The 57,671-nt window shown below is 46.3% G+C and carries 56 protein-coding genes and 1 pseudogene (2 of these 57 running past the window's edge); 20 read left to right on the top strand and 37 right to left on the bottom strand.

The window, feature by feature from the left end:
- The 4 genes from AU387_RS14860 to glvA form a co-directional block, all read right to left on the bottom strand.
- Positions 1-472, bottom strand: the start of a protein-coding gene (locus AU387_RS14860) for an ABC transporter ATP-binding protein (RefSeq protein ID WP_059336042.1). Its footprint begins 1,250 nt before the window's first position; the window shows 472 of its 1,722 coding nt (coding positions 1-472); its start codon is at positions 470-472; the stop codon falls past the left edge of the window.
- Positions 473-576: 104 nt separating this feature from the next.
- Positions 577-2,163, bottom strand: a complete 1,587-nt coding sequence (gene malP / locus AU387_RS14855) for a PTS maltose transporter subunit IIBC (protein WP_059291626.1) — start codon at positions 2,161-2,163, stop codon at positions 577-579.
- Between the two features lie 14 nt (positions 2,164-2,177).
- Positions 2,178-2,942, bottom strand: a complete 765-nt coding sequence (locus tag AU387_RS14850; protein WP_059336041.1) for a MurR/RpiR family transcriptional regulator — start codon at positions 2,940-2,942, stop codon at positions 2,178-2,180.
- A gap of 66 nt (positions 2,943-3,008) precedes the next feature.
- Positions 3,009-4,358, bottom strand: a complete 1,350-nt coding sequence (gene glvA, locus AU387_RS14845; protein ID WP_044163674.1) for a maltose-6'-phosphate glucosidase — start codon at positions 4,356-4,358, stop codon at positions 3,009-3,011.
- A 334-nt stretch (positions 4,359-4,692) separates the two neighbouring features.
- On the opposite strand from glvA, the gene AU387_RS14840 reads away from it, so the two are divergent.
- The 6 genes and pseudogenes from AU387_RS14840 (at position 4,693) to AU387_RS14815 (ending at position 8,527) form a co-directional block, all read left to right on the top strand.
- Entirely contained in the window at positions 4,693-5,007 is a 315-nt protein-coding gene (locus tag AU387_RS14840; protein ID WP_024120614.1) for a WXG100 family type VII secretion target, read from the top strand.
- Positions 5,008-5,012: 5 nt separating this feature from the next.
- On the top strand, positions 5,013-6,215 hold the full coding sequence (locus AU387_RS14835) for a hypothetical protein (protein ID WP_059336040.1): 1,203 nt from the start codon (positions 5,013-5,015) through the stop codon (positions 6,213-6,215).
- A gap of 11 nt (positions 6,216-6,226) precedes the next feature.
- Positions 6,227-7,011: pseudogene (locus AU387_RS14830) on the top strand (hypothetical protein).
- Between the two features lie 16 nt (positions 7,012-7,027).
- A complete protein-coding gene (locus AU387_RS14825; protein ID WP_082687921.1) occupies positions 7,028-7,582 on the top strand; it encodes a YfjD family protein in 555 nt (184 codons plus the stop codon).
- Between the two features lie 10 nt (positions 7,583-7,592).
- Positions 7,593-8,147 (top strand): YfjD family protein, encoded by a 555-nt coding sequence (locus AU387_RS14820; RefSeq protein ID WP_269767600.1) that lies wholly within the window; start codon positions 7,593-7,595, stop codon positions 8,145-8,147.
- A 50-nt stretch (positions 8,148-8,197) separates the two neighbouring features.
- Complete coding sequence (locus tag AU387_RS14815) at positions 8,198-8,527, top strand: YnfA family protein (protein ID WP_081638253.1); 330 nt, start codon at positions 8,198-8,200, stop codon at positions 8,525-8,527.
- A gap of 36 nt (positions 8,528-8,563) precedes the next feature.
- Here AU387_RS14815 and AU387_RS14810 read toward each other — a convergent pair whose 3' ends face one another.
- The 12 genes from AU387_RS14810 to AU387_RS14755 all read right to left on the bottom strand — a co-directional run bounded on the left by AU387_RS14810 (position 8,564) and on the right by AU387_RS14755 (position 21,622).
- The gene (locus AU387_RS14810; RefSeq protein ID WP_010333419.1) at positions 8,564-8,743 is read right to left on the bottom strand and encodes a small acid-soluble spore protein H; all 180 of its coding nucleotides are present in this window, start codon (positions 8,741-8,743) and stop codon (positions 8,564-8,566) included.
- 52 nt (positions 8,744-8,795) lie between these two features.
- Positions 8,796-10,613: an acetoin dehydrogenase operon transcriptional activator AcoR gene (acoR, locus tag AU387_RS14805; RefSeq protein WP_059336039.1), complete on the bottom strand. Its 1,818-nt coding sequence runs from the start codon at positions 10,611-10,613 to the stop codon at positions 8,796-8,798.
- Positions 10,614-10,714: 101 nt separating this feature from the next.
- A complete protein-coding gene (gene lpdA, locus AU387_RS14800; RefSeq protein WP_059336038.1) occupies positions 10,715-12,091 on the bottom strand; it encodes a dihydrolipoyl dehydrogenase in 1,377 nt (458 codons plus the stop codon).
- A gap of 18 nt (positions 12,092-12,109) precedes the next feature.
- Positions 12,110-13,306: a dihydrolipoamide acetyltransferase family protein gene (locus tag AU387_RS14795; RefSeq protein ID WP_059336037.1), complete on the bottom strand. Its 1,197-nt coding sequence runs from the start codon at positions 13,304-13,306 to the stop codon at positions 12,110-12,112.
- Positions 13,307-13,319: 13 nt separating this feature from the next.
- Positions 13,320-14,348, bottom strand: coding sequence for an acetoin:2,6-dichlorophenolindophenol oxidoreductase subunit beta (gene acoB / locus AU387_RS14790; RefSeq protein ID WP_059291633.1), 1,029 nt, complete (start codon positions 14,346-14,348; stop codon positions 13,320-13,322).
- A 1-nt stretch (position 14,349) separates the two neighbouring features.
- Entirely contained in the window at positions 14,350-15,351 is a 1,002-nt protein-coding gene (gene acoA, locus AU387_RS14785) for an acetoin:2,6-dichlorophenolindophenol oxidoreductase subunit alpha (RefSeq protein WP_059336036.1), read from the bottom strand.
- Positions 15,352-15,585: 234 nt separating this feature from the next.
- Positions 15,586-16,275 carry a YfjL-like protein gene (locus tag AU387_RS14780; RefSeq protein ID WP_059336035.1) on the bottom strand — a complete coding sequence of 230 codons (690 nt, stop codon included), beginning with the start codon at positions 16,273-16,275 and terminating at the stop codon, positions 15,586-15,588.
- A 2-nt stretch (positions 16,276-16,277) separates the two neighbouring features.
- Positions 16,278-16,757 carry a DUF6884 domain-containing protein gene (locus tag AU387_RS14775; RefSeq protein ID WP_059336034.1) on the bottom strand — a complete coding sequence of 160 codons (480 nt, stop codon included), beginning with the start codon at positions 16,755-16,757 and terminating at the stop codon, positions 16,278-16,280.
- A 114-nt stretch (positions 16,758-16,871) separates the two neighbouring features.
- A complete protein-coding gene (locus AU387_RS14770) occupies positions 16,872-17,444 on the bottom strand; it encodes a GNAT family N-acetyltransferase (RefSeq protein WP_193789272.1) in 573 nt (190 codons plus the stop codon).
- A 251-nt stretch (positions 17,445-17,695) separates the two neighbouring features.
- Positions 17,696-18,679, bottom strand: a complete 984-nt coding sequence (locus tag AU387_RS14765; RefSeq protein ID WP_059336032.1) for a tRNA dihydrouridine synthase — start codon at positions 18,677-18,679, stop codon at positions 17,696-17,698.
- A gap of 565 nt (positions 18,680-19,244) precedes the next feature.
- Positions 19,245-20,645: a 23S rRNA (uracil(1939)-C(5))-methyltransferase RlmD gene (rlmD, locus tag AU387_RS14760; protein WP_059336031.1), complete on the bottom strand. Its 1,401-nt coding sequence runs from the start codon at positions 20,643-20,645 to the stop codon at positions 19,245-19,247.
- 113 nt (positions 20,646-20,758) lie between these two features.
- Positions 20,759-21,622 (bottom strand): DNA-3-methyladenine glycosylase family protein, encoded by an 864-nt coding sequence (locus tag AU387_RS14755; RefSeq protein ID WP_059336030.1) that lies wholly within the window; start codon positions 21,620-21,622, stop codon positions 20,759-20,761.
- 118 nt (positions 21,623-21,740) lie between these two features.
- Between AU387_RS14755 and corA the strand changes: the two genes are divergently transcribed.
- Complete coding sequence (gene corA, locus AU387_RS14750) at positions 21,741-22,700, top strand: magnesium/cobalt transporter CorA (RefSeq protein WP_059336029.1); 960 nt, start codon at positions 21,741-21,743, stop codon at positions 22,698-22,700.
- A 99-nt stretch (positions 22,701-22,799) separates the two neighbouring features.
- Positions 22,800-23,663 carry an NAD(P)-dependent oxidoreductase gene (locus AU387_RS14745; protein WP_059336072.1) on the top strand — a complete coding sequence of 288 codons (864 nt, stop codon included), beginning with the start codon at positions 22,800-22,802 and terminating at the stop codon, positions 23,661-23,663.
- A 34-nt stretch (positions 23,664-23,697) separates the two neighbouring features.
- Here the strand turns inward: AU387_RS14745 and pdaA are convergent, their stop codons facing one another.
- Both pdaA and AU387_RS14735 read right to left on the bottom strand, forming a co-directional pair.
- Positions 23,698-24,489, bottom strand: coding sequence for a delta-lactam-biosynthetic de-N-acetylase (gene pdaA / locus AU387_RS14740; RefSeq protein WP_059336028.1), 792 nt, complete (start codon positions 24,487-24,489; stop codon positions 23,698-23,700).
- A 99-nt stretch (positions 24,490-24,588) separates the two neighbouring features.
- Positions 24,589-24,774 (bottom strand): SE1561 family protein, encoded by a 186-nt coding sequence (locus AU387_RS14735; protein WP_010333401.1) that lies wholly within the window; start codon positions 24,772-24,774, stop codon positions 24,589-24,591.
- Between the two features lie 145 nt (positions 24,775-24,919).
- Here AU387_RS14735 and yfkAB point away from each other — a divergent pair, with 145 nt between their 5' ends.
- Both yfkAB and mscC read left to right on the top strand, forming a co-directional pair.
- Positions 24,920-26,041 (top strand): radical SAM/CxCxxxxC motif protein YfkAB, encoded by a 1,122-nt coding sequence (yfkAB, locus tag AU387_RS14730; protein ID WP_059291645.1) that lies wholly within the window; start codon positions 24,920-24,922, stop codon positions 26,039-26,041.
- Positions 26,042-26,884 carry a mechanosensitive ion channel protein MscC gene (gene mscC / locus AU387_RS14725; RefSeq protein ID WP_082687920.1) on the top strand — a complete coding sequence of 281 codons (843 nt, stop codon included), beginning with the start codon at positions 26,042-26,044 and terminating at the stop codon, positions 26,882-26,884.
- A gap of 34 nt (positions 26,885-26,918) precedes the next feature.
- Here mscC and AU387_RS14720 read toward each other — a convergent pair whose 3' ends face one another.
- Together AU387_RS14720 and cax are read right to left on the bottom strand one after the other, a co-directional pair.
- Positions 26,919-27,713 (bottom strand): YfkD famly protein, encoded by a 795-nt coding sequence (locus AU387_RS14720; protein ID WP_082687919.1) that lies wholly within the window; start codon positions 27,711-27,713, stop codon positions 26,919-26,921.
- A gap of 70 nt (positions 27,714-27,783) precedes the next feature.
- Entirely contained in the window at positions 27,784-28,839 is a 1,056-nt protein-coding gene (cax, locus tag AU387_RS14715) for a calcium/proton exchanger (protein WP_024120588.1), read from the bottom strand.
- A 167-nt stretch (positions 28,840-29,006) separates the two neighbouring features.
- Between cax and AU387_RS14710 the strand changes: the two genes are divergently transcribed.
- The gene (locus tag AU387_RS14710) at positions 29,007-30,182 is read left to right on the top strand and encodes an MFS transporter (protein ID WP_044163643.1); all 1,176 of its coding nucleotides are present in this window, start codon (positions 29,007-29,009) and stop codon (positions 30,180-30,182) included.
- Between the two features lie 198 nt (positions 30,183-30,380).
- Here the strand turns inward: AU387_RS14710 and AU387_RS14705 are convergent, their stop codons facing one another.
- The 3 genes from AU387_RS14705 to AU387_RS14695 are packed head-to-tail and all read right to left on the bottom strand — an operon-like array spanning position 30,381 to position 32,044.
- Complete coding sequence (locus tag AU387_RS14705) at positions 30,381-31,208, bottom strand: YihY family inner membrane protein (protein WP_044163642.1); 828 nt, start codon at positions 31,206-31,208, stop codon at positions 30,381-30,383.
- A gap of 23 nt (positions 31,209-31,231) precedes the next feature.
- Positions 31,232-31,555 (bottom strand): hypothetical protein, encoded by a 324-nt coding sequence (locus AU387_RS14700; protein ID WP_024120585.1) that lies wholly within the window; start codon positions 31,553-31,555, stop codon positions 31,232-31,234.
- Between the two features lie 18 nt (positions 31,556-31,573).
- Entirely contained in the window at positions 31,574-32,044 is a 471-nt protein-coding gene (locus tag AU387_RS14695) for a low molecular weight protein-tyrosine-phosphatase (protein WP_059336026.1), read from the bottom strand.
- A gap of 201 nt (positions 32,045-32,245) precedes the next feature.
- On the opposite strand from AU387_RS14695, the gene AU387_RS14690 reads away from it, so the two are divergent.
- The gene (locus tag AU387_RS14690) at positions 32,246-32,461 is read left to right on the top strand and encodes a DUF1128 domain-containing protein (RefSeq protein WP_044163637.1); all 216 of its coding nucleotides are present in this window, start codon (positions 32,246-32,248) and stop codon (positions 32,459-32,461) included.
- Positions 32,462-32,624: 163 nt separating this feature from the next.
- Entirely contained in the window at positions 32,625-33,821 is a 1,197-nt protein-coding gene (locus tag AU387_RS14685) for an MFS transporter (protein WP_059336025.1), read from the top strand.
- 34 nt (positions 33,822-33,855) lie between these two features.
- Here the strand turns inward: AU387_RS14685 and AU387_RS14680 are convergent, their stop codons facing one another.
- Positions 33,856-34,374, bottom strand: coding sequence for a type 1 glutamine amidotransferase domain-containing protein (locus tag AU387_RS14680; RefSeq protein WP_059336024.1), 519 nt, complete (start codon positions 34,372-34,374; stop codon positions 33,856-33,858).
- A gap of 240 nt (positions 34,375-34,614) precedes the next feature.
- On the opposite strand from AU387_RS14680, the gene AU387_RS14675 reads away from it, so the two are divergent.
- The gene (locus AU387_RS14675; protein ID WP_082687918.1) at positions 34,615-38,991 is read left to right on the top strand and encodes a multifunctional 2',3'-cyclic-nucleotide 2'-phosphodiesterase/3'-nucleotidase/5'-nucleotidase; all 4,377 of its coding nucleotides are present in this window, start codon (positions 34,615-34,617) and stop codon (positions 38,989-38,991) included.
- Between the two features lie 33 nt (positions 38,992-39,024).
- Here the strand turns inward: AU387_RS14675 and AU387_RS14670 are convergent, their stop codons facing one another.
- The 6 genes from AU387_RS14670 to AU387_RS14645 form a co-directional block, all read right to left on the bottom strand.
- Positions 39,025-39,690 (bottom strand): NAD(P)H-dependent oxidoreductase, encoded by a 666-nt coding sequence (locus AU387_RS14670; protein ID WP_044163631.1) that lies wholly within the window; start codon positions 39,688-39,690, stop codon positions 39,025-39,027.
- 138 nt (positions 39,691-39,828) lie between these two features.
- Complete coding sequence (treR, locus tag AU387_RS14665) at positions 39,829-40,545, bottom strand: trehalose operon repressor (protein ID WP_024120578.1); 717 nt, start codon at positions 40,543-40,545, stop codon at positions 39,829-39,831.
- A gap of 20 nt (positions 40,546-40,565) precedes the next feature.
- The gene (gene treC, locus AU387_RS14660; protein WP_059336023.1) at positions 40,566-42,254 is read right to left on the bottom strand and encodes an alpha,alpha-phosphotrehalase; all 1,689 of its coding nucleotides are present in this window, start codon (positions 42,252-42,254) and stop codon (positions 40,566-40,568) included.
- Between the two features lie 73 nt (positions 42,255-42,327).
- A complete protein-coding gene (gene treP, locus AU387_RS14655; RefSeq protein ID WP_059336022.1) occupies positions 42,328-43,740 on the bottom strand; it encodes a PTS system trehalose-specific EIIBC component in 1,413 nt (470 codons plus the stop codon).
- 836 nt (positions 43,741-44,576) lie between these two features.
- The gene (locus AU387_RS14650) at positions 44,577-45,992 is read right to left on the bottom strand and encodes an alanine/glycine:cation symporter family protein (protein ID WP_059336021.1); all 1,416 of its coding nucleotides are present in this window, start codon (positions 45,990-45,992) and stop codon (positions 44,577-44,579) included.
- A 135-nt stretch (positions 45,993-46,127) separates the two neighbouring features.
- Positions 46,128-46,520 (bottom strand): DnaJ family domain-containing protein, encoded by a 393-nt coding sequence (locus AU387_RS14645; protein WP_059291655.1) that lies wholly within the window; start codon positions 46,518-46,520, stop codon positions 46,128-46,130.
- 255 nt (positions 46,521-46,775) lie between these two features.
- On the opposite strand from AU387_RS14645, the gene ltaS reads away from it, so the two are divergent.
- Positions 46,776-48,722, top strand: coding sequence for a lipoteichoic acid synthase (gene ltaS, locus AU387_RS14640; protein ID WP_059336020.1), 1,947 nt, complete (start codon positions 46,776-46,778; stop codon positions 48,720-48,722).
- 34 nt (positions 48,723-48,756) lie between these two features.
- Here the strand turns inward: ltaS and nagE are convergent, their stop codons facing one another.
- Entirely contained in the window at positions 48,757-50,115 is a 1,359-nt protein-coding gene (nagE, locus tag AU387_RS14635; protein ID WP_024120573.1) for an N-acetylglucosamine-specific PTS transporter subunit IIBC, read from the bottom strand.
- A 169-nt stretch (positions 50,116-50,284) separates the two neighbouring features.
- Here nagE and map point away from each other — a divergent pair, with 169 nt between their 5' ends.
- The 4 genes from map to AU387_RS20705 all read left to right on the top strand — a co-directional run bounded on the left by map (position 50,285) and on the right by AU387_RS20705 (position 51,978).
- A complete protein-coding gene (map, locus tag AU387_RS14630) occupies positions 50,285-51,034 on the top strand; it encodes a type I methionyl aminopeptidase (RefSeq protein ID WP_059336019.1) in 750 nt (249 codons plus the stop codon).
- A 73-nt stretch (positions 51,035-51,107) separates the two neighbouring features.
- Positions 51,108-51,422: a DUF3243 domain-containing protein gene (locus AU387_RS14625; protein WP_059336018.1), complete on the top strand. Its 315-nt coding sequence runs from the start codon at positions 51,108-51,110 to the stop codon at positions 51,420-51,422.
- A 104-nt stretch (positions 51,423-51,526) separates the two neighbouring features.
- On the top strand, positions 51,527-51,682 hold the full coding sequence (locus AU387_RS20710) for a hypothetical protein (RefSeq protein WP_010333377.1): 156 nt from the start codon (positions 51,527-51,529) through the stop codon (positions 51,680-51,682).
- A 158-nt stretch (positions 51,683-51,840) separates the two neighbouring features.
- A complete protein-coding gene (locus AU387_RS20705; protein ID WP_010333376.1) occupies positions 51,841-51,978 on the top strand; it encodes a YflJ family protein in 138 nt (45 codons plus the stop codon).
- Between the two features lie 37 nt (positions 51,979-52,015).
- Here AU387_RS20705 and AU387_RS14620 read toward each other — a convergent pair whose 3' ends face one another.
- A complete protein-coding gene (locus tag AU387_RS14620; RefSeq protein WP_044163607.1) occupies positions 52,016-52,681 on the bottom strand; it encodes an MOSC domain-containing protein in 666 nt (221 codons plus the stop codon).
- A gap of 67 nt (positions 52,682-52,748) precedes the next feature.
- On the opposite strand from AU387_RS14620, the gene AU387_RS14615 reads away from it, so the two are divergent.
- Positions 52,749-53,024, top strand: a complete 276-nt coding sequence (locus AU387_RS14615; protein WP_010333374.1) for an acylphosphatase — start codon at positions 52,749-52,751, stop codon at positions 53,022-53,024.
- On the opposite strand, the gene nosA is transcribed toward AU387_RS14615, so the two are convergent.
- From nosA to AU387_RS14590, 5 genes are all read right to left on the bottom strand, one after another.
- Positions 53,015-54,106, bottom strand: a complete 1,092-nt coding sequence (gene nosA, locus AU387_RS14610; RefSeq protein WP_059336017.1) for a nitric oxide synthase — start codon at positions 54,104-54,106, stop codon at positions 53,015-53,017. The genes AU387_RS14615 and nosA overlap by 10 nt on opposite strands.
- A 121-nt stretch (positions 54,107-54,227) precedes the next feature.
- On the bottom strand, positions 54,228-55,022 hold the full coding sequence (locus AU387_RS14605; RefSeq protein ID WP_059336016.1) for an MBL fold metallo-hydrolase: 795 nt from the start codon (positions 55,020-55,022) through the stop codon (positions 54,228-54,230).
- A gap of 55 nt (positions 55,023-55,077) precedes the next feature.
- A complete protein-coding gene (gene citM / locus AU387_RS14600; RefSeq protein ID WP_059336015.1) occupies positions 55,078-56,379 on the bottom strand; it encodes an Mg(2+)/citrate complex secondary transporter CitM in 1,302 nt (433 codons plus the stop codon).
- Positions 56,380-56,577: 198 nt separating this feature from the next.
- Positions 56,578-57,537 carry a tripartite tricarboxylate transporter substrate binding protein gene (locus tag AU387_RS14595; RefSeq protein WP_059336014.1) on the bottom strand — a complete coding sequence of 320 codons (960 nt, stop codon included), beginning with the start codon at positions 57,535-57,537 and terminating at the stop codon, positions 56,578-56,580.
- A gap of 2 nt (positions 57,538-57,539) precedes the next feature.
- A protein-coding gene (locus AU387_RS14590) for a response regulator (protein WP_059336013.1) crosses the window boundary here: on the bottom strand, positions 57,540-57,671 show its 3' portion. Its footprint extends 549 nt past the window's final position; the window shows 132 of its 681 coding nt (coding positions 550-681); its start codon lies off the right edge, out of view; the stop codon is at positions 57,540-57,542.

Raw genomic sequence — 57,671 nt, 5'->3', positions numbered from 1 at the left:
AAAAGCCGAGCTTCACATTAACAGCGAGTGACAGCGCAATGCCGCCCACAATCATTAGCGGCGCACGCAGCATAAACCTCAGACTCATAAAAATCAGGTTTTGCACCTGTGTCACATCGTTTGTCAGCCTTGTCATATAGGATGAGGACGAAAACTGTCCAAATGTTGAATAAGAGAAGGACTGTATTTTTTGAAAAAGCCCTTTTCTCGTGTCATAGGAAAAGCTTTGGCTCACATGGGCAGCGTAAAAGGAATTCAGCATCCCCGCCGCAAATGATAAAATGGTCAGACCGATCATGACCGCACCCCATATCCAAACGTGCCGCATGTCTTGCTTCATAATCCCATCGTCGATGATTTTTGCGATCAATAGAGGCTGTACCAGTTCAACCGCGAGTTCCGTCAGCATGAGAATCAGCGCAATTCCCACCAGAAGTGAGTATGGTTTCAAATATGATAAAGCCTTTGACATGTAAAAGCCTCCAAATCCCTTATACTCGATTGTCTCTTTCTTTACTTTACTATGATGGTCTTTTTGACGGCAAACGAAAACCCTCCCAAAAAGGAGGGTCTGCTTTATTGATCTAATAGTTTTTCCACACGCTCCCGCATCTGCGGCACGCTCAATCCGATAATCACCTGAAACGCCTTCCCGTTTCTGACGACGCCGTGTGCGCCAAGCGCGCGGAAGACGCTGTCGGGTTCGACCTTTTTTTCATCTTTAACGCTGACTCTGAGGCGGGTGGCGCAGTTTGTGACCTCGGTGATGTTGTCTTTTCCGCCTAACGCTTCGATGTACAATGCAGCGGTTTCATCTGCCGTTTCTGCAGCGGAGGCTGTTTCGTCCTTTTTGTTTTTTCTTTCTCTGTATTCTTGTTTCGAATACAGCTTTGTTTCCTGCTGATCGTCAATTTCCCGTCCCGGTGTGGCAATATTGAATTTGAGGATCAGAAATCGGAAGACGAAAAAATAAATTGCAGTAAATGAGAGTCCAATCAGAATTTGATACACATACGTCATACCGTGGCTGCCAAAGAGCGGAATCCAGTTCAGGGTAACCGCCTCAATTAACCCGCCCCCCATGTTTCCGACAACACCAGCCATATACATGACCGTCGACATTGTCGCGGCGAGTACGGCGTGAACCGCAAATAGGAAAGGAGAGATGAATAAGAAAGTAAACTCAATCGGCTCTGTGATGCCGGCGACGATTGCCGTGAGTGTGACAGGAATCAGCAGGCCGGCAACGAGTTTTTTCTTTTCCTTTTTGGCTGTGACATAAAATGCGAGCGCAATCCCCGGAATGCCGAAGATTTTTGAATTGCCGTGAAGCGCGAATCCGCCTTGCGGGAACAGCTCCTTCAGCGGTTTGGCGCTTTGTGAATATTCACCAAGGTGCTGCGCCCAGTACGTGACGATCCCGCCTTCCGCCACAGCCGGGCCGTAGATGAACGGCGTGTAAATAAAATGATGAAGACCGGTCGGAATCAAAATCCGTTCCAAAAATGTGTAAATCCACACGCCCACCGCCCCGGAAGCGACAAGAAAGCTTTGAAGCGACCCGATTCCCGTTTGGACCATCGGCCAGATAAAAGACACGGCCAGAGCGACCGGAATCATAATGAAGAAGGAAATCATGACGATATACGTGGAGCCTTGAAAGATGCCGAGAAAATCAGGCAGTTTTTTATCAAAATAGCGGTTATGCAAAAATACGACAATGGAAGAAATAAAGATTGCCCCGATAATGTTGGTATCAAGCGTTTTAATGCCGGCAATCATCGTTAATCCGCTCGTTCCGCCGACCTCTTGATTCATATCGACGCCAAAGGCGCCTCCCCAGACTGTCAGGATCGAGCTGACAAAATAATTAAACGTTAAATAAACCGTAAGCGCTTCCAAACAAGCGCGCGCCTGAGCTTTTTTCGCCAAAGCGACTGGAATGCCGATGGCGAATAAAAGCGGCATTTGATTAAACACCGTCCAGCCGCCTTGCTCAATGATATACCAGCACTGATACCAAAACCCGTCAGGATCAGCGAGCGGCCCCATCAGGGTTTCGTTTTTGAAAAGCGTGCTGACACCCACGATAATGCCGGCGAACGCAAATAATAATACAGGCACAAACATCGCGCTTCCAAAGCGCTGGACTTTTTGCATCATACCAAAACCCCCTGCTACTCAATGTCGTTTTTTTCAGCTTCTTTGTAATCAACATATGCGCGGAACAATGCTTCGCCAACGAGAAAAAACGGCGCAAAAGCGACAATTTCTTTTTTATCACTCAATGTCACGGGCTTGCTTGTCGCATAAAGATTATGCGGTGTGAGCTGGGCGAGGACATTGTTTTTCAAATTCGTAATGGATATAAAGGGAACTCCCTTTGCGGAAAGCATCCTTGCCTGCGGAATCAGCTCAGGCGTTTCTCCGGACAGCGAAATGATGATAAACAGATCATTCACCTTAAAATCATCCTGCATCTGGTCAAAGTCATTACTGCCCTCAATCAAAATCAGATACTTATTGAGAGGGATAAACATTCTTTGCAAATCATGGGCGCATATCTTTTGCGCCGTTCCGGACCCGTACACGAAAATGCGGTCCGCTTCATCAATCAGCTGGCACATGTCCGTCATGTCCTTTGTCCTTATAAATTTCAAATTTGCTTCAATATCATCCAACAGCTTTTGAAAACTCATACTCTCGCCTTCTTCCGGCTGATCTTCCCACTTCAAAAAAACGCGAAATTCACTGTAGCCGCTGAAACCGAGCTTTTGGGCAAGACGCAAAATCGAGGAACGCGATACGCTGCATGCTTTCGCAAGGGCGTCGATTCCAAGACGATAGCACGTATTCTTGTGATTCAATATATATTTCAAAATATGAAAATCATTGTCATTTAATTTACTGTAATGCTGATTAATCAGTTCTTCGAGCTGCATATCAGATCCCCCCCATTTTCTTTCTATTATATACAATATAGATTTCGAAAATGGGGGATTTTTCAGTTATGAGATACGGCTCGGGCTTTGATCAAGCTCAGGCCAGAAATCTTTGTTGGCCTCCAATAAATCTTCGAGAATAAGCCTTGCCACACGGGCATTCGGCACTGTTTTCGAGAGAATGAGCGCCTGCCATAGCTTTTGGAAGGATTTTTCCGTCCACGCCTCAACTGTCAATTTCTCAACTGATACCTGCTGTTCCATCAGTCCTTTTTGGAACTGCGGAATGTTTCCGACTGTGATCGGTTCAGGCCCGTTTGAGCCGACGATACACGGCACCTCTACCATTGCTGTCGGGTCAAAGTTTGCGATTGCCCCGTTATTTTCAACAATTAAAAGCATTCTTTCACCTGTATTGTAGGCAATAGCGCGGGCAAGATCGACGATATATGACGCGTGATCGTCTATTTTGATTTCGCTGTTTTTAGAGGACTGCTCGCGTGCAATCATGTCGCATTGGCTGAAAATAAAGGCTTCGCGTCCTTCCATGACTTCGTTTGCCCGCGTATGGTTCGGATTTGATTTTTTCACCATGTCATCCGGGAACAGATAATATTGTAAATACGTATTCGGTAATGTGTCCGGATCGGCGGCCTGCACGTCACGCGCTTTTGCGAACGTGTCATTCCAGCTCGCCTCCACCGCCTCGGACTCTGCGTTCGGAATATACCCGTACTGAGACACATGTTCCTTCAGCTTCGGCATTAAATCATTGCCCTCTTGATCCTGAATGGATGTCCACCAGCCGAAATGATTTAATCCATAATACCGGACCTTCATTTCTTTTCTTGAGGACAGGCCGAGAATTTGCGCCATACGGTCTTCGATACCGACCGGCATATCACAGATGTTGAGGATTTTTGAGTTCGGTCTGAGGCGTCTCGTTGCTTCCGCCACAATCGCCGCCGGGTTGGAGTAATTCAGCATCCACGCATCTGGCGAGTATGTTTCCATGTAATCTAATATTTCAAGCACGCCCCCAATTGAACGCATACCGTATGCGATACCGCCCGGTCCGCACGTCTCCTGGCCCACAACTCCGTACTTCAGCGGAATTTGCTCATCAAGCGCACGCATTGCGTATTTCCCTACCCTGATGTGTGCCATGACAAAATCAACGTCTGTAAAAGCTTCTTCCGGGTCAGTCGTCGCTGTAAATTCAATTTCGGGTGCTTTTTCTCTGATAAAAACGTCACAGGCCCCCGCGATCCGCTCCTGTCTTTCCTTATCATTGTCATACAGCTTCAGCTTTCTGATCGGAAACTCATCCAAATGGTCTAAGAGCATCAGAACAATCCCGGGAGTAAATGTGCTCCCTCCGCCCGCTATTACGATTGAGAATGATTTTTTCTTCATATGACGACCTCCTTGATAACGTTTACATTTTATTTATATCATGTGACAGTTTGTCTCGTAATGCTTTTGGCGCACTTAGGTCATTTGATCAGTTTTAGTTTTTTTTCCCATCGAGCGGGAAATTTCTCACTTATCTATCAGTTCAACAATTTGATTTTTTTACCTTTTTTGTAATCTCAAAGTCTCATCATCTGTGAAATTTGAGTGAATATACGCCCTTCCAATTCTTATGAAAAGGTTCTTTTGTACGATTCGGATACATGCCGAATTATTTATAATCATTTATATAAAACATCCATTTGTGCGTTAATTTAGGAAAGGCAGGGGACAAAAGTTGGACTCACATAAAGTCATCGAGCTTGCAAATCAGTACAGTGCAGCCGCAGAAGAGGTCAGAAGCTCAAAAATGCTCCTTGACTCCCGGTTATCTGCATTGGGCGATGCTTGGCAGGGAAAAGCAAGAGACACATTCGACCAGGATTTCGAGGAAACAAAAGCCGCCTACGATCAGTTCGAACAGGAGCTGCTAGAAACAAGCCAGGAACTTAAGGCAGCTGCCGTAAAAATAGAAGAACGAAAAGCTGAGATTGCCAGAATGGAAGAATTAGAAAGAAAAGCAAGAGAGGAAAGACATAAACTCGAGAGGTGAATAGCGTGTCAGGAAATATTGCAGTTGATCCGGATAAGCTTGAACAGCTGGCAAATGATGTGGTCACAGAATTAACTGATATGGAAAACAAATATAAGGATTTGCATATGGAGCTGGGACAGCTGATTTTACAATGCGATCCCCGTTACAGCAGCTGTTTTTCGGGGGTTGGGGATGCTTGGAGCTCAGGAAAAGCACTCGTCAGCAAGCTGAGTGACAATGAGATATTCATCAGAAAAACGAGCGACAAATTTGTTGAGCAAGACAATATTTTACGAAAGCTTTATAACGCTTACGACAAATACGGAACGATGACAAGCTTAACCGCCCTGATGCTGACCCAGGGAAAATACTACGGATTAGGGCTTACAAAGTTTGTGAAACAGCCAAGCGGCTTACATACTGCACGGCATTCAAAGCTTCTATTGGACATTTCCAGAGCAGTAGACAGCTCCCGTTATCAAAAAGCAGCCAGAGTGCTTTTGAACCCAAAATATCTGTTTAAAAAGACAAACCGGCCATTTTCTGATTTGGTACATAAAAAGTTTACAAAATACTTTCCGCAGGACACGGTGGATTTTTCAAACAGCGTCAGGAGCTATACAAGAGGATTTGTTAATGAAGCCGGCGTACGCTCAACACTGAAGGATGTCGGAAAAACAGGTTTGAAATTCGCAAAAGGAAATGCCATTACAGCGACACTGATAACCGGAGCGACAGAAACGTTTGGAGCAGGCTTAAAGATCGCCGAAAATTACGCGAAATACGAAGACAAACCCGAAGTGCTCAAACGGGAAAATGCAAAAGCTGTTGGCAATGCAGTGAATAACACGATTTTTGTCGCTGGCGGCGCAACGGCAGGCGCTGTAATAGGCGGGGCGATCGGAAGTTTTGCAGGCCCTGTTGGTACTGTCCTCCTTGGCGCAGCTGGCTCTTATGTTGGCGGAGTGGCAGGAGAACAAATTGCCAAATTTACGGCAGGTTTCGCCGAAAAGACAGCCTTAAAGCTGAAAGAACCGATTCATGCTGTTGTTAATACTGCCAAAAAAGGGCTGGAAGCGGCCGGCAAAGTCGTAGAATCAGTGAATGACGGCATAGATGCGGCTAATAAAACAATTCATAAAGGAATGGCCAAAGCAAAGAAAACGGCGGACTCACTCATACACGGCGCAACTCATTTCCTTAAAGGCAAACTTTCATTCGGATAGGAGAATAAATCATGAATCAGTTTACGATCAGCTTAGAAGAGCTCATATTTTGTTTTTACAGCGAAGGCTTTTTTGAACAGGGCATGTCACTCAAGCAAGCCTATTTTCCTGAAATAGAGGATGAGCAGCTCGGATTTTTATTTGAAGCGGCCTGCCGTTCGCTTTTGGCGAAGGATGCTGCTGAATATCGGAATCATCAATACAGGTTAAAGGACGAGTACTGCCCGTTTATCCACGTATTAAATGACGCGGACTATACAGTGAAGCTTTCCAAGTTTGACGAGCAAGGCAGCGAACGGAATGTTTCCTGCCATGTTTCAAAATTCGGCACCTACTCCCATGAGCTTCTTTTTGATGAGCAAGTACATAGCATAAAAAAATGGAATCAAGTGACGGATTACTTACAAAAACAGCTGAGTTTTTAAATATAATAGATACCGAGGATAAAAGCGAATCTATCCTGACTTTGACATCAAAAGAATTTGAAGCACTTCTGGAAGGTGCTTCCGAGACTCCCTCATACCTGAAGGAATTCCTTGGAAAGCACGACTACCAAGAGGACATTACCCGGTTTATAAATGATTTGTCATTACGTAAAGGAAAGATGGATACGCTGATGCGCCTGTCTTACGATAAAGATAACGCACCGGAAGTGGATGACATGGCTTTTATCCTGCCCGGCACCCGCCATACTTGGCTTGTAACGGGTATCACCCAGAATGAATTTACTGTCATGGCTGCTCATAAGGATGTTGTAAATCAAATCATTTCAAAACCGAACGAGAATCTGAATTGATAAAAGGAGAAGAGCATTGGAAAATCAAGTAGTCGAAGTCAAAAGCAGAATGTTCCTGAGAATATGGGCTTTTGTCGGATCTGCCGGTATGGGGCTTGCTTGTTTATGGCTGTTTTATATGGGGATTACCTTTCAAACGAAATATTATCTCCTAGCCATTCCAGCAGGTTTTCTATTCACCTTGTTTTGTTTATATTTATTTATCATCTTTTTTCCTGCCTTTACCCCTAGGGGAAATATCATCTTCCGTATTAAAACCGGAAAAGATGGTGAGATATTCACTGACAAAGCAGCTGTGAAATTTGCCGATATCAAGAAAATTGAAATGAATCGCAATAAATACCGCTTAAAAGGGATTTTTCAGGAAGATGTCATAATTCAAACAACTGACCACAAAACGATTCGCATTCCTACTTGGAATATCATTCCGAACCCTTTGTTTTTTGAAGCGGTTGAACGTTATATTGTCCCACATATGAATGATGAAGCGAAAACGAATTGGATCGGTCAGTTTACAGAGATTCAGCGCAATGTGTATTTAAAAGAATTTGAGAATCATCCGAAGCTTTAGGAGCAGCACATTGGAATCACATGATATCGAAGTCAAAAGCAGAATGTTTTTCAGAATCTGGCTGTTTCTCGCAACTGGAGGCGCCGTGATTGCAGGCGTATGGCTGGTGTCAGAAGCCATTACGTTCGAATCCAAATACGCTCTGCTTTATTTAGGTGGCGGATTGATGGCAATTGTCTATGGCTTGATCACATTTTCTATGGTTTTACCAGCGTTCACAAGCCGAGGACATGTTATTTTTCGTATCAAACAAGGACCTGATGGGAAGATTTTCACAAAAAAACGCAGCGTGCCTTTTACTGAAATCAAGCACATTTATATGGGGCGCCATCAATACAGTTTGAAAGGGATTTTCTTTGAGGATATTATCATTGAGAGGAATGACGGCAAGATCGTTCGCATTCCGACTTGGAACATCATAGCTAATCCATTATTTTTCGAAGCGGTTGAACGCTATATGCTGCCCCATATGACGGAAGAGGCGAAAAACAATTGGATCAGCCAATTTACGGAGATTCAGCGCAGTGTGTATTTGAAGGAATTTGAAGAGAATCCGAAGCTTTAACGCGTCTCGCTCCTTTATAATGAAATACAACTGCAGTTTGAGGGGTGTGCGTGATGCTGATGACCATTCTTTTATTTCTCGCGGCGGGACTTGCTGAAATTGGCGGAGGCTATTTGATTTGGCTGTGGCTGAGAGAAGCGAAGCCCGTCGGATACGGGGCAGCCGGGGCACTGATATTGATTGTGTACGGCATTCTCCCGACGTTTCAATCCTTCCCTTCCTTCGGCCGTGTATACGCCGCTTATGGAGGAGTGTTCATCGTACTAGCTGTCTTTTGGGGGTGGCTTGTCGATCGGAAAACTCCTGATCTGTATGACTGGATCGGCGCACTGATTTGTCTGATCGGCGTTTGTGTGATCTTATTTGCGCCGCGAGCATAACAAAATGGCCTGCTTATGAAAGCGGGCCATGTTTGTTTAATCCTCTTTTAAGTTGTTCAGCAGCACTTCATGCTCCTGCTGCGGTTCGTCCAGCGGATAAATTCTTGCTGTTCCGGTTTCTTCATTCACATGCTGAATGTAAATCGGAACTCCGTTATACGTTACTTTCTTCATATCCGGTGATTCCACGATTTCTTTCGCTCTCTGTATATTCATCTCAACACCCTCCTTCACCCATAACGTTTCCATTTCTTGAAAGAAGTATGCTTTATGATCCAGCGGTCATATTAAATTTTTTCAATCGTTTGTAGAAGGTGCTGCGCGGAATGCCGCTGATTTTCGCAGCTTGGGAGACGTTTCCTTTTGCCGTTTCAAGCGCATTGATGAGGATATCTTTTTGAATTTGCTCACGGAGATTAAGCCCCTTTGTTTCAGCCTCCTTTTCTTTTACGGGGCCGATCGGCAAGCCCGACGCTTCGAGCAATAAGGAAAGCGGCTCGTCACTCAGCCGTCCGTCCGGAAACCTGATGGAAAGGCGTTCAAAGACATTAAACAGCTCGCGAATATTCCCCGGCCACTTCCATTGCTTCAGTACGTCCAAAAAGGCAGGCGGAAGCTCTCCCGGCCATCCATTTTTCTGTGTGTAGTACGCAAAGAGGGTCTCAATATCTTCGAGACGGTTCCGCAGCGGAGGAAGCTGAATCGGGTAAACATGAAGGCGGTAAAACAGGTCCTCTCTGATTTTTCCGCTTTCTGCGAGTTCACGCAAATCACAATGTGTGGCAGCAATCACTCTGATATCAACCGGAATTTCTTTTGTCCCGCCGACCGGTGTAATCTTGCGTTCCTGAAGCACCCGTAAAAGCGCCACCTGCATCGAGTGGGAAATTTCTCCGATTTCATCTAGAAATAAGGTGCCCTGATGCGCTTTTTGGAAGGCGCCTTTGTAACCATCTCGTTTCGCTCCTGTAAAAGCCCCTTCTGCATAGCCGAACAGCTCGCTTTCGATTAAATCCGACGGGATCGCTCCGCAATTCACGGCTACAAACGGGCCGTGCTTACGGTCGCTGTTTTCATGAAGCGCGCGGGCCGCGACTTCCTTGCCCGTGCCGGTTTCACCCGACAGGCAAACTGTCGCATCAGCCGCGGCCGCTCGTTCAAGGCTTTTGAGCATCGCTTGCGATTGCCTGCTTTGTCCGAGGACTCCATTGAATCGAAAGGCCGGCTTTTTCTTTTGTTCCGATAAATAAAAACAAGTGGCGCTGTTCCCCATGGTGACCGCTTTTTCGATCGTAAAACCTCTTTCCTTCAACTCATAAAGATGCCGGCCTTGCCAATCCGGTATTGACGTTCGTATCGGCAGGCTTGCGCCGATGATGTGCTGCTTGGCATTGCAAAGCACGATCGGCACACGGGACGCTGCCCTATCGGCAAAGCGGCTGAGCAGTTCAAGCTCTTTCTCCCTGCTTTTGGCTGCCAATTCCCTTTCCGCGGCAAAGGCAATGGCCGCGGAAATGCCGAGCATATTTGGCTGTGCGTGCGCTGCCGGGCAAGAGATATCAATCACCCCCGCAAGACTGCCGTCCTCATAATGAATTGGTGCTGCTGAGCAATTCCAGTGATGGGAGGCGACAGAATAATGCTCTGATCCTTGAATGACAACCGGCTCGCTAATGTGAAGCGCCGTTCCAATTGCATTTGTGCCAACCGCCGTTTCTGTCCAGCACGCGCCTTCGACAAAGTTAATGCGTTTGGCTTCATGCAACGCGCGGCGATGGCCGTCAAGCGCCAGCACCACGCCGTCCGCATCAATTAATAGCGCCATCATTTCCATTTCTTTTATTGCGGGCAGCAGTTTTTCCAGATAAGGCATTGCGGTCGACAGAAAGAATGAATGCTTGTTTGACTGCTGATCCAGTTCCGTTTGCTGCAAAACCTTCGGGCCTTTTTCTAAATAGGGGTTAACCTCAGCCTTTCTGCAGCGGTGCCAGGATTCGGCTATCCTTTTTCTTATTCGGGCTTCGTCCAGCACGCCGTCTTTCACAAAACGTTTCCAGGTTTGCAAATCGTTCGGGATCGAATTCATTCCTTGATCGTTCCTCCCTTACACGCCGTTTTCATCTATTGTAGGGGAAAAATAAAGCGCTTTCAACATAAAAAAGCCGGCGCATTCGCCAGCTTTTCTTGTTATGCATGCACCGCAAGCCCAATCGTGCTTAACAATGCTTCGTGCAGCGTTTCCGACAGTGTCGGATGGGCCGCGATAAAATGCTCTGCCATATCCGCCGTCATTTCTCCGTTCATGATGGCAGCCGCCTGGCCGATAAGCTCGGTCACATCCGGTCCGATCATTGAGACTCCGACGATTTCGCCGAACTCCGGTTCCGCCACGATCTTGACCTTTCCTTCCGCTTGGTGTTTGATGAGCGCCTTCCCGTTTGCGGAAAAAGGAAATTCACCAATCTGTACATCTCCGTAAACGTGTCTTGCCTGTTTTTCCGTCAATCCGATACATGCGATTTCCGGCGATGTGTAAATACATCGGGGCACGTTTTTTTCATTCATTTTGACGTCGCGTCCTGAAGCGTGTGAAGCAGCGATGATCCCTTCATGGAAAGCAGCATGGGCCAGCTGAATGCCACCGATCGCGTCCCCGCATGCGTAGATATGAGGAACATTGGTCTGCATCTGCTCATTTACGGGAATACCTTTTTGGGAAAAATCAATTCCCGCCTGGTCAAGCTGTAATCCATCCAGACGAGGTTTTCTGCCGATCGCCACCAGCACATAATCGGCCTTTGTCTTAAACTCACGCTGTCCGCTTTTCCATATCGCCGTTTTGGCTGCTTGATCAACACGCTCTAACCGGGAGGAGGTGTGAACTTCAACTCCGTCTTCCTCAAGCTTTTCCTGAAAGAGACGGGCGATATCCTCGTCCTCTGCCGGGATCAGCTGGCCGGCCGTTTCAATGATCGTCACCTTCGATCCAAGTCTGGCGAACAATCCGGCATACTCGCAGCCGATCACACCGCCGCCGACAATCACAAGCGAACCGGGAATTTCAGAAAGGCCGAGTGCATCTTTGCTGTCGATCACCCATTTGCCGTCAAACGGGGCAAAGGGCAGCTGGATCGGCTCTGATCCGGAAGCAATCAATATTTGTTCAGCCTCTCTGATTTCTTTTCCGTTCTCCCCTTCGATCAAGAGCTTCTTGTCAGAAAGAAAGGAGGCCTCCCCCTTCACGACTTGTATTTGATTTTTTTTCATTAAGTACTGTACGCCTTGGACAAGCTGGCTGACAACCTGCTGTTTTCGGCTCTGCATTTTGTCCCAATCAACCGATATTGCACCGTGCGGAAGCTCAATTCCGAAGCGCCCGGCATGTTTAATTTTATCGAGCACATTTGCGCTTTCTAACAAAGACTTCGTCGGAATGCAGCCTTCATTCAAACAGGTTCCTCCAAGCGAGCCTTTGTCAATGAGCAGCACCTTTTTTCCCTGCTGTGACGCTGAGACTGCTGCCGCATAGCCTGCTGGTCCCCCTCCGATAATGGCTAATGTCATGTCGTTTCACCTGCTTTTCTATAAAATTAACGCTGCCGGTTCCTCCAAATATGTTTTGATCGCCTTCAGAAATTCAGCTGCCGGAGCGCCGTCACAGGTTCTGTGATCAAACGTCAGGCTGAGCGGCAGTATCGTACCTCTGACAATCTCCTCTCCTTGAAAAACCGGTGTGTCATAGCTTGCTCCGATGCCAAGAATGCCTGTTTCGGGCGGATTTAATATCGGTGTAAAATGCTCCACGCCGGATGCGCCAAGGTTTGTGACTGAGAAGGTCGAGCCTTGCAATTCTTCGCTTCCCGCACGTCCCTCGCGTGCTTTTTTGGCGTTTTCTGAAATGGTTTTGGCCAGCTCAATCAGCGGCAGTTTTTCAGCATGACGAATGACAGGGACAACCAACCCTTTTTCAAGAGCAACAGCCATTCCGAGATGAACATGAGGATGTGTGATAATGCGCTCATTTTTGTAGAAGCTGTTCAGCATAGGGTGTGATTGGAGAGCGAGCACCGCAGCTCTTGAGACAAAATGAGTGATCGTCAATTTCGTGCCGTGCCGTTCCTCCGCTGTCGGCGAAAGCTGTTTTTGAAGAGCTGCCAGCTTAGTGATATCAGCCTTCATTGTAATCGTCAGCTGGGCGCTGTTTGCCAAGCTTTCCTGCATTCTGGACGCGATCACTTTTCTCATGCCTGTAACTGGCGTTTCCTGCGCCTTTTGTTCGGAAACTGGCTCAGCCTGTTCCCTTTTTTGTTCAGAAAGCGCCTTTGTGACATCATCCTTTACGATTCGTCCGCCCGGTCCCGTGCCTTTCAGATTTTTCAGGTCTAACCCTGCTTTTTCCGCTATTTTTCTGGCGACTGGAGAAATTTTCAGTCTGTCTTTTTTAGTGTTTGCGGGTTTGTTCTCCTGTTTAGGAGGCGGGGGATTGGCTTGCCTGCTAGCTTCAGCGGCTGGCTCTTTCGCCTCTTCCTGTACCGATTCATTAGCGTCCCCGATGTAGCAAATGGCCGTACCGGGCGGAACCTCTTCCCCTTCTTTCACCTTAATATCAATCAGCGTGCCCTTTTCAGGCGCTTCGATGTCCATTTCAATTTTCTCCGACTGAATGCTGGCGATGCTTTCTCCCTTTTCAACCGGATCTCCCACTTTTTTGTTCCAAATCGATACTTCTCCTTGTTTCATGGCCATTCCCAACTTTGGCATCACTACTTTGACCGCCATATGTGTCCCCCCTTTAATTCACTGCCGGCTCGCCAAGCAATTCAAGCGTGACGCTGACGATTTTATCTGGTGTCGGCAAATATTGGTCTTCAAGCACTGGCGAAAACGGCACAGGTGTGTGCGGCGCTGTAATCCGCTTAATCGGCGCATCCAGCAGATCAAAGCCTTTGTCGGCCACAATCGCGGCTATATCTGTGGCTATGCTGCATCGCGGATTGGCTTCGTCAATGATGATCAGCCGGTTTGTTTTTTCTAGCGATGTGAAAATTGCTTCCTCATCCAGAGGAGACAGACTGCGCGGATCAAGAACTTCGGCTTCAATGCCTTTTTCTGATAATTGTGCTGCCGCTTCGAGTGCGGTATTGACCTGCTTGCCGATCGCAAACAGCGTAATGTCGCCGCCCTCGCGTTTGATGTCCGCTTTTCCGAGCGGGATTGTATAATACTCTTCCGGCACTTCCCCTTTCATGTTGTAGGACGTTTTGTCTTCAAAAAAGAACACCGGATCGTTGTCTTCGATCGCCGCAAGCAGCAGACCTTTGGCATCATACGGATTCGACGGAACAACCGTCTTCAGCCCCGGAATGCTTGTGAAAAGGCCGTACAGCGTCTGGGAGTGCTGTGCCGCAGCCCGGAAACCCGCTCCGTATGTGGTGCGGACGGTAATCGGCACTTGCGCTTTTCCGCCGAACATATAGCGGAATTTTGCCCCTTGGTTAATGACCTGGTCAAAGCACGTGCCGATGAAATCGTTAAACATCAGTTCCGCAATCGGTCTCAGCCCTGTTGATGCCGCAGCCATAGCGGCGCCCATATAGCCCGCTTCAGAAATGGGCGTATCCAGCACCCTGCTCCGTCCAAATTCCTGAACGAGCCCTTTTGTGACGCCTAATACGCCGCCCCATGCTTCGTCATCCTGCAAATGATCGACTGCCGCTCCTCCGGCTACATCCTCACCGATCAACAGCACATTTTCATCTCTTCTCATCGCAAGCTTCATTGCTTCATTGATCGCGTCTGACATACTTATGACTCTCGCCATCTTACATTCCTCCTTTTTCGTATGAGACATATACATCTGCCAGCAGCTCTGATTCTTTCGGATATGGGCTGTCTTCGCTGAACGAGACGGCTTTTTCAATCGATTCTTTGACGCTTTGTTCAATGTCTGCCAGTTTTTTTTCATCCGCCTCTTTTAACAGATAGTTTTTAAAGCCTTGTATGGCATCCTTTTCTTCAAGGTGCTCAGCTCTTTCATCCTTTGTTTTATAGGTTTGGGCATCTCCTTCGAAATGGCCGTAGTTTCTGTAAGTCATGCATTCAATCAAGGATGGGCCTCCGCCGTTTCTTGCTCGTTCAATCGCTTCCTCTGCTGCCTGATAAACTGCTAAAATATCTTTTCCGTCCACGGTTACTCCCGGCATGTTATAGGCAGCTGCCCGATCAGCGATTGAATCACAGGCTGACGCGTACTCAAATGGCGTGGCTTCACCATAGCCGTTGTTTTCAGCAACAAACACGACAGGAAGGTTCCATACAGCCGCTAGATTCAGTCCTTCGTGGAAGGTGCCTTGGTTATTTGCTCCGTCTCCGAAAAAGCAAACGCTTACATTATTGGTCTGTTTATATTTAGCCGTGAGCGCTGACCCGCATGCGAGCGTAAAACCGCCCCCGACGATTCCATTTGCCCCTAACATGCCTTTATCAAGATCGGCAATGTGCAGCGACCCGCCCTTGCCTTTACAAAGCCCGGTCGCTTTCCCGAAAATTTCAGCCATCATGCCATCCAGATCACAGCCCTTGGCGATACAATGCCCATGCCCTCTATGTGTGCTTGTAATGCTGTCGCCATCATCTAAGTGAGCGCACACGCCTACAGCTACCGCTTCTTCACCGGCATACAAATGGACGAATCCGGGAAGCACTCCCTCTGCGAACAGTTCATGCACTTTGTCCTCAAAGCCCCTGATTTCCAGCATCTTTTGGTACATCCACAGCGCTTTTTCCTCAGTTAATGACAAGCCTTCTCGTTTTAACAGTTCCATTGTGTGTGCCTCCTTCTATTTAGGGTTCGCCTTAATGAATGCAAGAAGTGTGCCAGCTATTGGATGCCCGTAAAATCAGTCTTTTATAATTGATACCATGAGACAGTTTGAGACAGGTGTCTCATTTTGTCTCGATATGAAACCATGTGTCTCGTTTTATTCCAAATCAAAAAGACCGGGCACCTGCCTGGTCTTTTGACGTCGATCGACATATTTATTTCCTCGGAAATCTTATCAACTTCCTAATGCCTCTGCATCGTTTTTCTGAATGGCGATTTCCGGAGTGAAATCAATTGAATATTTTACATAACCAAAGCCGCCGTCCCCATCCTTCTGCATGCAGTCTATCGTGCCTCTGAAATATGTATACCCTTTTTGATTAAGCGTTTTTCTGACGGTTTCCGCCATCGCCGCGGCATCTGTTTTTGATAACCCGCTGGCATCTAACTGAATCGCCATACTCATAGGCGCTTTTTTTGCCAGCTGTTTGTTCCATTTTGTATCTAATGTGAACTGGCCGTTTTCAAGAATCAAAGCAGCTTCAGTTTTTATGATTTGTGGCACCTCTTTTTTCAGATCTGCTTCGATTTCCTTCGATGCTTCTTCATTTAAGTGTTTTGCTACTGATTCGGTATACGCTTCTTCAATTCCATCACAAGTGACTTTCGGATGGAGAAATCCCTTCGTACACATCGGATAGTGATGAGATTGGGTGTTTGCTTGAAACACATATTCCGAGGTTTTAACGTTATATACCCCATTCGTGATCTTGATTTCTTTTTGAGGATAGGTTTCTTTCACATAAGAGACAAGCTTTTGCTCTGCGGTATTTTTCGTAAATGGATCACCGAAACATACATGATAGATAAATAGTCCGCATCCGAATAATGCAATGGCAAGTACGCCAACCACAAGTTTTTTCATGTTCACACTCTTTTCTTCATCTGTACGTTCTGCAGTTCATGCTTTTCTTCAACAGCCCGATTCAGCGCTTGAAGCATGTAACCAATGCCTTTGTACGATGACAGAGGCCAGCTGATATTCTGATGTTCTTCAATGACGGCGTTTAGGACGTTTCGGTATTTTTTCCCGCCAAGCATAACAAGCTGTTCAATGTCGGAAAAGCCTTTTTCGTGAAATTGACGGCGCAGCTCGTCCGCTGCCATAATCTCCGGGTAAGCGGTTCTAAAAGTGACATCGTAATTTTCGGGTACGACATCATCTGGGCGAAGGAATCCGTGCTTAGCCGACAATATGACCCACTCGTCGAAAAAAGCTTTCGCATATCGCTCGCACGCCTGATGAAACGGGCTGAGATAAGCGTCTTCCGCCCTTACCGGACCTGTATCTGGCCGGATGTCCCATATTTTTTTCTTGCCGCAGGGGATGATGCATAGTCGTTTCATTTTTCTCTTCCCCCTATTTCTGTTTCATATAATAGTTGAAATAACAAGCGCCCCTGTTTTATTTGCCATATCCCGGGCAGTTAGTTCCTCACATTATTGTGAAAGAGCCATTTGTTAAAATTTATTTTTATCTTTTCCCAAACCAGCTGTAAAATCTCCTTTGATCATTGAAAACATATATAAATCTTCAAATTTACCACAAGCGAATTCATAATGTCTCAACAAACCCTCTCTGCTAAAACCTTGTTTTTCTACTAGTTTTATCGATGGGATATTAGAAGGTTCAATAAGAGCTTCAACTCTTTCCAGCTGCAAGTGGTTATATCCATATTTGACGACAGCCTCTAATGCTTCACTGACGATTCCTTTTCTCCAGTAATCTTTGCTTAATTCGTACCCAACTTCAGCTCGATAATGTTTTGCAAGTCGGTTAAGATATCCACAACTTCCTATTACGACGCCAGAATCTTTAAGGGTAATTCCCCATCTGATTCCTGTACCTTTTTCATAAATGGATTTATACCACCTGATCTCTTCCCACACATCTTTAGTTGTTTCAAAGGGGTCTAACCCCATCGGCTTAACAACATCTTGATCTGAAAGATATGGTAGCATATCTTTGGCATCTTCAAAGTTTACTTCTCTTAAACGTAATCTTTTTGTTTCAATTATAGGAAATTCTTTCACCGTAAACTCCCCCTTCATTGTTTCCGCACCATCTCCTGTTATTACCATGTATTTTATCTTATCCATTTAGATAAAAAAAGATAGCAAGGACAATTCCCTGCTATCTTGATTCTTATAATACTTCAACAGCTTCTAGGCAGCATGTCTCCCTGAATATCGAGATGAAAATTTGCAGGAATAATCCGGCGCAATACCGCATTCACACCAGTTTAATGTCCCCACTTCGCTCTCACCTTGAATTGGAACACTTTTTACTTTGGCTCCGCCCCATCAAGATACTTCCTCTCAAATTCATCGAGCAATGCACGCACTTCGTCTGTTGATTTTGTGTTCATGCATTGGTTTCTTAATTCACTTGCCCCACGGAATCCGCGGAGGTAAATTTTGAAAAAGCGAGGAAGAGGCTTGTATGGACGCGCTTCTAATGCTGAATATTTATCATGAAGATCCAGATGCAGCCGTAAGAGATCAAGTAATTCCTTACTGCTATGCTCTTTCGGCTCCTTTTCAAAGGCAAATGGATTTGTAAAAATACCGCGGCCAATCATAATCCCATCAACACCGTATTGTTCAGCAAGTTTCAAGCCAGTTTGACGGTCAGGAATATCCCCATTGATCGTCAACAGTGTATCTGGCGCTACCTCATCACGAAGTTTCTTAATCTCCGGGATGAGTTCCCAATGCGCATCCACTTTGCTCATTTCCGATCTTGTACGCAAATGGATAGAAAGATTCGCAATGTCTTGTTTCAGTACGTGTGTCAGCCACTCACGCCATTCGTCAACATCTGTGTAACCAAGCCTTGTCTTCACACTTACAGGCAATCCCCCTGCTTTTGCTGCTTGTATTAGTTCTGCTGCAACCTCTGGACGACAAATAAGGCCGCTTCCCTTTCCATTCCCCGCCACATTAGGTACAGGGCAGCCCATATTAATATCCAGACCCTTAAACCCTAATTCCGCCATACCAATACTCATTTGGCGAAAGTTCTCAGGCTTGTCTCCCCATATATGAGCTACCATTGGCTGTTCATCCTCTGTAAAAGTCAAACGGCCGCGCACACTGTCCTTCCCATCCGGGTGACAATAGCTCTCTGAGTTTGTGAATTCTGTAAAGAACACATCCGGTCTGCCTGCTTCACTTACTACATGCCGGAAAACTACATCTGTCACATCTTCCATTGGTGCCAGTACAAAAAATGGCCGTGGTAATTCACGCCAGAAATTTTCTGTCATAATAAATCCAAATCCTTTCATGATGGGATACGGCCAAACCTTGATCCCAAAATTAAAAAACTGACCATGCTTCTTTTACACTTATAGCATGTGTAAGCACTTCTTATCAAACGATAGTAAATTTTGAACATTTAAATCTTTGCTAATCACACATAAAAAGTGACAAAGTTTGGGTCAAAGGTTTAGGTACATGATTCAGGTTTCTTCTGTATGTTCCTGAAAATTTTCTTATCAATTGCTGGGGGGCTCATCACACACTTATTTCTGCGTCCCTGTCCAAATTTGTTAAAAAGTATTGCTAAGATATTGAATTGTATTAGTTTGAACTAAATAATCCTTGGACTTTTATCGAAAAAAATCGAGAAATTATTTGATACAAGAATGGGAAGTTTACTTTTACAGTACAATTTTTGTGAAACGGTAATAAACATGATCCCCTGTTCCCCTCCATTTTCTATCTTTATAAGGATCTCTGAAAAGAGATGAGTCAGGGCAAGGTTTACGCATGAAAAAGACCCGGAAGTCGGCAATGTACATTCTACCGAAATCCAGATCTGATTAGGACTTAATGAGACGATTTCAATACAAGCTTCGCCACTGCTTCAACGTGAGCCGTCTGCGGAAACATATCGACAGGCTGAATATATTCCACGCGATAGTCTTTCGACAGCGCCTGTAAATCCTTCGCAAGCGTGGATGGATTGCAGGAAACGTACACAAAGCGTTTCGGTTTGACTTTTTTGATCGTGTCCAGGAACGTAGTGTCACAGCCAGTTCTTGGCGGGTCGACGATGACGACGTCCGGGCGGAAACCTTCTTTCGTCCATTTCGGGAGCCAGTGCTCGGCTGTTCCTGTTACGTACGTGGCGTTTGTCATGCCGTGCTTTTTGGCGTTTTTCTTGGCATCATCAATTGATTCCTTGATGACGTCCATGCCGCGGACTTCCTTCGCTCCGTCCGCCACCCACATTCCGATGGTGCCGACGCCGCAATACGCGTCAACGACTTTTTCTTTTCCGGTCAGCTGCGCCGCTTTTTTCACTTCGTCATACAGCTTGACGGTTTGCTCCGGGTTGAGCTGGAAGAAGGCGCGGGCGCTCAGTTCAAATGATACGTCGCCAAGCACCTCTTGGATCACTGTTTTTCCGGCGAGCGGTTTTGTTTTCTCACCGAAGATCACAGAGGTTTTCGCTCCGTTTACATTTTGAATAATGGATTTCACCTCAGGCAGGCGCTTTTGGATCGCTTTGACGATTTCTTCCTTATGCGGAAGCGTTTCTTTTGCTGTTACAAGAACGACCTGCACTTCGCCTGTTTCAAAGCCGACTCTCGTCACGATCGTGCGAACGTCGCCTTTTCGTTTTCTTTCATTATAAACAGACACATTGAAGTCCTCTAAAATGCGGCGGACGATGCCTGTTGTTTTATTTGTTGCCGGATGCTGGACGACGCAGTCTTTGATCGGCACGATATCATGAGAATCAAGGCCGTATAAGCCGGCGATGATGCTGCCGCTTTGTGAGCGTCCGATCTGGAATTGGCTTTTGTTGCGGTAATTCCATGGGTTGTCCATGCCGACCGTTTCTCTGATATCCATGTTTTCGACTTTGAACTTCGTATGGCGCTCCAGAGACTGGATGACGATGTCGCGCTTTTCCCGAAGCTGCTGGCTGTATGCAAGATGCTGAAGCTGACAGCCGCCGCACTGCTCGTAGACAGGGCAAGGCGGTGCCACCCGATGCTCCGAAGCCTTGCGAATCTTCTTGATCCGTCCCTCCGAAAACTTCGGCTGCACTTTCGTCGCTTGGACGACAACCTCTTCACCAGGAAGCGCGCCGGGCACGAACACGACTTTTTTCTTAAAATAGCCGACACCTTCTCCGTTAATGCCGAGACGCTTAATCGTCAGCGGAAAGGTTTGTCCGACTTTCAGTTCGACGGGCGCCTGTTTTTTTTGTTGGTTCACGTTGTTCTCTCCGTTTCTATATGAAGCTTTCTGCAGATGGCAGAAAGTGAAATGTTTTTTTCACATCTAACTAGTATAACACGTTTGCAGGATTTCCTTCATTGTCAGACGAATTATTCTATACTCCTCCACAAATACAAAGACGCATAGCTTAAATAAGGCTCCCACTCTTTGCTCATCGCAAGCATGACATCCTTTGCCGGCTTATCGTCCAGCTGAAAATGGCGTTTGATCGCATTCTGGAGTCCGATATCGGCAAGCGGAAATAAATTAGGGCGTCCAAGGCCGAACATGAGGACGTTTTGTACTGTCCACGGGCCGATGCCTCTGATTTTGATTAGTTTCTTCATAATGTCCTCATCCGTCATATTCGGAAGCTCTGACAAGTCGAGTGTGCCTTCTGCGATCATCCTTGACGTATCAATGGTGTATTCCGCTTTTCTCATGCTGAATTGCAGATCGCGCAGATCCTGATAATCGAGTTCCGCAATCGTTTCCGGCTTTGGATAGCACCACACGCCGTCCTTCTGCTCGCCGAAGGTTTGGACAAACCGTTCTGTCAAGGTGTACGCAAAAGATAAATTCAGCTGCTGATGCACAATGCATTTCATGATACAGTTGTACACGCTGTAGTCCAATACAAGCGGCGTGCCTGCATGCTCTTCAAAAATCGCGGAAAGATTCGTTTTTGAGAAATGATCAAGGACATGCTGCAAATCATGTTCCCATTGAAAAATCCGCTTGATTTCCTTCATCATGTCTTCCTGCTCTGTTTCCCCGCTGACGAGAAACTCGGGCTCGTCCGCATGGCCTAAAGCCTGCACCTTCACAATACATACGTCACCGGCCTTATTTCTAATCGGCACTCTTATGTCCCGCGCTTTCAAATCAACTGCATTCAGAGGGTCTAACGCCAGCCTGTTGAGCACACGGTCAAAATGGTACGGCGGTGTGACCGATACTTTTTCTTTCCACATATGATCAGCCCTTTTTCCGTTTTTTGTTCAGTATACCACGCCGCTGGAAACCGGTAGAAAACACTGTATACTTTTCTGAAAAAGGCCGCATGATATAATGGCAGGTGGAGGGTTGTTTATGATCAACATTACCGCTATCACAACACAGGATCAGCTTTTGAAAAATATACCGATCGAACGGGTTGAACAGCCGGATATTGCGTGGTACTGGGTTGATTTTTACGGCCCGGAGGAAACGGAAACCGCGTTATTGAGAGATTTTTTTCATTTTCATCCGCTTGCGATTGAAGATTGCTTTCAGCATATGCAGCGCCCGAAGCTTGACCATTACGATGGCTATCGCTTTTACGTGCTTCATGCGCTGAATCAGGAAACACTTGAGACCGAAGAAGTCGATATCTTTCAAGGCGAAACATTTGTCGTCACCTTTCATTTACACGAAACGCCCGGTATCGCCAAAGTCCGGGAGCGATTATATGCTTCACCGGACATGTTTAAAAAAGGGCCGGGGCATATTTCTTACATGATCATGGATCAGCTTGTTGATGAATATTTTCCTCTGGTGTACAAAATAGAAGACCGGCTGAATGAGATTGAAGACAGCCGCAGCCACAAAACGTACGGGACACTGATGAGCGAGGTGTTTGAGCTCAGAACTGACCTATTGCATCTCAGGCGGACCATTATTCCGATGCGTGATTTGCTGTATCGGATTTTAAGTCTTGACCATGTGAAAGAGCAGCGGGAAACAAAGGCATACTTCAGCGATATTTACGATCATTTATTAAAGCTTTCAGAAATTGTGGAATCTAACCGCGACATGACGTCCGATTTACGTGACAGCTACGTGACACTGAATTCGAACCGGATGAATGCGATTATGATGACATTGACCATCGTGTCTACGATTTTTATCCCGCTCACGTTTATCGCCGGCGTTTACGGCATGAACTTCGACAACATGCCGGAGCTTCACTGGAAATACGGATATTTTGCTGTGCTTGGCCTGATGGCCGCTCTTGTGGCCGGCATGCTGATATGGTTTGTACATAAAGGATGGTTCAACATCTTTAAATGAGGACAGCGTGAAGCTGTTCTTTTTATTTTGGTAAGCCGATTTCCAGCATATCCTGTTCATTTTGTATATAATGAAAAAAATGTTCAGGGAGTGATCAGATTGAAAATCGCTGTGATCGGACTCGGCAATATGGGACAGCCCATTGCCCGAAACGTGCTACAAGCAGGCTATCGTTTGACAGTATACAATCGGACGAAAGAAAAGACGGAGGAATTCGCATCCCAGGGCGCCCAAGTGGCAGAAACGCCGCGCCAGGCGGCCGAGACCGCTGATATTGTCGTGACAATGCTTTCTGATGACAATTCTGTCAGCGCCGTGACATTCGGCAAAGACGGATTGATTGAAGGATTATCTGGGAATGGCATTCACATTTCGATGAGCACGATCAGTGTGGAGTTCTCAGAAGAACTCGCGGCCGCCCATGCAGAAAAAGGACAATCCTTCCTTGCGGCTCCTGTGCTGGGAAGACCGGATGCCGCCGCAAAAGCCGCGCTTCGCATTATAGCGGCAGGACCCGCGGAAGCGAAAAAAACAGCAAAACCTCTGCTCGAAAGCTTGAGTCAGCAAGTGTTTGACGTCGGCGAAGAAAGCAAAACAGCAAACGCAGCGAAAATCAGCATCAATTTCCTGCTCGTATCCATGCTGGAGGCGTTATCTGAATCATTCCTGTTGATGGAGAAATACGGACTAGAGCAAAAACAATTTTTAGAGATCGCCAACGCGCTTTTCGGTTCCCCCGTATATCAAAATTACGGAACGATCATGGCCGAGCAAACATTTGAGCCGGCGGGCTTTAAAATGTCATTAGGGTTGAAGGACACCAATCTGGCGCTCGCCGCCGCGAAGCAGGTTTCTGCAAACCTCCCTCTTGCCGAGCTGGCGAAAAGCCATTTTGAAAACGGTATTGAAAAAGGGCTTGGAAACCTAGATTGGGCCGCTTTAATAAAATGCATAGAAAAATAGAAAAAGCCTCTCCATTGCGGAGAGGCTTTCTTGCTTACAAAGACGGCAGCTTCATTTCTTTCTCAAACATCAAGTCATCAATGCTTTTAAAGGTATAGCCTTGTTTTTTCAGGTCGGTAATCGCATCGTCCAGCGCCTCGGCATTGTCCTTGGAGACAGTGTGAAGCAGGTAAATCGCACCCGGATGCGCCTGTTTGATCATGTGATCGTAGGCGTATTTTTTCCCTTTTTGATGATTGATTTTCCAGTCGACAAAAGCGACGGACCAGAAAACGGTTTGATAGCCCATGCGTTTTGTTTCTTTCAGCACATATTCACTGAATACGCCGCGCGGCGGCCGTAAGTACAGGTTGTCCTGCTTTCCCGTGATCTTATAAACTTCCTCGTTGACTGAATCAAGCTCATCCTGAATTTGGTCTGCCGTTTTTGTCGTCAGATCCGGATGGTGAAATGAGTGGTTGCCGATGATATGCCCTTCATCCGACATCCGTTTGATCAGCTCGGGCTGATCCTTCACGAAATGCCCGGTGACAAAAAACGTTCCTGTCACGTGATGTTTTTTTAAGACATCAAGCACCTTTGGCGTATAGCCATTTTCGTAGCCGTTATCAAATGTTAAATAAATTGTTTTTTCTTTTGTATTGCCTAAATAAAACGCGTCATATTGTTTGATTAGGCTGTTCAGCTGTTTTCCCGCATCTGGCGGCTGATGATTAACGCTTCGCTTAAAACCCCAATTAATCGGCTCATTCGGTACCGCATCTGCCTCTTTTGCTCCTGCTGCAAGCAGGACGGCGGCGCAGCATATTGCACACATCCACTTCATGGCCAGCGCTCCTTCTGCATTTTTTCTTATTTTACAGAAAGGCGCCCTGTTTTATACTGACGCTTAATGCCAATATAAAAAACCGCGGCATGCGCGGTTTTATTCCCAGTCTTTTTTAAATCGTTCATATTTGGCTTCCAGGTCATCCAGCATGCCGATGAGTCTGTCTATATCTTCAACGTCTGTTGCTTCAGGGTCTAATGAATCGATGACGTTCATAAACATGTCTAGTCTGTTCTTTAAATAATCAAGCTGCTGATCTTTATTGTTTACTGCGTTCCCCATTCTGCGCCTCCATTCATTTTTTATTATGGTAGCTCATTTTTTGCTGTTTTTCAATCGCCCCGCTACTTGCGATCTTGGCAAATCAGGTCTAAAATTAACTGTTGGCAGCGTTAGTATGCCCCATTTATAAAGGAGTTAGATAGTCATGACACAAAACACGAAGCTGCGTCCGATTACACCTGAGTTCGATCCTTGGGAAGCCTATATGGATGTCGACCAGTATGGAGATATGCAGCTGACGAACGTTGAATTTACAACGACGACACTGTGCAATATGAGATGCGAGCATTGCGCTGTAGGCTATACATTGCAGCCCAAAGACCCGAATGCTCTGCCAATAGATCTTCTGTTAAAACGGCTGGAGGAAATTCCCCGCCTCAGATCCATCAGTATTACAGGCGGAGAGCCGATGCTTTCATTAAAATCTGTAAAGGAATATGTCGTGCCGTTATTGAAATACGCCCACGAGCGCGGGGTGAGGACCCAAATCAATTCAAACCTGACTCTCGATATCGAGCGATACGAATGGATTATTCCGTATCTTGATGTGTTACATATTTCTCATAACTGGGGAACGGTTGAAGAGTTTGCGGAAATCGGTTTTGCTATGATGGACAGAAAACCGACCTTCGAACAGCGCGCGCGCTATTTTGATAAAATGATCGAAAACAGCCGCAAGCTAGTGGATGCCGGAGTGATGGTATCAGCGGAAACGATGCTGAACAAACGCACACTTCCGCACATTGAGCATATTCACCGCCAAATCACAGAAGATATGAAATGTCAGCGTCATGAAATCCATCCGATGTATCCGAGTGATTTTGCGAGCGCTCTTGAATCTCTCAGCCTGAAGGACATGAGACAGGCGATTCACCGTTTGCTGGATATTCGTGATGAAAAGACATGGATGCTGTTCGGCACACTGCCGTTTTACGCATGCAGTCCTGACGAAGAGGATCAAGAGCTGCTTCGCCGGCTTCGCACGGCGAAAAACGTGACAGTGAGAAATGACCCTGATGGCCGGTCACGCCTGAATGTCAATATTTTTGACGGGAATATTATTGTGACCGACTTTGGCGATACACCGCCACTCGGCAATATACAGACGGACAGCCTGCCTTCCGCCTATCAAAAGTGGAGAGAAACAAAGCTGGCCAAAGAACTGAACTGCCACTGCCCGAATGTCCGGTGCCTCGGACCAAACGTTCTCGTCAAAAACAGCTACTACCAGGATACAGATTTTTCAAAACGTCAAGCCAGGAGTTAGATGCGGATGGAAGAAACACTTACGGAGATTTTTCAGAATAAAATCGTTGATATTCTCCTCGTCGCCGTCATTTTGTGGATCGGTGTTTTTATCATTAACCGATTGGTGCAGTTATTTTTTAAACGGACGGACTTTATTGAAGAAAGAAAAGAGAAAACCATTGAAAGCCTTGTCCGTTCTATCACCCAATATACGGCGACGATCGGTTTTATCTTTTATGTTATTTCTTTATTTGTGCATGATTTCGGCAAGATTTTAGCCGGGGCGGGCGTAGCCGGTATCGTCATCGGTTTTGGCGCCCAATCACTGATTAAGGATGTGCTGGCGGGTGTGTTTTTAATTTATGAACGCCAGCTTCATAAAGGCGATTATGTGACGGTAAATAATTTATTTAACGGCACCGTCGAAGAAATCGGCCTGCGCTCGCTGCAAATCCGTGAATGGAGCGGAAAGCTTCTCACCATCAGCAACGGCGAGGTCAGACAAATAGAAAATTATAATATTGATTTTATGCGGATTACCGAATCCTTTCTCATCAGCTTTAAAGAAGATCCAGATCGTGTATACAGTGTGCTGGAGGAAGCGTGCGACATGCTGAATGAAGAGCTTCGCGATTCACTGAAGCGGGATGAATTCGGAAACCCGACAGAGCCTTTTCAAATACACGGCATCACCGCTTTGAATAAAATCAACCGCGGGGTTGAATTTACCGTAAAGGGCATGGTGCGGGATGAAGATTATTTCAGTGCCAGCCTTGCCGCCAGACGGGTTCTCGTTCGCCAGCTGTACCAAAACAATGTGCAAATGCTTGAGGAAGCTATAAGAATCGAAAGAACCCAATAAAAAAACTGATTCCATAATGGAATCAGTTTTTTGTTTATCTTGGCTGTGAGGAAAGCTGGAAGCTAAACGTGACATGGTCTTGAACCGGAATCCACGCGCCGATTCCCTGTGACGTGACATTTTTCACTACAAGTTTTCGTTTATTGCCCTTGAGCACTAAATAGACTTCTCCGTAAGTCACTTTCCCTTTTTCATTCACAGCCGGAGCATATGCGTTTAAATAACCGAGTTTTTTCGGAGCGACTTTATAAATTTGATCTCGTTTTGTTCCCGCTCCGATGACCGTTTCAAATGCTAGCGGAAGATTTGTTTTTTTCATCGCCTTCAGCATCATCATGCTTTTGACATCTTCCGTGTTTGGAACTTTTGCTGTCAGGCCGCCCGTTACTCTATATTGCTGCTCTTGGTCATAATGCATTTCAGCCGTTTGTTTTCCGCCGCGGTTATCCGCGCGGTTTGTATTGATTTTTTTATACTCCCAGTTGGCGACTGTTTCATTCGATTCATATCCAAGCGCCCATTTCCCGAGAAATATTGTGGCTCGGTAGCCGACCGCAAGCGGTGTGCCAGAGACCGTAGACTCGTTCAGCATTTTGATGAGGTGCGGATTTTCGATCTGTACCTCTGATGAACTCAGCAGTTCCTTAGCCAGCTTGCTCGGCTGAAGCATCGGCTGATCCTGTGAAGCATTCGGATACGTGTTTTCCTTCGAAATGCTTGCTACAGAATTCGGCACCTTAAACTGCTTCTTCGCGTGGATGGGCTGAACGCCGAAAAAACTAAAGAATAACAACACAATAAGTGTGGAATGAAATAGCTTTTTCATCATATCACTCTTTCTATCGCATTTTCCCTTAGTCTTTTCATCCCGCTTTGTTGTTATCCATCATTTTTTCAGGTTAAAGAAGGAAAAAGCCGATCGCCATAATGACATAAGCCGCTAGCAGCGTGGCACCTTCAAACCAGTTGGAATCACCATCATTCGAAATGGCAATCATCAAGAGAACGGAAGATACCATCGCGACAAGCTCCGGCAGTGTAAACACAAGCGGCATGCTTACCGGGAAAAAGATAGAGCAGATCACGAGAACCGGCGCAACAAACATGGCAATCTGCAAAGTGGAGCCGACAGCGATCTCCACCGCAATATCCATTTTATTTTTATAGGCCATAATGATGGCAGACGCGTGTTCCGCCGCATTACCGACAATCGCAACGATGATGACCCCGATAAACAGCTCGCTCCAGCCGAACTGTTCAGCAACCGAGTGGAATGTGTGCACCAGATTTTCGGAAATGTACGCCACGACAATTGTTGCCGCAAACAAAACAATCGTGGCAACCTTCCCTGACCATTCCGGCTGCTCCTCTTCCTCAGGCTGGACAGCATTGTTCGGCTGATATACACCGCGGTGCGTGACAAGCTTAAAGTACAGAGCCGCCACATATAACAGAATCAAAATGATGCTGATACCGATGCTTAAATTAAGCTTGCTTGTATCCCCCATTCCAACCGAAAATACCTCAGGAATTACGAAAGCCACAATAATGGCGAAAATCAAAAGCCCGGAATTATGGCGTGCATCATGGATATTAAACTCCTGCCGCTTGTATTTTAAACCGCCGACAAAAAACGATAACCCCGCAACCAGCAGGAGATTTCCCAGCACTGAACCTGTTAAAGAGGCAAGCACGATTCCTGTAAGGCCTTCCTTTAATGCAAATAGCGAAATAATCAGCTCAACCGCATTCCCGAAGGTGGCGTTCAACAGACCGCCGATCCGCGGCCCGGCAATAATGGACAGCGATTCTGTCGCTCTTCCCATATAGCTTGCCAGAGCAATAATTGTTACACAATAGACTGCAAAGAGAATGGCAGAAGGCCAATGCATCAAACTGCCGATAACAGAAAGCGGAACACCAGCCGCCACTAATATAAAAAAGATACGATTCATAGTGAATTGACTCCTTTAGTATGACTTGTTTTATTTTTATTCTTCACAAAAATCATCATGATTACACGAGGTCAAATGTTTGCGCGCGATATAGGCTTTTTTCAGGTTGCCGCCTTTTGGAAATCGGTGTACGATCAACATAGATCTCACAAAGGAGAACAGACACGATGTCACGAATGCATTTTTCTATTCTGGTTTTGCTCGTTTCCATATCCGGGTTTTCACAGGGCATGCTGCTCCCCGTCATCTCGATTATCTTTGAAACAAATGGTGAATCAGCGGCGATGAACGGCCTGCATGCGACCGGGCTGTACATCGGAGTGCTATTGGCTTCTCCGTTTATGGAGGCTCCGCTTAGAAAACTGGGCTTCAAACCGCTGATCGTCATTGGCGGAAGCATCGTCATTTTAAGCTTGTTCGGGTTCATTTGGCTTCAGTCGGTTTGGGTGTGGTTCCTGCTTCGTCTTTTCATTGGGATCGGCGACCATATGCTTCACTTTTCTACGCAAACGTGGGTGACCTCCATGTCGTCAAAGCAAAACCGCGGGAGAAATCTTTCCATTTACGGACTCTCCTTTGGTCTTGGTTTTGCTGCGGGCCCGTTTATGGTCCCGTTTGTTAAGCTGAGTCCGGCACTGCCTTTTATCGTGTCAGGCTGCATCAGTTTGCTTGCGTGGCTCTTTGTTTTCTTGCTACAAAATGCATACCCGGAAACCAGCCCTCACGAAACCAAATCAGACAATAGTTTCAGACGCTTTTACCAGGCTATGCTGTTTGCATGGGTTGCGTTTATGCCTACGTTCGGGTACGGATTTCTGGAGACTGCATTAAACGGCAGCTTTCCTGTGTATGCGCTGCGTCTGGGTTTATCTGTGGACGCCGTCGCTTTGATTCTTCCTGCATTTGCGATCGGAAGCATTATTTTTCAATTCCCGCTCGGCATTCTCAGCGATAAATACGGAAGACGGAATGTGCTGCTTGTGATTTTGCTGACGGGGGCCTTTTGCTTTCTCATCGCAGGCGTGTTCCCTTTTCCTTACGTGATCGGCTGCTGCTTCTTTATTGCGGGCATGGCAGTCGGGTCAACCTTTACACTCGGCATCAGCTTTATGACAGACCTTCTTCCGTCCCACCTGCTTCCGGCGGGGAATTTGCTATGCGGCATTTCATTCAGTCTCGGCAGCATTTTCGGGCCGATTGCAGGCGGCTGGTATATGCAAACCTTCGAAAGTGCTAACTTGTTTTATTTGATTACCCTCATTCTAGCCGCTGTCTGGCTCGCTATCGCTTTAGGCAAACCGAAAAGCTGGCCAGCGGCTGAGACCTATTCTTCCTCTTCATAAGAAAAAGCCTCCTGACACAAAGTCAGGAGGCTTTTGTTCTAATGATAGCCGTTTTGTCCGTTGGCACTTCCGCTTGTTTTATGACTCGATTTGCTCTTTGAGTTCTGTTTGTTATGGCTTCCGCCTTTTTTCGTATGCTTTGTCATCACGTTTTGCCCCCCGGATCATTTTTGAACTGAAGTTCCTTTATAGGGTGCGCTAATTGTAGGGATTTTCATCAGGAAGCTTTTTACGTTTATGTAAAAGCGCGTTGATTTCTCCCCCTAAAATAATTAAAATCCCGCTTAAGTAAAACCAGATCATCAGGACGATGATCCCCCCAATGCTTCCGTATGTGGCGCTATAGTTCGCAAATGTACTGACGTAAAACGAAAACAGGGTGCTGACGACAATCCAGCCGATGGCCGCAAACAGCGCACCCGGCATTACAAAGCGAAGCGACAGCTTTTTGTTAGGCGCGATGACGTACAAAGCGGAAAAAACAATCAGCAGCACAAGCGGGCTGACTCCCCAGCGGATCGCCGTCCAGATGGATAAAAACAGGTCCGAAGCGCCGACAAAGTCCGCAGCAAGCATTCCGATCTGCCGGCCGAATACCGGCAGAAGCAAGGCAACTAAAATGGTAAACACCATGGCGATCGTCAGAAAAATTGAGGTTAGACGTACAATGATAAAAGAGCGGTTTTCCTCCACTTCATACGCGTGGTTTAACGATCTGACGATGGCATTCATTCCATTAGACGCAGACCATAACGCCGCGATGATCCCGAATGACAGCAATCCGCCGTTTCGGTCATTTAATGTTTGGTGGGTAATGGATTCAACGAGGGACATCGCACTTCCGGGAGCGTATTGTTTTATAACCCCCAGCACGTCATCTGTAGAAATCGGAAGATACGCGGTGAGCGTCAGCATAAAAATCAAAAACGGGAACAGCGATAACAGAAAAAAATACGCCAGCTCCGCAGATTTGCTTTGCCCCTCATGAAGGGTGTATCTGCCGAACAGCTCTTTCAGAAAGTTCATGTCGTCTCACCTCGAATGTTTAATCATTTATCTTTTGTAAAATGTTCCTTTGTTTCCTGTACCAGCTCCATCACTTTCGGCGTTGTTTTCTTCAGCTCTTTGACTTGCTGATTAACGAAGCCGACTTCATCTGACAGCGTCTGGGCCAGCTGTTTGGCTTCATCAATTTTTGTAATGACATTGTTTTTCAATAGTTCAGGATTGTTTTTGTACAGAGACATTTTATGCTTGCACGTCATCCATCTCATGCCGCAGGCCTGTCTCGTCGGCTTATGGAGCAAGGATAGCGCCGCGCCTGCCGCAGCTCCGAGAATGACACCTTTCAGCAACCAGCGTTCATTGTTCATGATGAACTCTCCTTTCCCTCACAATTGTTTTTCTTCTTGAATGGATGCAAGCAGATGCTCACAGCCTGATCTGATCAATTGATAGACCACGTCAAAGTTCCCAGTGTAGTAAGGGTCGGGAACGTCCGCAAGATCTGAATCATCAACGTAGTCAAGCAGCCTCTTGATCTGTGCGGCTTTTTTTAAACCCGCCATGCTTCTCAGGCTTCCGATATTTTCTGCATCCATCGCAATGATGTAATCAAAATCGGTTAAATCCTGTTCGCGCACCTGGCGCGCCAGCATGCCTTCAAAGCTGATCCCTTCTCTGTGCAATATCTCCTGCGTTCCTTCATGCGGAGGATTGCCGACGTGCCAGCCGCCGATGCCGGCTGAGTCTGTTCTGATTTTCCCCTCTAATCCTTTTTTCGCTGCCAAGTCCCGAAATATCGCTTCCGCCATCGGAGACCGGCAAATGTTTCCCAAGCAAACAAATAACACGCTGATCATGTTGTGCAACCTCCCTATTCTTTGCCCATATTTCTCTAAAAAGAAACCTTTACCGCTATCTTAGTAGGATGTTCAATCACTTTTCAACTGATGTCACCACTTTTTTGAAATAAATGGCCGAAATGAGAATAGGGTTTTTTTCTGATGGAATTCTGTTAGAATAAAACATACCAAATGACGCGAAAGAAAGGATGGAATCATTTGTCCAGCCAAAATACAGAAACATTAACTCAAATGATTGAAGAGATTTCACAAAAACTGAACATGCTGAATGTCGGGGTTATCAAAGCGGAAGACTTCAGCGACGAAAAAATAGAGGACCTCACCTACCTTCATAAAATGGTGATGAAAAAAGCAGCATTCAGCCCGAGCGAAATGCAGGCGATCGCTCAAGAACTTGCATCACTTCGAAAATAATGGGGCTTGCCGGCATCCGGCAAGTCTTTTTTATTATTGATGAAGATGATTCTTTTTGCTTTCGTTTATTAGGGAGCCGGAAAGACGCGGCAGCAAGGCGCCGGGCTTCCTGAGGCCGGCGAATACAGCAAATGGCCGAATAAGATTTTGAAGGAGTACTAGAATGAAAACGAAATACGTCAAAACAGCAACCGGAATGTACATCAACTACTTCTTGCTCGGAATGGTCAATATCATTCTCGCATCCAACATGTCCTCCTTAACGAAGCAGTGGAATACCGACCCGACAGGCATCAGTTATGTGATTGCGGCTATCGGATTCGGCAAGCTGCTGACATACGGAATATCTGGCGTTTTATCAGATAAAATAGGCAGAAAACCGCTCATTGTGGCTTCCGCCGGATTGATGGCTGTCTTTTTAATCGGTATTCCATTATCACCGAGTTATGAACTTGCGTTTGTGTTTGCTTTATTAGCCGGAGTCGCAAATTCGGCCATGGACGCAGGAACATATCCGGCTTTAACGGAGCTCTTCCCAACTGCTCCCAGCTCGGCGAATGTCTTGGTAAAAGCTTTTATGTCTCTCGGGGCCGCTCTTTTGCCGCTCCTGATTACAGTTTTGGCAGACCATAGCCTATTCTACGGATATGCATTTTATTTGCCGGCAGCTGTCTATGTGCTGAACATCCTCTGCTTATCAGCGGTTTCGCTGCCAAAAAAACAGAAACAGCCCATCAGCACCGGGCAACAGGGATCTCCTGCTTTCTTATCTGAACCCGACATGAAGAAAGAAGGCGCCGCGCTGATTATCATTGGTTTTACATCAACGGCTTTATTCACAGTATCTCAAATCTGGCTTCCAAGCTTCGCCCAAAAGGCTGCAGGGTTAGCTGAATCAGCTTCCGTACAATTGCTGAGCTACTATAGTATAGGCGCTTTGGTATCTGTTTTATTATTAGCCCTTCTGCTGAACAGATGGGTAAAACCGGTGATGATTACGCTGCTGTATCCGATTATTACATTATGTACGCTTGCCGTTATGCTGACAGTTCACGTCCCAGTTGTACTGGACATCACAGCCTTTTTCTTAGGATTTTCAACCGCGGGTGTGTTTCAAATTACCATTACATTAATGACAGAGCTTTTCTGGAACCGCAAAGGCACCGTCACCGGAATTGTTGCGACAGCTTCAAGTATTGCCTCGATTCTGCTGCCGATCGCCACCGGGCTCATCGCAAAAGCGGGAGGCATAGCCCATATCTTTATGTTCGACTTCGGCATTGCCGTCATCGGAACAGCCTCTGCTGCTTTTTTGTATTACAGATACAATAAACTGACCGCACGTTCCAAGCTATCATGAAAAAACGGACGTCCCCGCAGGGCGTCCGTTTTTGTTATTTTTCAAGCAGTGCCAAAGATTCGCGGTTAAATGCAGGAATGTCATCCGGCGTGCGGCTGGTGACCAATTGATTTTGGCAAACCACGACTTCCTGATCAACGACATCTGCCCCCGCGTATTCCATATCTACACGAATGGACGTATAACCTGTCGCTTTTCTGCCTTCCAGCGCTTTAGCAGTAATCAGCAGCTGCGGGCCGTGACAAATCGCAAATACCGGCTTTTTGTCCGTCATAAACGCTTTTGTAAACTGGACGAAACGCTCATCGGCACGAAGCTGGTCGGGTGAAAACCCCCCCGGAATTAAAAGCGCGTCAAAGTCGGAAGGGTTTACGTCATCAATGGACGCATCGACTGTGACTTGCGCATTTCCCTGCTTGCCTTTTACGGTTTTCCCTTTTTCATTTTCGATAACGGTCAGCTCATGCCCCGCTTCTTTAAATGCTTTTGCTGGTTCAGTATACTCGCTGTCTTCGAAATAATCTGTCAGCACAACTGCGATTTTTTTACCCATGATTGATAACCTCCCCTAATATGTCTACATAAAACACTCTACCCCAGCCACAATATAATAAACATTTTGCAGAGCCGACAAACGATAAGCATAATGACCCAATTCACAACACCCAAAGATGATACATAATACTTATTTTTCTCCCTTTTACAATAATCATAAAGAAACATCTACAAATGCTTACAAAATATTCTTACAATAGAACCAGTAACACAAATTTCGTTGAAAGGTGGAGAACTGGTGAGAATACAGAAAAGACGAAAAGACGTCAGTAACATTCTCCGTATTCTGCTGCCCCCAATTATGATACTTAGCTTAATCCTCCCAACACCGCCCGTTCATGCAGAAGAAAACACGGCTCCTCAAGTGAATCTCAGTATTTTGGCTACAACTGATATTCATGCCAACATGATGGATTACGATTACTACAGCGACAAAGAAACGACAGAATTCGGGCTTGCCAGAACGGCACAGCTGATCCAAAAGCACCGCCAGGAGAACCCAAACACCTTGCTCGTGGATAACGGTGACTTGATTCAAGGAAATCCGCTGGGCGAATACGCAGTGAAATACGAAAAAGACAACATTATCTCCGGCGCGAAACCCCACCCAATTATCAGCGTCATGAACGCGCTGAAGTATGACGCAGGAACACTTGGCAATCATGAATTCAATTACGGGCTCGACTTTCTCGACGGCACAATCAAAGGAGCCGATTTCCCGATTGTAAACGCCAATGTGAAAACAAATGGCGGCGAACACCGTTATACGCCGTATGTTATTAACGAGAAAACAGTCACAGATGAAAACGGAAACGAACAGAAGATCAAAGTAGGGTACATAGGTTTTGTCCCGCCGCAAATCATGACCTGGGACAAAAAGAATCTCGAAGGACAGGTGCAGGTGCAGGATATCGTCGAATCTGCCAATGAAACGATTCCGAAAATGAAGGCAGAAGGCGCGGATGTCATTATTGCCCTTGCCCACACTGGTATTGAAAAGCAGGCGCAATCGTCAGGTGCAGAAAACGCCGTTTTTGACCTGGCCACGAAAACAAAGGGCATTGATGCGATTGTCTCGGGCCATCAGCACGGACTCTTCCCTTCCGCAGAATATGCGGGTGCCGCTCAGTTCGATGTTGAAAAAGGAACCATTAACGGCATTCCGGTCGTCATGCCAAGCAGCTGGGGCAAATACTTAGGCGTCATTGACCTCAAGCTTGAAAAAACAGACGGCTCGTGGAAGGTCGAAGATTCCAAGGGCAGCATCGAATCAATTTCCGGCAGCGTCACATCCAGAAACGAAGCCGTCACAAAAGCCATTCAGCAAACACATCAAAACACGCTGGAATATGTCAGAAAGCCTGTCGGAAAAACAGAAGCCGACATTAACAGCTTCTTTGCCCAAGTCAAGGACGACCCTTCTATTCAAATTGTGACAGATGCGCAAAAATGGTACGCGGAAAATGAAATGAAGGATACCGAGTATAAGGATCTTCCAATTTTGTCTGCAGGCGCGCCGTTTAAAGCCGGCGGCAGAAACGGTGCCAATTACTATACAAACATTCCGGCCGGGGATCTTGCGATTAAAAACGTCGGAGACTTGTATCTGTACGATAATACCCTCCAGATCGTGAAGCTGACCGGCAGCGAGGTGAAGGACTGGCTCGACATGTCAGCTGGACAATTTAATCATATCGATCCGTCAAAAGGCGGCGACCAGGCCTTGCTGAATGAGAATTTCCGTTCCTACAACTTTGACGTGATTGACGGCGTCACCTATCAGGTCGATGTCACAAAACCGGCCAAATACAACGAAAACGGAAAAGTGATCAACGCGGATTCAAGCCGGATCATCAACCTTTCCTATGAAGGCAAACCGATCAGCCCGAGCCAGGAATTTCTCGTAGTCACGAATAATTACCGCGCCTCCGGCGGCGGCGGTTTTCCTCATCTGACGAGTGATAAGATTGTCCACGGCTCCGCAGTTGAAAACAGACAGGTACTGATGGATTACATTATTGAACAGAAAACATTAAACCCAAAGGCCGATAACAACTGGTCGATTGCACCGGTTTCCGGCACAAATTTGACGTTTGAATCTTCGCTTTTAGCCAAGCCTTTTGCGGACAAAGCCGATGATGTCGCTTATGTGAGACATTCTTCAAATGAAGGCTATGGCGTGTACAAGCTTCAATTTGACGACGATTCAGATACCGATCCTCCTGAAGGCGAATTATGGGATCTTACCGTCATGCATACAAATGATACGCACGCTCACCTTGATGACGCAGCCAGACGAATGACGAAAATCAACGAAGTAAGAAACGAAACAGACCACAACATCCTGCTTGACGCGGGAGATGTGTTTTCCGGCGACCTGTATTTCACGAAATGGAACGGTTTAGCCGACCTGAAACTGATGAACATGATGGGTTATGACGCCATGACCTTCGGAAACCACGAATTTGATAAAGGTCCGTCCGTTCTTTCTGATTTTCTCAGCGGGAACAGCACAACTGTCGATCCGGCGAATCGCTATCACTTTGAAGCGCCTGATTTCCCAATCGTCAGCGCGAACGTGGATGTATCAAATGAACCTAAGCTAAAATCATATGTCAAAAAGCCGCAGACCTTTACTGCGGGAGAAAAGAAAGAGCCGGGCATCCATCCGTACATTCTGTTAGACGTTGACGGTGAGAAAGTGGCCGTGTTCGGACTGACAACAGAAGACACAGCCACAACATCAAGCCCGGGCAAAAGCATTGTATTTAACGACGCATTTAAAACTGCGCAGAACACCGTGAAAACGATTCAGGAAGAAGAAAAAGTAAACAAAATTATCGCGCTCACCCACATTGGGCATAACCGCGATCTTGAGCTAGCCAAAAAAGTGAAAGGCATTGACTTGATCATCGGCGGACACACCCACACTCTCGTGGACAAAATGGAAGTCGTGGAAAACGACGAACCGACGATCGTGGCACAGGCAAAAGAATACGGCCAATTCTTGGGGCGCGTTGATGTCGCGTTTGATGAAAACGGGGTGGTGCAAACAGACAAATCAAATCTGAGCGTGCTGCCAATTGATGAACATACGGAAGAAAACGCGGAAGCAAAAAAAGAGCTCGATCAGTTCAAAAGTGAATTAGAAGACGTGAAAAATGAAGAAGTCGGCTATACGGATGTGGCGCTTGACGGCCAGCGTGAGCATGTGCGCACGAAGGAAACGAACCTCGGAAACTTCATCGCGGACGGTATGCTGGCAAAAGCGAAAGAAGCAGCCGGCGCCAGAATAGCGATAACAAATGGCGGCGGCATCAGAGCCGGCATTGACAAAGGGGATATCACACTCGGCGAGGTGCTCAACGTGATGCCGTTCGGCAATACGCTTTACGTGGCCGATTTGACCGGAAAACAAATTAAAGAAGCCCTTGAACAAGGCCTAAGCAATGTAGAAAATGGCGGCGGCGCTTTCCCTCAGGTGGCCGGAATCGAATATACCTTTACATTAAACAACGAACCTGGACACCGTGTATTAGAAGTGAAAATTGAATCGCCTAACGGAGACAAAGTTGCTATAAATACGGATGATACCTACCGCGTGGCAACAAATCATTTTGTCGGTGCCGGAGGAGACGGATATTCTGTCTTTACAGAAGCCTCCCATGGTGAAGACCTTGGCTACGTTGATTATGAGATTTTCACCAAACAGCTGAAAAAACTAGGAAACAAGGTCTCTCCTAAAGTTGAAGGACGGATCAAAGAAGTATTCCTGCCGACAAAGCAGAAGGACGGCAGCTGGACACTCGACGAAGACAAATTTGCGATTTATGCCAAAAACGCCAACAAGCCGTTTGTCTATTATGAAACGTCTGAAGGATCACAAGAGAAACCAATCAATCTAAAAATGAAAAAAGACCAGGTCAAGCTATTGAAGGATAGAGAATTAGATCCTTCCCTGACGGTGTTCAACTACTGGTACAGCATGAAGCTTCCAATGGCGAATATCAAAACCGCGAACACTGAAATCGGAATCAAATCTAAGGGAGAATTAAACGTCTCCCTATCAAATGTATATGACTTTACAGTGAAGCAAAAAGGAAAAGAAATAAAATCATTCAAGGAGCCCGTTCAGCTTTCGCTTCGCATGTTTGATATTGAAGAAGCCCATAACCCTGCCATTTATCATGTCGACAGGAAAAAGAAAGCTTTCACAAAGACAGATAACGGATCAGTTGACGATGATATGGTGACAGGATACACAAACCACTTCAGCGAATACACGATCTTAAATTCCGGTGCTCACGATAAACCGCCGGCGTTCCCGTCCGATCAGCCGACAGGCGGCGGTGATGATGGCAAGAATGGCGGGGGGCCCGACAATCCAGGCGGAAAGCAGCCGAATGACGGCAAAGGCAGCGATCAAACACCTCCCGGCACTGAACCAACAAACGGTTCGGGCGGATCAGGAACAGACGGTCCGGCTGGCGGCCTCCTTCCGGACACAGCCACATCCATATACTCGATCCTGCTGGCCGGATTTCTGATCAGCGCACTCGGAACAGCATTGTACTTGCATCAGAGAAGAAAACAGAACAGAGCGAATCAGGCATAAAAAAAGCTGCTCGTTATCGAGCAGCTTTCGTTTTTATACCCATTTCACAACATCTTCAACTGCAGATCTTGTTTTCGGACGAGGGTCTCTCACTCGGTAGCCGAATGCCACCATCACAGATATATCAAAGCTTCCGTTTTCCAGAAGGCCTTCTTCTTCAAGGATGCGATGAATTTCATCATATTGGAAGCCTTCCACAGGGCAGGAATCAACGCCGATTTGCGCAGCGGCTGTCATCATGTTGCCAAGCGCGATATAGGTTTGTTTTGATGCCCAGTCAAACAGGGTTCTGTCGCTTTCAAGCAAATGCAAATCGTGCTTCTGGAACTCCTCTGTTTTGCTGAGATAACCTTCATACACGTCTTGCGGCATTTGTTTTACTTCTTTTAAATGACGTTTGATGTAGTCCGCATTATATTTGATATCCTTCGCTGTACGCGCCAGAATTAGGACGAAATGGCTTGCTGTCGGAAGCTGCTTTTGCGCGCCCCATGTGTATTCGCGAAGCTTTTCGCGGAATTCGGGATTTTGGACAACAACGAATTTCCAAGGCTCAAGGCCGAGTGAACTTGGAGACAGTCTTCCTGTTTCTAAAATAAATTCAAAATCGCTGTCTGATACTTTTTTATTCGGGTCAAATTCCTTTGTCGCATGTCTGAAATTGTATGCGTCCAGAATTTGTTTCTTTACATCTGCCATGTTAAGCACCTCTCCTTTTGGTTACTCTCACTTCTATTGTAGCCATTCTCACAAAAAGTAAAAGTACGCACATTTTTGTATGATAGTATCAATTTTGATACCAAGAGAAAAAAGCGCTCTGCCGCAGGCAGGCGCTCTTTATTTTCCCCGTCGCGCAAAATCGACAAACCTGAATTTGTCCAGACGGTGTCTGCTTTCCGTATATTGAAAGAGACTTGTATCCTCTAAAAAGACATAGTTTCTCACAACCACCATATGGTCATAGCCTCGTAAATCAAGCAATTCCCTGTCCTCATCCGTACACGGCTCGGCCACAATTTCTTTCTGCGCATAACTGATCGAAAGACCAAGCTCTCCTTCAATATATTCATAAATGGAGTTTTCGCAAATTTCTTTCGTCAGGTGAGGCACATGCTTTCTGAAAAAGTAGTCCTTGTCCAAAATGACATGCTCCCCGTCAATCTTTCTTGACCTGATCACTTCCCATATGTCATCATCCGGCTGTGCCCGAAGCTGTTTTTGGATCAGATCTGACGGGGGCACCAGCCCGAATTTGTGAACGGCTGTTTTCGTTTCTTTTCCCAAAGTTTGCGCCAGTTCCTTGAAGCTGACAAGCCCAGAGACCGGAAACTGCATTTTTTCACGGTTGAGAATCACGGAGCCTTTCCCCCTGATTTTCTGGATATATCCATTTTGAGCCAGCATGTGAAGCGCCTTTCGAACCGTTTCTCTTGATGTGCCGTACTGTGCGGTCAATTCATGTTCAGACGGAAGAATCTCCTCCGCCTTCCATCGGCCGTCTTCAATTTGCTGTGCGATGTCTTTATAGATTGTGATAAATTTATTCACCTTCATTTATGACCACCCAGCTTAGTTTAGCACGGTTTTGTTAAATGATAAACAATGGACTCATACGGGCGGAGCGTCATATTCTTCAGTTCTTCTCTCTCTTCATCGTTTGTCAGAAGCACCTCTGCCTTCCACTCACCGGGCTTCAGCGTGTCCGGCAGTGTAAAGGCTGCCTCCGTCCCGTAAAAATTATTGATGATGAGCAGCTTCTCATTTTCGCCATGTCTCATATACGCAAAAACGTTCGGATCATCCTTTGCGATCAATTCATACGTTCCCTCTGTGACAATGTCATAGGTTTTTCGGATCTGGATCAGCTTCCGGTAGTGATAAAAGACCGAGTGTTTGTCCTTCAGTGCCGCCTCAGCATTGATCTCCCGGTAATTTCCGGCGGCCGGTATCCATGGCGTGCCTGTTGTAAATCCGGCATTCGGCGTATCATCCCACTGGACGGGTGTTCTGGAATTGTCACGGGATTTTTCCTGTAAAATGGCTAAAATCTCTTTCTCCGCCATGCCTTTTTTCTTGAAGGCGTGATACATGTTCAGCGACTCGACATCCCGATAGGAGCTGATGCCGGTAAACTTCGGATTGGTCATGCCGAGCTCTTCACCCTGATAAATATAAGGCGTGCCCTGCATCATATGAATGGCAGTCGCAAGCATTTTTGCTGATTTCACCCGATATGGACCGTCATTTCCATATCTCGATACAATGCGCGGCTGATCGTGATTGCACCAGAACAAAGCGTTCCAGCCCCCTCCCGCCTGCATCTCCGTCTGCCATACAGATAAGATCTCCTTCAGCTTCAGAAAATCGAACGGAGCCAAGGCCCATTTTTCTCCGTTTGGATAATCGACCTTGAGATGATGGAAGTTAAACGTCATATCAAGCTCTTCATTGCCGGGATTTGTATATCGGATGCAATGGTCAATCGATGTAGAAGACATCTCACCGACCGTCATGCTGTCATAATGTGAAAACACCTTTTCGTTCATTTCATGCAGAAATTCATGCACCCGCGGCCCGTCAGTGTAAAAGGTACGGCCATCATCGCCGTTTTCCGCATTCGGAAAGCGCTGGTCTTTTGAAATCAGATTAATGACATCAAGCCTGAAGCCATCAATTCCTTTTTCAAACCAAAAATGCATCATCTCATAGACATGCTTTCTGACCTCTTCATTTTCCCAATTCAAATCAGCCTGTGTGACATCAAACAGGTGCAGATAATATTGGCCTGAGGCTTCGTCAAGCTTCCATGCCGAGCCGCCGAATTTCGATTCCCAGTTTGTCGGGGCTGTCCCGTCTTCGTTCGGGTTTTTCCATATATAAAAATCACGGTATGGGCTGTCTTTTGAAGAAATCGCCTCTCTAAACCATTTGTGCTCAGTTGACGTATGATTGACTACAAGATCCATGACGACTTTTAAGCCTCTTTTGTGCGCTTCAGCTAATAAGCGTTCAAAATCTTCCATTGTGCCATACTCTTGATAAATCGTGTAGTAATCCCGAATATCATACCCATTATCATGCTGCGGCGAGTCGTAAATCGGCGTTAGCCAAAGAACATCCACCTGAAGCGTTTTTAAGTAATCAAGCTTTTCAATCACTCCATTCAAATCGCCAATGCCGTTTCCCGTCGTATCTTTAAAGCTTTTCGGATAAATTTGATAAACCACGGCTTTTTTCCACCATGGTGTTTGTTCTGTTTTCATCTGTCTCCACCACCGTCTTTTTTAATGAAAATGGGAAAAAGGGACCGTCAAAAACACGTCCCGCTCCCCTTTGTTATTTACGTTTCAGTCGCGCATAAGCGTATGTTCCGGCAAACGGAACAATCAAGACAATCGCCATCCCGATTGCGAATGCGCCCCAGTACTGGCTCATAATCGAGAAAATGCCGGGCACGCCGCCAACACCGACGGAGCTTGCCAAAACGCCTTGAGATGAGATATACATCCCGGCAAGCCCTGAGCTGATCATCGCAATGATAAACGGAAATCTGTAGCGAAGGTTCACCCCGAATATGGCAGGCTCTGTAATGCCCAGATAAGCGGAAATGCCTGATGTTAAGGAAAGGCCTTTTTGTTTCTCATCCTTTACGATAAACATCATCGCCAGCGCCGCTGACCCTTGAGCGATATTTGACAGCGCCAGCATCGGCCATAAAAAAGTGCCTCCGAGCTTAGAACCGATCAGCTGCAGATCAACTGCCAAAAACGTATGATGCATTCCGGTAATCACCAGTGCCGAGTATAAGCCGCCGTACAGCAGCCCGCCCAGCGCGGCAAATGAGCCGAACACCGAGATAAGCCCCGAAGTTAACACATTCCCGATCGCAAATGTGACCGGTCCGATAATGATAAAGGATGCAAAACCTGTCACGAGCAGCGTAATCGGCGCGACGACTAAAAGCTGTATCCCCTCAGGTGTCCGTTTCGTCAAAAACAATTCAATCTTGGCGAGCAAATACGAAGCGAGCAAAATCGGGAGCACCTGCCCCTGGTAGCCGACCTTCTGCACCTCAAGGCCGAAAAGATTCCATACAGGGATCTCTCCGCTTTGTTCCGCAGCGCCATACCCCCACGCATTCAGTAAATCAGGATGCACGAGCATAACGCCGAGCACAATGCCGAGGAGCGGATTGCCGCCAAACCGTTTCACCGCCGACCAGCCGATCAGCGCTGGCAGGAACGTAAAGGCCGTGCCTGCGATTAAATTGATCATATTGGCGAGATCCGCCCACTGCGGGTACACTTGCACAATCGATTTTGTACTGAAGAAAATCCCCTGCGCCGTTAAGATATTGTTGATCCCCATTAAGAGACCCGCCGTGACAATCGCCGGCAAAATCGGAATAAAGATATCTGCAAGCGTTTTCACAGCACGCTGCAAAGGATTCATATTTTTTTCTGAGGCCTTCTTCACATCATCCTTTGTTGACTCGCCAATCCCCGTTTCCTTGACCAGTTCCGCATATACTTTGTTGACTGTTCCCTGGCCGATCACAACCTGAAACTGCCCGTTTGTCGAAAACGATCCCTTTACAACATCGATTTGATCCAGCACCCCTTGGTCAACCTTGCTTTCATCTATTAACGCGAAGCGTAAACGTGTTACACAATGAGTTGCCGCTGCAATATTTTCAGCACCGCCAACTGCTTCAACAATTTGCCGTGCTGATCTGTTCAGTTCCCCCATGCCAACCCCTCCGTTTGATAACTTGTATATACAACTTATGTTTATATTGTATTCCTGTATATACATGTAGTCAACAACTTTTTATAGCGCTTTCATACTATTCGTAAAGTCATAGAATATCTTAAACAGGCAGGGTTGCTCTAAAGAATAAACACGAGAAAGCCCTGCAGCTCCTGCGTAAGCTCGAAGACAAGAAGGAAAGGCCGATTTCTCCCCTCACAAGGAAAACTCTGACCTTTTTAACAGAAGGCTGCTCAGATTTGTGTTTACAAAGTTGGACTTCGGAAATGTGTATGCGGATCTATTGTATATATCGAAGGAATCGTAAAATCTGAATCTATTCAGGTTCACGTCCTCCGTCTTTTTTTGCGGCATCTGAGGGATGAAATAAGGAAAACGAGGAATCTCAGCCGATATGCTGTCTATTTCCAGCGTATTGGCTGAGACGAGTTTAGATCTATTATTTTGTAAACGGCAAAATGCCTGATTGTAAAAATAAAAGGCGGCCAAAGGAGAGTCATTGAAGAACCGATCACCGAGTCCATCAGAAGGCTTTACAGAAAGCCTCAGAGTCAATAGTGCTTTTGTGCGCTTTCGCGTCAATCACTTCAGCTTAAACGATCGCTTTTAAAATCGGCCCGAGAACCAAGACCGACATCGTCTTAGCCTATATCGGACGGAATGGCAGGTACGCAGGGCATTGACAAGATGAAAAAAGAATCAAAACAGATAGACTTAACAGAATCAAACCGCTCATTAACGTGGTGATGCGATCTTGCTGCCTTTGTTCACCTAATTGATTATCAAGAGTAAGACGAGGTTAAGTTCCAAAAACACTAAGAGTTTTCAGCTTCTTTTGTCTGGCAAACAGCACTCTGTTTCGTTTTTCTTCTATCTTTCAGGTAATACTGTTCAGATGTGAAAAATTCGGTATACAGCGCTTTTACCTTCTTGCTCAATAATAACAGCGCAATCACATTCGGAACGAGAATGAAAACTAACGCTAAGTCCAGAAAGCCCCAGATGGCTTTTGCTCCGCCGGCGGCACCTATGATAATAGCCGCTAAATAAACGAATTTAATAACATGTCCCGACAGCCGTCCGAATAGAAATTCAGCTTGTTTTACGCCGTAAAAGATGACAACCATAATGGTCGAGACAACAAAAAAGACGAGAGAAATCGAAACGAAGTACCCTCCGCCAGATCCGAAATAATGCTGAAATGCAGCCGTAGTCAGTGCTGCTGGGTCACTTGAGGCGTTCTTTCCTGTCCAGACACCGGATGCAAGGACGACAAATGCCGTGGTGGTGCAGATGATCAAGGTGTCAATGACAATGCCGATCACAGACCAGAAGCCTTGTCTTACGGGGTGGTCAGTCATTGCCGCCGCATGTGCAATCGGGGCGGTTCCCATCCCGGCTTCATTAGAATACAGGCCGCGGGCAAACCCCCAGCGGATGGTTTCAGCCAAGGCAGCGCCTGCAAATCCTCCTGCTGCCGAAGAAGAAGTAAACGCATTCGAAAATATCAGAGAGAAAAACGCCGGAACAGATGAAAGATTCATAAGAACAATCAGGAGACCGGCTCCCGCGTATGCCCCTGCCATGAGAGGCACGACAAACTCTGTTACTTTTCCGATCCGCTTAACCCCGCCAATTACAACTAAAGCAATCAAAAACGCGATGCCGATTCCGGCGTATATTTTATTGAAAGAAAACGTTTCGGCAAGAGAGACTGAAACTGAATTCCCCTGAACCATTATGCTTGGAATCAGCTCTACGATCAGTGCAACAGAAAAAAACACGCCGAGCCATTTCATGCGCAGCCCTTTTGTTATGTAATACATCGGTCCCCCGACAAATTCACCCTGCTCATTTTTTTCTCTGTAATGAACCGCAAGCACACTTTCTGAAAACTTAATTGCCATAGCAAATAAGGCAACCAGCCACATCCAAAAAACAGCCCCGGGACCGCCAAACATGATAGCCGCAGGCACTCCGACAATGTTCGCCGCCCCAATCGTCGAACTGAGGGCTGATGTCAATGCCTGAAGAGGCGTAACTGTCCCCTCTCCCTTCGGCTTTTTTCCTACGCTGCCGATCGTCTGCTTTAAAATGTATAATGGATAGCGAAATTGAAAAAACTTCAGCAAAATGGTGAAGTACAATCCCGTCCCCGTCAGTAAGATAATTAGCGGCGGCCCCCACAGCCAATCAGATATACGCTCTACCCATTCTAATAGTTGTTCCATCCCATCACCCTTTCCCGTTTATGGGTCAATTCCCCACAGATGGAAAAACATAAACCTTTTAGGGCAGACAGAACTAAGTCAAATTGAGGAATAAAGGAAGCTGTACGGCTAAAAAACATCGCCTGACAAGGAAAACTAAGTGGAAGAAGGTCTGTTTCGCCCCAGCCGCTCATATACTTGATTCTTATAAAACGATGACGCTGGTTTGGAAAACATGCCTTTTTTGTCGGCAAGCTTATCGAGCATCAGCTGCTTCTCTGATTTTTTTCTTACTAATTGCTCACGTTCCTTTTCGTCATAGCACTTGGAGATTAAATGGTTGAGGGTCATAAGCTCTTTTTTCAGTGCACCCTCATCCTCAGCCATCCCTGCATTTTTTAACATTCGGTATCCCATCCGCAGGGATTCCGGCAAGTGGGCCGCATCATCCTTTGGCAGCGGTTTTCCCATTCCCGGCAGGTTGTCAAATTCTCCGTCTTTGATGGCGCGTTTAATCTTATCTTCAGACACAATATGAGAATAATCCATCGTCCCACCTCTTTTCATTAATGAATATATTTTATCATACAGCTATCACAAACCATATTATTCCTTTATTTACAGTAATAAACCTACTTTTACATCTGGCAAATTCCTAAGAAAACGTTGATTCGACGGCGTTTTTCGCCACTTTTTCCATCGGACGATTTTCACTTTTCTAATCCGCTGATTCGTGTTATATTGGATACGTTCGTTTTTTCTATCGTTTCGCTCGAACTGTGATCGGAAAAAAGGAGTGTAACAATGAAAACATTTATAAAAGAAAGAGGACTGGCCTTCTTCTTAATTGCGGTCGTCCTGTTATGGGTAAAGACGTATGTCGGTTATGTCCTGAACTTCAATTTAGGAATAGACAACACGATCCAGAAAATATTGCTTTTTGTGAATCCGCTCAGCTCAAGCTTATTCTTTCTTGGATTTGGACTTTTGTTCAAGAAAAAATTACAGCAGACAGCCATCATAGTGATTCATTTTTTAATGTCTTTTTTACTGTACGCAAACATTGTGTATTACCGATTCTTCAATGATTTTATTACGATTCCGGTCATTATGCAGGCTAAAACAAACGGCGGCCAACTCGGTGACAGCGCATTTTCGCTGATGAGACCGACTGACGCCTTTTACTTTATCGATACGATCATTCTGATTATCTTAGCGATTAAAGTGAACAAGCCTGCCGATACGTCTAACAAAAAATCATTCCGAATCGTTCTTGCGTCTTCGATTCTCGTTTTCTTAATCAACCTGGCAGTTGCGGAGTCAGACCGTCCTGAATTGCTGACGAGATCATTTGACCGAAACTATCTTGTCAAATATTTAGGAACATACAATTTCACGATTTATGACGCTGTGCAGAATGTCAAATCCAACAGCCAGCGCGCACTTGCCGATTCAAGCGACGTAACGGAAGTTGAGAACTACATGAAAGCCAATTACGATGTGCCGAACAATGTGTATTTCGGCAAAGCGGAAGGAAAAAACGTCATTTACGTTTCACTTGAATCTTTACAGTCCTTTATCATCGACTATAAAATTGATGGCAAAGAAGTGACACCGTTCTTAAATAAACTGGCGCACGATAACGAAACGTTCTACTTTGATAACTTTTTCCACCAAACAGGACAAGGTAAAACATCGGATGCAGAATTTATGATGGAAAACTCTCTGTACCCGCTGGCTCAGGGTTCCGTTTTCGTGAACAAAGCGCAAAACACGCTTCAATCCGTTCCGGCGATTTTGAAGTCTAAAGATTACACATCTGCGACGTTCCACGGGAATACGCAGACGTTCTGGAACCGAAACGAAATGTACAAAGCGGAAGGCATCGATAAATTCTTCGACTCTGCTTACTATGACATGAACGAAGAAAACACGAAAAACTACGGCATGAAAGATAAACCGTTCTTTAAAGAATCAATGCCGCTGTTAGAAAGCTTGCCGCAGCCGTTCTATACGAAGTTCATTACCCTGTCTAACCACTTCCCATTCGGAATGGATGAGGGGGATACTGACTTCCCGGCTGGAGACTTTGGCGACTCTGTCGTCAACAACTACTTCCAGTCAGCCCATTACCTTGATCAGTCCATTGAACAATTTTTCAATGACCTGAAAAAAGACGGGTTATATGATAAATCGGTTATCGTGATGTACGGAGACCACTACGGCATCTCTGAAAACCACAATAACGCGATGGCCAAAGTGCTTGGCAAAGACGAAATTACCGATTATGACAACGCCCAGCTTCAGCGAGTGCCGCTCTTTATCCACGCTGCCGGCGTGAAGGGCGAAAAAATTCATAAATATGCCGGAGACGTCGATGTGGCTCCAACCCTTCTGCATTTGCTCGGGGTGGATACGAAAGACTACCTGATGTCCGGTTCTGATATTTTATCTAAAGAACACCGTGAAGTGATTCCGTTCCGTAACGGAGACTTTATATCACCGAAGTACACGAAAATATCCGGCAAGTACTATGACACAAAAACCGGTAAACAGCTTGATGAATCTGAGATCGACAAGTCAGAAGACTCACTCGTCAAGAAGGAACTCGAAATGTCCGATAAAATCATAAACGGAGACCTGCTGCGTTTCTACAGCCCGAAAGGTTTTACAAAGGTGAACCCTTCCGATTATGATTACACAAAACACGGCGAGGATTCAGAGACGTCAACAGAAGACGAAGATAAATAAGAAAAAAGCAGAGAGGCCAGCCTCTCTGCTTTTTTTATTTCACTGCAGCACGTAATTCCTCTGCCGCAAACTCTACATTCGGGCCAATAATGACTTGTACTGATTGCCCGCCCGATTTGACGACTCCTTTTGCGCCTGCTTTCTTTAATAACGCTTCATTTACTAAAGACGTATCTTTCACTGTCAGTCTCAGCCTTGTCGCACAGTGATCAATCGTCTGCAGGTTTTCTTTTCCGCCAAGCCCCTTCAGCATGATGTTTTCATTGACAGACTGTGCTGTGTTCTCGTCCAGCACTTCATCCAAATCATCATCCTCACGTCCCGGCGTTTTCAAATTCAACGTCTTAATTAAGACGTAAAACACGACAAAGTATACAGCCGCATAGCATATACCTACCAGAAGCAACAGCAGCGGCTTTTCTGCAATTCCGTAGCTCAAAAGATAATCGATCGCACCGGCTGAAAAAGAAAATCCAGAGCGTATGCCGAGCAAATTAACGATGAATAGCGACAGTCCGGTTAAGACTGCATGCACAGCGTATAACAGCGGAGATAAAAACATAAATGCAAACTCAATTGGCTCGGTTATCCCTGTGATAAACGCAGTCAACGCAAACCCGATCATCATTCCGGCCGTTGCTTTTCGTTTTGACGGCTTGGCAGTCACAATCATTGCCAGACATGCCGCCGGAAGACCGAACATCATAATCGGGAAGAACCCCGTCATGTATGTGCCCGCTGTCGGGTCTTTAGCGAAAAAGCGCGCCAAATCTCCTGTCACTCCATTATATTCGCCGAATTGGAACCAAAAAATATTATTCAGCACGTGGTGAAGACCGAGCGGAATTAACAACCTGTTGAATAAGCCGAATATGCCCGCGCCGATTCCGCCAAGCCCAAGCATCCACTCCCCAAACGCGTTAATTCCCGATTGAATCGGCGGCCATATCGACCCGAATATTCCTGCTAAAATGATTGTGAAAATAGCGGTGACAATCGGCACAAGCCGTCTGCCGCTGAAGAACCCGAGATATTCCGGCAGTTTTGTATCCTTGAAGCGGTTATAGGTGTAACCCGCAATTAAACCGGCAATAATTCCCCCAAATACCGCCATGTTGTTTGCTTCATTAATTGATTTTGTTGCCGCGTCGAGCATCAGATACGAAATCGCCCCTGATAAACCCGCGGCCCCATTGCTGTCCTTTGAAATGCCGATGGCAATCCCAATCGCAAATATAAGCGGCAGGTGATCAAAAACAGCAGTTCCCGCTTGATAAACAAACGGGATATCGAATAAATCCTCCCTGCCAAGTGCAAGGATAATCCCGACTGCAGGCAAAACCGCAATCGGGAGCATAAATGACTTTCCAAGCTTTTGTAAAAATGAAAGCATACCCATCCCCCTCTTACCCTTTTTTAAAAATATACCATACAAGATATCTAGTGATCTATACCAATTTTCCCGGCATATTTCTTTTTTCCCAGGTTCGTGTGTTTCCTATTCTAGAGCCAATTGTGGTAAGCTTAAACTAGATTATTTAAAAAGAAAGCGGGAATGACAGATGATTGTAACAAACGATCAAGAATTAGAAGGCCTGAAAAAAATCGGCAGAATTGTAGCGCTGGCGCGTGAAGAAATGAAACGGAAAGCAGAGCCCGGCATGAGTACAAAAGACCTTGACCTTATCGGAAAAGCGGTGCTTGACGAGCACGGCGCTGTTTCGGCTCCGCAAAAAGAATACGACTTTCCTGGTGTTACATGCATCAGCGTAAATGATGAAGTGGCGCATGGTATTCCAAGCACATCCACTATTTTAAAAGCCGGAGATCTTGTGAACATTGATATCTCTGCTGAATTCGGCGGTTTCTACTCCGATACAGGCATCTCGTTTGTGCTCGGTGAAGGAGAAGAACGACTTCACAAGCTATGCCAATGCGCAGAGGATGCCTTCCAAAAAGGGCTGCAGCAGGCAAAAGCCGGCAAGCGCCAAAATCAGATCGGGAGAGCCGTTTATCATGAAGCACGTTCTAAAGGATTTACCGTCATTAAAACCCTGACTGGCCACGGAATCGGCAGAAGCCTTCACGAAGCGCCGAACCACATCATGAACTATTATGATCCATTTGATAACGCGCTCTTCAAAAACGGCACAGTGATCGCACTTGAACCATTCATTTCAACAAAATCGGAAACCATCGTCGAAGCTGGAGACGGCTGGACCTTTAAGACGCCGGATAAAAGCATGGTCGCCCAAGTTGAGCACACCATCGTCATTACCAAAGACGAGCCGATTATCCTGACACAGCTGTAAAAACACATTTCGTATGTTTAACCTCCTCCTATTACAGGTAAAGCATCACTATTCTGCAGGAGGAGGCACTGTAATGAACAGAGATCAAGAAAAAATCCAAATTGAAAATGAAATGAATGCAATGCACGGAACAATAAAAGAAGAAATGTTAAAAGACTTTGAAGAATTTAAAGACTACCTGAAAAAACAAGTTAACCGGGGCAAAAAAATAGGATTAGATGACGGCAAGCTTGTCAAAAGCGCTGCGATCCTGGGAGACTATCTCGCGAAACATGAAGAGCCGCAAAACGGCGAAGAAATGCTGCTTCAGGAACTTTGGAGCGTTGCGGATGATGGTGAGAAAAAACATTTGGCACAGCTGTTAGTCAAATTGGTTGAGAAACAATAAATACCTAAGCCGGGCGTATGCCCGGCTTCTTTATATTGTCACAGCCCGACCCATCCAGATATGCTACACTAGGATTAATGTCTGTGAAAGGAGCCATTGTCCGCATGTGGTTTATTATTTTTGGAATCGTCTTTTTCATTGAAGGCATCATCATGACCGTTTTCGGCGTGAAGAAAAAAAACGGGATGCTTACATATATCGGTATTGTGTTCAGCATCATGACACTTGGCATTGTCGTGCTGAAACTCACCGGGCATTAAAGCATATTCAGCGTTTACTCCGCATATACATACAGGAAGAAAGTTCGCATCACTAGTGCGAAAGACTCAGTTTTTCCCGCATCTCTTTTCAGCATCTTTTGATAGATGTTACAATGCCAATCGTTTGGTCAATCAGATAGGGAAAGGAGTTTTCTGACATGCATTACGGCAGTAAAGGCTGGTATGTGGCAGAATTAAAAAAGCAGGGTATCACGAAATATGAAGGAAGAAAGCTTCAAAGCTATAAAACCTATTTTCTTGCCAACCTGCTTGAAACAAAGAAAAAACAATCCTGACATGGTAAAGCCGCGCACGTTTAGATGCGCGGCTTTTTTATTGAATCGGAAGCAGCCTGTCCCGTTTTTTGATAAAGGAAGATCTCCAGCTTTCCGACAATGCTTCTTCACTTAAAATCCGTTCAATGGCTGCGAGATTTTTTGTGTCATGGTATTTGATATGGTTTGCGAATTGGACGGATATGCCTTTTTCGCCTCTGGACAGCAGGTCGAGCTTGGCGCCCGGAGCAACCCTGCCCTCTTCCAGCACGCGAAAATAAAATCCCGTATATCCGGTTTGCTGAACTTTCAGCACCATATCCTTTGCACCGAACTTTTTGGCAAGCTTTATACACGGCTGACGCGGCTGGCTGACCTGAACCACGGCATCATCGAGCTGAAAGACATCGCCTATGCAAACGTCCTCCTCAGTCAGGCCTTGCACCGTGAGATTTTCACCAAACGCGGCGCTCGGGAGCGGTCTTGAGAGAAACTCGGCCCAAAACGGATAGTGCTCCGCCGGATAGACACAGACAGCCTTATCAGGGCCGCCATGATTGACGAGATCCGCTTGTCCGTCTCCCTCAAAATTCTCCCGATACAGCATCACTGCGGAATCTGCCGGCCGCTTCATAATGCCGGTCTCTATTTTCTTTCCGTCATATTCAAGCGTCTGCGGCTTTCCCAGATTAAGAGAAAGAATGGAATAATGCGCTGATGTCATATGAACACATCTCCTTTACAGGATATAAAATGATTGATTATCATAAAAAGAAAAGGTGGTTTTTTACATGCTTCAATATCGAATCGTTGCAGACGGCCGGGTTCAAGGTGTCGGTTTCCGCTACTTTGTTCAAGCGGAAGCCGATAAGCATAAACTCACCGGCTGGGTCAAAAACCGTGATGACGGGCGTGTCGAGATTTTGGCCGAAGGGCCGGAAAACGCCTTGCAATCATTTCTTGAGGCCGTGAAGAAAGGCAGCCCCTTTTCAAAAGTTACCGGCATCTCTGTCACTGAATCCAGCAGCCTTGAAGGCCATCACCGGTTTTCAATTGTCTATTCGTAAGGCTTATCCTGATAAAAGTAATTCGGCTTGACGATTGAATTGTCATAAGACCGGTGAAAAATATGTGTGGAGGCGGGTGAAATCGGCGGTATCAGCCACGTCCAGTCACCCGTCAGCTTTCTGCCCGCTTCTTCCTCCTGTTCTTCAAACCGTTTAAACTGGCTTGCAGCCGTGTGATGATCGACGATGCTGACGCCGTGCTTTTTATACGAGTGCAAGACAGCTTTATTCAATTCAACAAGCGCCTGATCCTTCCATAAATCTGTATTGTAATCAGCAGCGATGCCGATCACGGACGCCACTTTTTTCAGCATGTCATACCGCTTCACATCTGCCAGGTTTCTTGCTCCGATCTCCGTCCCCATATACCAGCCGTTAAACGGTGCGGCATTATAATGAACGCCCCCGATCTCAAGCCTCATATCCGCAATAATCGGCACGCCGTACCATTGCAGCTTCAAGTCAGAAAACGCTTCGAATTCCGGGTGGGTCAGCGGAACTTCTATCACCAGTGAGCGGGGCAGCTCATACCAGACCGGCAGCTTGTCACCCTTCATGCGAAAAATAAGGGGAAGAAGATCAAAATCGGTCCGCTCTCCGCGCCAGCCGAGCTGCTCACAGGCTGCGGTGAGAGAACGGGAAGCAGGATCGCCGATTCTTTCTCCGTCGGATTCATATCCCGCGTACCGGATCAGCTGATGATTCCAGATCTCGACTTGCTTTTCGCCCTTCTCTTCCGGAGGGAAAATCGTAATGGTCGGCCTGATTTTCCCGTTATTTGTGGCGGTTTCAATGTGATGAAACAGAGCGTCCCGTACTTCTTCTTTAGTCCGGACGTCACGTCTGTCAATGACATTCAGCGAGTTCCAGAACAGTCTGCCGATGCAGCGGTTGCTGTTTCTCCAAGCCATTTTCGCCCCGTGCGCCAGCTCTTCCTTTGTATGTACATAGCTTCCAGTCCGGTCAATCTCACTTTTAATGTCATCGAGGCGGTCTTGCGCTTCATCCTCCTTTCCGAGTTCCTGATAGCAATTGGCAATAAACGCTTTCGCTTCGTTCCAGAGTATTTCTTTATCTTCCAACAAACTCTCTCCTCCAAATCGCATTCATGCTTCTCATTGTATCGTTTTTGAGCGGGAAGACAAATGGTTTTTCTGCATCTTCTTGGAAAAACAAATAAAAAAACACCCGCGTTTGCGAGTGTCAAAGGGATGATAAATGATGGGCCAATTCCATTAAATCACTGCGAAAGTTTCTGCCTGTCATTGGGATGCCGTGCCCGGTCAGCAGCACTTCCGGTTCTCGTTCGGCAAGTCTTTGAATGGACTCGGCGGCCATCTCAGTGTCAGGTGTGAAATAAGCCGGCGGGCCGTGAAGCTCCTGTTTTTGAATGAAGACGTCAGCCATTTTTTCCTGTTCAACTGTAATCACCGCATCGCCAGCGACAAGCACACGGCCGTCCTCGCGGAATAATGAAATATGGCCCGGTGTGTGGCCCGGTGTTGCGATCCAGATCCACTCGTCCAAAAACGGAACAGTGCCGTCTTCAGGCAGTGCTTGAACATGAGAGGAAATATCGATCGAATGGCGCGGAAACAGCGGCGACAGCTTGGCAACCAGTCCGCTTTTGCTATCTGGGCGCGCCGGCGGATAATCCTCTTTTCCGGTCACAAAAGGCATTTCCCGCGAATGAACATAAACAGGAACATCCCAATGCTCAAGGATCTCTTCAATGGCCCCGATATGATCAAAGTGCCCGTGTGTCAGAATAATGGCCTTCAAGTGATAGTCATCACCGAATCTTTGTTTTGCTTCGTTTAAAATCATGCCGGCTGATTGAGGCATGCCGGCATCTATTAAAATAAATGAACGTGGTTCAGAAGGATACTGAATAAAATAGACATTCGCAATTTGCACGGTCAGACCATGTACACCCTTTGCGGCCTCGAACCCAGTCCCGCTTCTGACTGAAGTCAGCGGCATATAAGGATCACTCATGAAGACACCTCCGGTACGTTGTATGCCGTTAGTGTATGTCATTCCGCCTGAATTATCATGCAGAAATCGAAATGGCACCGATCAATAAAGCGGTAACCGTCATGACAATCACGGCGAGAACCGCCCATTTCAAAGCGAATTTTTGATGATCGTCAATGGAGACCCCGACAAGCCCGACAAGCAAATGTGTAGATGGCACAAGCGGACTCAGCATATGAATCGGCTGTCCGATAATTGAGGCTCTGGCAATTTCGACTTTATCAACACCGTATGCGACAGCCGTTTCTGATAAAATCGGCAGCACTCCGTAAAAATACGCGTCATTCGGCATGAGAAATGTGAAAATGCCGCTAGTTAATGCTACAATCGCCGGGATTAACCCGCCCAATTGTTCAGGAATCATCGACACAAGCGAAATCGCCATTTCGTCAACCATTTTGGTGCCTGTTAAAATTCCCGTAAAAACGCCTGCTGCAAAGATCATGGAGCCAATGGCCAGCACGTTGCTTGAATGTGCTGAAATACGCTGTCTCTGATGATCAAGGTTCGGATAATTCACAATGAGTGCAATACAGAATGCGATGACAAACAGCACCGTTAAACTGATTTTGCCTGATACTAAAAAGCCTATTAATGAAAGCGTCAACAACAAATTGAACCACCAAAGCTTCGGCCGTTTCCACTCATCTTCAACCGCAGCGGCCGGTTCGTTGACATCAGCCGGCTGTTTCAGCTCAATCACGCCGAGTCGTTTGCGCTCCGCTTTACCCAGCACATACGCAACTGCGACCATACAAAGCATTCCGCTCGCGATCACAGGGATCATCGGCCCGGTCAGCTCAGCCGGATCAACCCCGAGCGCGCTCGCCGCCCGCGGCGTCGCGCCTCCCCACGGAATCGTATTCATAATCCCCATGCCGACTCCGGCGATTCCCGCCAATATAATCGGCCGGATGCCGAGCAGCAAATAGAGCGGAAGCATCGCGCTTGTTGTAATCATATAGGTTGTTGAACCGTCTCCATCCAATGCAACAAGCATCGTAAGAACCGCTGTCCCGACAACGATTTTTAACGGATCGCCTTTGACCATATTTAATATTTTGGCAACCATCGGATCAAAAAGCCCAGTGTCAATCATGATCCCAAAATATAAAATCGCAAACATAATCATAACAGCCGTCGGCGCCACCTGCTGAATCCCCGAGATCATCATATCGCCAACTTCAGTGAACCTGAAACCGGCTATCAGCGCAAACACAATCGGCGTCAAAACCAATGCCGTCAGGACAGAAAGCCGTTTTGTCATGATCAGTACCATAAACACAAGCATCATAAGAAATCCTAAGATTGCTAACACATTCATTCCCCCTTTAAATGAATCCGCTTACATTTTATCCCCTATTCCCCTTTTGCCTTTTTGTCATCGTATGAGAAAAACGGTCTCAAGTAAATAATTTGGTTTTTTTGTATTTTTAATTTTTTAAAACCGTTTTGTTCTTTTTGGTCATTTCTAAACACAAAAAAAGCATTCCGCCTACGGCAGAATACTTTTTGCTTAATTACCTGTCATGATGGTTTGATAAAACGCTGATTGTTCTTCAAGAAACCGTTTCGTTTCCTTGCTGTTTAAATAAAAGCTCTCCCAGTCCTGCTCGTTTATTTTCTGCTTCCATTCGGGCGAGGATGTAACCTTTTTTAATGCTTGGTCCCAGTAAGAAATCTCTTCCTCAGACATGTTTTTCGGCCCCAGCACCCCTCTCCAATGAGAGAAGACAAACGGAATGCCCTGCTCTTTCCACGTCGGCACTTTTGGAAAACCGGGCAGCCTTTTATCTGACGTGACGGCGGCTAATGTAATCTCGCCGTTTTGCTCGTACGGCTTGGCTTCTGAAACAGTCATGGAAGCTGCTTCTATCTCATGCCTGATCAGCGCCTGGATCAATTCTTCACTGCTGTCAAACTGTAAAAACTCAATGTCGAAAGGGTCAATCCCGTACATATCAGCGGCTCTGACGAACGAGAGCTGATCGTCATTGCCAAGCCCCGGGGAAAAACCGATTTTGACTTTGCCAGGATGCTTCTTGATCTCTTTCAGCACATCCTTTCCGCTTTTCAGCGCCGACCCTTTCGGAAGAGCGACAGTCTGCCATTCCTTAGCGAGAATCGCCAGCGGCGTAAAATCATCAGTTTTTAATTTACTTTGTCCGAGCAGGTAATTGCTCAGGATTAAACTGGACATCATACTGATAGTCTTCCTGCCGCTTTGGTTGACATATTTCCAGCCTTTATCGCCTCCGCTCCCAGGCTTATACACAATATGAATCCCGCCTTTCATCAGCTGTTTTTGCCTGAGCACGGATTGAATCGCCTGCGCCGTTACATCCCAGCCCCCGGAAGGCTCGGCAGGCACAACGATTTCAACCGGCCCGTCCGGCAGACGTGGAGCGGCCGCCTTCCGGATGTCACCTTGCATGAAGACCAATAGACAAATGAATAGGATCACACATTTTTTCATCGCTATTCAGCCGCCAAATAATATTTTCTCTCCGGTCTGCCGATAATCCCGTACTCCAGCTCGGCTCGCGCTTCTTCCTTAGACACAAGATATTCGGCATAGCGGCGGGCTGTTGTTCGTGACGCGCCCATTGC

This window comes from Bacillus halotolerans, from assembly GCF_001517105.1.
GTDB lineage: Bacteria > Bacillota > Bacilli > Bacillales > Bacillaceae > Bacillus > Bacillus halotolerans.
Note: the sequence above shows the minus strand (reverse complement) of the source record. Positions and strands in the feature narration are given on the sequence as shown.

Excerpts from the sequence above, each read along its gene's own strand:
- AU387_RS14620 (WP_044163607.1), bottom strand. The coding sequence starts at position 52,681 with ATGACATCAGCGCATTATTCCATTCTTTCTCTTAATCTGGGAAAGCCG.
- AU387_RS14625 (WP_059336018.1), top strand. The coding sequence starts at position 51,108 with ATGAACAGAGATCAAGAAAAAATCCAAATTGAAAATGAAATGAATGCA.
- AU387_RS14645 (WP_059291655.1), bottom strand. The coding sequence starts at position 46,520 with ATGGATTATTCTCATATTGTGTCTGAAGATAAGATTAAACGCGCCATC.
- AU387_RS14685 (WP_059336025.1), top strand. The coding sequence starts at position 32,625 with ATGAAAACGAAATACGTCAAAACAGCAACCGGAATGTACATCAACTAC.
- AU387_RS14615 (WP_010333374.1), top strand. The coding sequence starts at position 52,749 with ATGCTTCAATATCGAATCGTTGCAGACGGCCGGGTTCAAGGTGTCGGT.
- AU387_RS14595 (WP_059336014.1), bottom strand. The coding sequence starts at position 57,537 with ATGAAAAAATGTGTGATCCTATTCATTTGTCTATTGGTCTTCATGCAA.
- AU387_RS14765 (WP_059336032.1), bottom strand. The coding sequence starts at position 18,679 with ATGACAGAAAATTTCTGGCGTGAATTACCACGGCCATTTTTTGTACTG.
- AU387_RS14680 (WP_059336024.1), bottom strand. The coding sequence starts at position 34,374 with ATGGGTAAAAAAATCGCAGTTGTGCTGACAGATTATTTCGAAGACAGC.
- malP (WP_059291626.1), bottom strand. The coding sequence starts at position 2,163 with ATGATGCAAAAAGTCCAGCGCTTTGGAAGCGCGATGTTTGTGCCTGTA.
- AU387_RS14720 (WP_082687919.1), bottom strand. The coding sequence starts at position 27,713 with ATGATGAAAAAGCTATTTCATTCCACACTTATTGTGTTGTTATTCTTT.
- AU387_RS14795 (WP_059336037.1), bottom strand. The coding sequence starts at position 13,306 with ATGGCGGTCAAAGTAGTGATGCCAAAGTTGGGAATGGCCATGAAACAA.
- pdaA (WP_059336028.1), bottom strand. The coding sequence starts at position 24,489 with ATGAAGTGGATGTGTGCAATATGCTGCGCCGCCGTCCTGCTTGCAGCA.
- AU387_RS14850 (WP_059336041.1), bottom strand. The coding sequence starts at position 2,942 with ATGCAGCTCGAAGAACTGATTAATCAGCATTACAGTAAATTAAATGAC.
- AU387_RS14650 (WP_059336021.1), bottom strand. The coding sequence starts at position 45,992 with ATGGAACAACTATTAGAATGGGTAGAGCGTATATCTGATTGGCTGTGG.
- glvA (WP_044163674.1), bottom strand. The coding sequence starts at position 4,358 with ATGAAGAAAAAATCATTCTCAATCGTAATAGCGGGCGGAGGGAGCACA.
- treR (WP_024120578.1), bottom strand. The coding sequence starts at position 40,545 with ATGAAGGTGAATAAATTTATCACAATCTATAAAGACATCGCACAGCAA.
- AU387_RS14605 (WP_059336016.1), bottom strand. The coding sequence starts at position 55,022 with ATGAGTGATCCTTATATGCCGCTGACTTCAGTCAGAAGCGGGACTGGG.
- acoR (WP_059336039.1), bottom strand. The coding sequence starts at position 10,613 with ATGAATTCGATCCCGAACGATTTGCAAACCTGGAAACGTTTTGTGAAA.
- mscC (WP_082687920.1), top strand. The coding sequence starts at position 26,042 with ATGCGGATGGAAGAAACACTTACGGAGATTTTTCAGAATAAAATCGTT.
- AU387_RS14755 (WP_059336030.1), bottom strand. The coding sequence starts at position 21,622 with ATGTGGAAAGAAAAAGTATCGGTCACACCGCCGTACCATTTTGACCGT.
- AU387_RS20710 (WP_010333377.1), top strand. The coding sequence starts at position 51,527 with ATGTGGTTTATTATTTTTGGAATCGTCTTTTTCATTGAAGGCATCATC.
- AU387_RS14695 (WP_059336026.1), bottom strand. The coding sequence starts at position 32,044 with ATGATCAGCGTGTTATTTGTTTGCTTGGGAAACATTTGCCGGTCTCCG.
- AU387_RS14780 (WP_059336035.1), bottom strand. The coding sequence starts at position 16,275 with ATGAAAAAACTTGTGGTTGGCGTACTTGCCATTGCATTATTCGGATGC.
- AU387_RS14775 (WP_059336034.1), bottom strand. The coding sequence starts at position 16,757 with ATGAAACGACTATGCATCATCCCCTGCGGCAAGAAAAAAATATGGGAC.
- map (WP_059336019.1), top strand. The coding sequence starts at position 50,285 with ATGATTGTAACAAACGATCAAGAATTAGAAGGCCTGAAAAAAATCGGC.
- ltaS (WP_059336020.1), top strand. The coding sequence starts at position 46,776 with ATGAAAACATTTATAAAAGAAAGAGGACTGGCCTTCTTCTTAATTGCG.
- yfkAB (WP_059291645.1), top strand. The coding sequence starts at position 24,920 with ATGACACAAAACACGAAGCTGCGTCCGATTACACCTGAGTTCGATCCT.
- cax (WP_024120588.1), bottom strand. The coding sequence starts at position 28,839 with ATGAATCGTATCTTTTTTATATTAGTGGCGGCTGGTGTTCCGCTTTCT.
- acoA (WP_059336036.1), bottom strand. The coding sequence starts at position 15,351 with ATGGAACTGTTAAAACGAGAAGGCTTGTCATTAACTGAGGAAAAAGCG.
- treC (WP_059336023.1), bottom strand. The coding sequence starts at position 42,254 with ATGAAAACAGAACAAACACCATGGTGGAAAAAAGCCGTGGTTTATCAA.
- AU387_RS14735 (WP_010333401.1), bottom strand. The coding sequence starts at position 24,774 with ATGGGGAACGCAGTAAACAATAAAGATCAGCAGCTTGATTATTTAAAG.
- AU387_RS14810 (WP_010333419.1), bottom strand. The coding sequence starts at position 8,743 with ATGAATATACAGAGAGCGAAAGAAATCGTGGAATCACCGGATATGAAG.
- corA (WP_059336029.1), top strand. The coding sequence starts at position 21,741 with ATGATCAACATTACCGCTATCACAACACAGGATCAGCTTTTGAAAAAT.
- acoB (WP_059291633.1), bottom strand. The coding sequence starts at position 14,348 with ATGGCGAGAGTCATAAGTATGTCAGACGCGATCAATGAAGCAATGAAG.
- AU387_RS14710 (WP_044163643.1), top strand. The coding sequence starts at position 29,007 with ATGTCACGAATGCATTTTTCTATTCTGGTTTTGCTCGTTTCCATATCC.
- AU387_RS14670 (WP_044163631.1), bottom strand. The coding sequence starts at position 39,690 with ATGGCAGATGTAAAGAAACAAATTCTGGACGCATACAATTTCAGACAT.
- lpdA (WP_059336038.1), bottom strand. The coding sequence starts at position 12,091 with ATGACATTAGCCATTATCGGAGGGGGACCAGCAGGCTATGCGGCAGCA.
- AU387_RS14700 (WP_024120585.1), bottom strand. The coding sequence starts at position 31,555 with ATGAACAATGAACGCTGGTTGCTGAAAGGTGTCATTCTCGGAGCTGCG.
- treP (WP_059336022.1), bottom strand. The coding sequence starts at position 43,740 with ATGGGGGAACTGAACAGATCAGCACGGCAAATTGTTGAAGCAGTTGGC.
- AU387_RS14705 (WP_044163642.1), bottom strand. The coding sequence starts at position 31,208 with ATGAACTTTCTGAAAGAGCTGTTCGGCAGATACACCCTTCATGAGGGG.
- AU387_RS20705 (WP_010333376.1), top strand. The coding sequence starts at position 51,841 with ATGCATTACGGCAGTAAAGGCTGGTATGTGGCAGAATTAAAAAAGCAG.
- nagE (WP_024120573.1), bottom strand. The coding sequence starts at position 50,115 with ATGCTTTCATTTTTACAAAAGCTTGGAAAGTCATTTATGCTCCCGATT.